76 protein-coding genes and 5 tRNA genes (2 of these 81 running past the window's edge) are annotated in these 55924 nt (G+C 35.5%); 77 read left to right on the forward strand and 4 right to left on the reverse strand.

All coding sequences use genetic code 11. From position 1 onward, the window contains the following. The 29 genes from PGU50_RS05405 to PGU50_RS05545 form a co-directional block, all read left to right on the forward strand. Positions 1–763, forward strand: partial view of a hypothetical protein gene (locus PGU50_RS05405; protein ID WP_270246345.1) — the 3' portion only. It extends 557 nt beyond the left edge of the window; only the last 763 of its 1320 coding nucleotides appear in the window; its start codon lies beyond the left edge, outside the window; the stop codon is at positions 761–763. After that, entirely contained in the window at positions 730–1698 is a 969-nt protein-coding gene (locus tag PGU50_RS05410) for a phage lytic cycle repressor MrpR family protein (RefSeq protein ID WP_270246347.1), read from the forward strand. Before PGU50_RS05405 ends, PGU50_RS05410 begins: the two co-directional genes overlap by 34 nt. Before the next feature lie 293 nt (positions 1699–1991). Further along, a tRNA-OTHER gene (locus PGU50_RS05415) sits at positions 1992–2109 on the forward strand. A gap of 267 nt (positions 2110–2376) precedes the next feature. Beyond that, a tRNA-OTHER gene (locus PGU50_RS05420) sits at positions 2377–2512 on the forward strand. Positions 2513–2667: 155 nt separating this feature from the next. After that, positions 2668–2740 (forward strand) — tRNA-Met (locus tag PGU50_RS05425). Positions 2741–2757: 17 nt separating this feature from the next. Next, a tRNA-OTHER gene (locus PGU50_RS05430) sits at positions 2758–2883 on the forward strand. Positions 2884–3110: 227 nt separating this feature from the next. Further along, a tRNA-OTHER gene (locus tag PGU50_RS05435) sits at positions 3111–3246 on the forward strand. A 94-nt stretch (positions 3247–3340) separates the two neighbouring features. Further along, a complete protein-coding gene (locus tag PGU50_RS05440; protein WP_270246348.1) occupies positions 3341–4894 on the forward strand; it encodes a DUF2828 family protein in 1554 nt (517 codons plus the stop codon). A gap of 150 nt (positions 4895–5044) precedes the next feature. Then, positions 5045–6208 carry an RNA ligase family protein gene (locus tag PGU50_RS05445; protein ID WP_270246349.1) on the forward strand — a complete coding sequence of 388 codons (1164 nt, stop codon included), beginning with the start codon at positions 5045–5047 and terminating at the stop codon, positions 6206–6208. A gap of 113 nt (positions 6209–6321) precedes the next feature. Continuing rightward, a complete protein-coding gene (locus tag PGU50_RS05450) occupies positions 6322–7209 on the forward strand; it encodes a tRNA(His) guanylyltransferase Thg1 family protein (protein ID WP_270246350.1) in 888 nt (295 codons plus the stop codon). A 32-nt stretch (positions 7210–7241) separates the two neighbouring features. Then, a complete protein-coding gene (locus tag PGU50_RS05455; RefSeq protein ID WP_270246351.1) occupies positions 7242–8147 on the forward strand; it encodes a hypothetical protein in 906 nt (301 codons plus the stop codon). Between the two features lie 11 nt (positions 8148–8158). After that, a complete protein-coding gene (locus PGU50_RS05460) occupies positions 8159–8818 on the forward strand; it encodes a hypothetical protein (protein WP_270246352.1) in 660 nt (219 codons plus the stop codon). 54 nt (positions 8819–8872) lie between these two features. Next, complete coding sequence (locus tag PGU50_RS05465) at positions 8873–9511, forward strand: protein phosphatase 2C domain-containing protein (RefSeq protein ID WP_270246354.1); 639 nt, start codon at positions 8873–8875, stop codon at positions 9509–9511. Between the two features lie 14 nt (positions 9512–9525). Continuing rightward, positions 9526–10491, forward strand: a complete 966-nt coding sequence (locus tag PGU50_RS05470; RefSeq protein WP_270246355.1) for a hypothetical protein — start codon at positions 9526–9528, stop codon at positions 10489–10491. Between the two features lie 22 nt (positions 10492–10513). After that, positions 10514–12205 carry a serine/threonine protein kinase gene (locus tag PGU50_RS05475; RefSeq protein ID WP_270246356.1) on the forward strand — a complete coding sequence of 564 codons (1692 nt, stop codon included), beginning with the start codon at positions 10514–10516 and terminating at the stop codon, positions 12203–12205. Positions 12206–12215: 10 nt separating this feature from the next. Further along, a complete protein-coding gene (locus PGU50_RS05480) occupies positions 12216–12722 on the forward strand; it encodes a GIY-YIG nuclease family protein (protein WP_181988447.1) in 507 nt (168 codons plus the stop codon). Next, the gene (locus tag PGU50_RS05485) at positions 12722–13039 is read left to right on the forward strand and encodes a hypothetical protein (RefSeq protein WP_270246357.1); all 318 of its coding nucleotides are present in this window, start codon (positions 12722–12724) and stop codon (positions 13037–13039) included. The genes PGU50_RS05480 and PGU50_RS05485 overlap by 1 nt, the downstream gene beginning before the upstream one ends. A 64-nt stretch (positions 13040–13103) precedes the next feature. Continuing rightward, the gene (locus PGU50_RS05490; RefSeq protein WP_118174705.1) at positions 13104–13724 is read left to right on the forward strand and encodes a Sak single strand annealing protein; all 621 of its coding nucleotides are present in this window, start codon (positions 13104–13106) and stop codon (positions 13722–13724) included. An 18-nt stretch (positions 13725–13742) separates the two neighbouring features. Continuing rightward, on the forward strand, positions 13743–14186 hold the full coding sequence (locus PGU50_RS05495; RefSeq protein WP_118174707.1) for a single-stranded DNA-binding protein: 444 nt from the start codon (positions 13743–13745) through the stop codon (positions 14184–14186). Positions 14187–14200: 14 nt separating this feature from the next. Further along, entirely contained in the window at positions 14201–14821 is a 621-nt protein-coding gene (locus PGU50_RS05500; RefSeq protein WP_118174709.1) for a hydrolase, read from the forward strand. Positions 14822–14875: 54 nt separating this feature from the next. Further along, positions 14876–15415 (forward strand): hypothetical protein, encoded by a 540-nt coding sequence (locus PGU50_RS05505; RefSeq protein WP_270246360.1) that lies wholly within the window; start codon positions 14876–14878, stop codon positions 15413–15415. Then, complete coding sequence (locus tag PGU50_RS05510) at positions 15408–16751, forward strand: DnaB-like helicase C-terminal domain-containing protein (RefSeq protein ID WP_270246361.1); 1344 nt, start codon at positions 15408–15410, stop codon at positions 16749–16751. The genes PGU50_RS05505 and PGU50_RS05510 overlap by 8 nt, the downstream gene beginning before the upstream one ends. A gap of 11 nt (positions 16752–16762) precedes the next feature. Further along, positions 16763–17773, forward strand: coding sequence for a CHC2 zinc finger domain-containing protein (locus tag PGU50_RS05515; protein ID WP_270246362.1), 1011 nt, complete (start codon positions 16763–16765; stop codon positions 17771–17773). An 8-nt stretch (positions 17774–17781) separates the two neighbouring features. Further along, on the forward strand, positions 17782–18570 hold the full coding sequence (locus PGU50_RS05520) for a RecB family exonuclease (protein ID WP_270246363.1): 789 nt from the start codon (positions 17782–17784) through the stop codon (positions 18568–18570). 9 nt (positions 18571–18579) lie between these two features. After that, a complete protein-coding gene (locus PGU50_RS05525) occupies positions 18580–21942 on the forward strand; it encodes a PHP domain-containing protein (RefSeq protein WP_270246364.1) in 3363 nt (1120 codons plus the stop codon). Between the two features lie 2 nt (positions 21943–21944). Beyond that, positions 21945–22481, forward strand: coding sequence for an ERCC4 domain-containing protein (locus PGU50_RS05530; RefSeq protein WP_118174721.1), 537 nt, complete (start codon positions 21945–21947; stop codon positions 22479–22481). Positions 22482–22539: 58 nt separating this feature from the next. Continuing rightward, on the forward strand, positions 22540–24522 hold the full coding sequence (ligA, locus tag PGU50_RS05535) for an NAD-dependent DNA ligase LigA (protein WP_270246366.1): 1983 nt from the start codon (positions 22540–22542) through the stop codon (positions 24520–24522). 12 nt (positions 24523–24534) lie between these two features. After that, positions 24535–24954 (forward strand): macro domain-containing protein, encoded by a 420-nt coding sequence (locus PGU50_RS05540; RefSeq protein ID WP_118174725.1) that lies wholly within the window; start codon positions 24535–24537, stop codon positions 24952–24954. Positions 24955–24963: 9 nt separating this feature from the next. Continuing rightward, positions 24964–25857, forward strand: a complete 894-nt coding sequence (locus PGU50_RS05545; protein ID WP_270246367.1) for a WGR domain-containing protein — start codon at positions 24964–24966, stop codon at positions 25855–25857. 13 nt (positions 25858–25870) lie between these two features. Here the strand turns inward: PGU50_RS05545 and PGU50_RS05550 are convergent, their stop codons facing one another. Next, entirely contained in the window at positions 25871–26017 is a 147-nt protein-coding gene (locus PGU50_RS05550; protein WP_181988448.1) for a hypothetical protein, read from the reverse strand. Positions 26018–26029: 12 nt separating this feature from the next. Beyond that, positions 26030–26548 (reverse strand): hypothetical protein, encoded by a 519-nt coding sequence (locus PGU50_RS05555; protein ID WP_270246368.1) that lies wholly within the window; start codon positions 26546–26548, stop codon positions 26030–26032. Between the two features lie 114 nt (positions 26549–26662). Between PGU50_RS05555 and PGU50_RS05560 the strand changes: the two genes are divergently transcribed. From PGU50_RS05560 to PGU50_RS05665, 22 genes are all read left to right on the forward strand, one after another. Beyond that, positions 26663–27583, forward strand: a complete 921-nt coding sequence (locus tag PGU50_RS05560; protein ID WP_270246370.1) for a phosphoadenosine phosphosulfate reductase family protein — start codon at positions 26663–26665, stop codon at positions 27581–27583. 118 nt (positions 27584–27701) lie between these two features. Next, complete coding sequence (locus PGU50_RS05565) at positions 27702–28124, forward strand: DNA methyltransferase (RefSeq protein WP_270246371.1); 423 nt, start codon at positions 27702–27704, stop codon at positions 28122–28124. Next, the gene (locus PGU50_RS05570; protein ID WP_270246372.1) at positions 28108–28266 is read left to right on the forward strand and encodes a hypothetical protein; all 159 of its coding nucleotides are present in this window, start codon (positions 28108–28110) and stop codon (positions 28264–28266) included. The genes PGU50_RS05565 and PGU50_RS05570 overlap by 17 nt, the downstream gene beginning before the upstream one ends. After that, a complete protein-coding gene (locus PGU50_RS05575; RefSeq protein WP_270246374.1) occupies positions 28247–28453 on the forward strand; it encodes a hypothetical protein in 207 nt (68 codons plus the stop codon). The genes PGU50_RS05570 and PGU50_RS05575 overlap by 20 nt, the downstream gene beginning before the upstream one ends. Continuing rightward, on the forward strand, positions 28450–28602 hold the full coding sequence (locus PGU50_RS05580; protein ID WP_270246375.1) for a hypothetical protein: 153 nt from the start codon (positions 28450–28452) through the stop codon (positions 28600–28602). The genes PGU50_RS05575 and PGU50_RS05580 overlap by 4 nt, the downstream gene beginning before the upstream one ends. Further along, positions 28602–28961, forward strand: a complete 360-nt coding sequence (locus PGU50_RS05585; RefSeq protein WP_270246377.1) for a hypothetical protein — start codon at positions 28602–28604, stop codon at positions 28959–28961. The genes PGU50_RS05580 and PGU50_RS05585 overlap by 1 nt, the downstream gene beginning before the upstream one ends. After that, positions 28942–29298, forward strand: a complete 357-nt coding sequence (locus PGU50_RS05590; RefSeq protein WP_118174740.1) for a hypothetical protein — start codon at positions 28942–28944, stop codon at positions 29296–29298. Before PGU50_RS05585 ends, PGU50_RS05590 begins: the two co-directional genes overlap by 20 nt. Next, positions 29298–30086: an ADP-ribosylglycohydrolase family protein gene (locus PGU50_RS05595; protein WP_270246378.1), complete on the forward strand. Its 789-nt coding sequence runs from the start codon at positions 29298–29300 to the stop codon at positions 30084–30086. Before PGU50_RS05590 ends, PGU50_RS05595 begins: the two co-directional genes overlap by 1 nt. Beyond that, positions 30086–30352 carry a crAss001_48 related protein gene (locus PGU50_RS05600; protein WP_270246380.1) on the forward strand — a complete coding sequence of 89 codons (267 nt, stop codon included), beginning with the start codon at positions 30086–30088 and terminating at the stop codon, positions 30350–30352. The genes PGU50_RS05595 and PGU50_RS05600 overlap by 1 nt, the downstream gene beginning before the upstream one ends. Next, positions 30345–30527, forward strand: coding sequence for a hypothetical protein (locus PGU50_RS05605; protein WP_118174744.1), 183 nt, complete (start codon positions 30345–30347; stop codon positions 30525–30527). The genes PGU50_RS05600 and PGU50_RS05605 overlap by 8 nt, the downstream gene beginning before the upstream one ends. A 239-nt stretch (positions 30528–30766) precedes the next feature. Next, entirely contained in the window at positions 30767–31387 is a 621-nt protein-coding gene (locus PGU50_RS05610; RefSeq protein WP_270246381.1) for a hypothetical protein, read from the forward strand. 173 nt (positions 31388–31560) lie between these two features. Then, positions 31561–32436, forward strand: coding sequence for a DNA cytosine methyltransferase (locus PGU50_RS05615; RefSeq protein ID WP_270246382.1), 876 nt, complete (start codon positions 31561–31563; stop codon positions 32434–32436). Positions 32437–32602: 166 nt separating this feature from the next. Then, positions 32603–33361, forward strand: a complete 759-nt coding sequence (locus tag PGU50_RS05620; RefSeq protein WP_270246419.1) for a DNA cytosine methyltransferase — start codon at positions 32603–32605, stop codon at positions 33359–33361. Positions 33362–33541: 180 nt separating this feature from the next. After that, the gene (locus PGU50_RS05625) at positions 33542–33958 is read left to right on the forward strand and encodes a DNA cytosine methyltransferase (RefSeq protein WP_270246383.1); all 417 of its coding nucleotides are present in this window, start codon (positions 33542–33544) and stop codon (positions 33956–33958) included. 149 nt (positions 33959–34107) lie between these two features. Beyond that, positions 34108–34317, forward strand: a complete 210-nt coding sequence (locus PGU50_RS05630; protein ID WP_118174752.1) for a hypothetical protein — start codon at positions 34108–34110, stop codon at positions 34315–34317. A 128-nt stretch (positions 34318–34445) separates the two neighbouring features. Continuing rightward, positions 34446–34628 (forward strand): hypothetical protein, encoded by a 183-nt coding sequence (locus tag PGU50_RS05635; RefSeq protein ID WP_118174754.1) that lies wholly within the window; start codon positions 34446–34448, stop codon positions 34626–34628. A gap of 26 nt (positions 34629–34654) precedes the next feature. Further along, complete coding sequence (locus PGU50_RS05640; RefSeq protein ID WP_118174756.1) at positions 34655–34936, forward strand: hypothetical protein; 282 nt, start codon at positions 34655–34657, stop codon at positions 34934–34936. Between the two features lie 9 nt (positions 34937–34945). After that, positions 34946–35269: a hypothetical protein gene (locus PGU50_RS05645; protein ID WP_118174758.1), complete on the forward strand. Its 324-nt coding sequence runs from the start codon at positions 34946–34948 to the stop codon at positions 35267–35269. Next, positions 35256–36389 (forward strand): hypothetical protein, encoded by a 1134-nt coding sequence (locus PGU50_RS05650; RefSeq protein WP_118174760.1) that lies wholly within the window; start codon positions 35256–35258, stop codon positions 36387–36389. Before PGU50_RS05645 ends, PGU50_RS05650 begins: the two co-directional genes overlap by 14 nt. 8 nt (positions 36390–36397) lie before the next feature. After that, positions 36398–37363 (forward strand): hypothetical protein, encoded by a 966-nt coding sequence (locus tag PGU50_RS05655; protein WP_270246384.1) that lies wholly within the window; start codon positions 36398–36400, stop codon positions 37361–37363. A 14-nt stretch (positions 37364–37377) separates the two neighbouring features. Continuing rightward, positions 37378–38004 (forward strand): hypothetical protein, encoded by a 627-nt coding sequence (locus tag PGU50_RS05660; RefSeq protein ID WP_270246385.1) that lies wholly within the window; start codon positions 37378–37380, stop codon positions 38002–38004. 238 nt (positions 38005–38242) lie between these two features. After that, positions 38243–38440 carry a hypothetical protein gene (locus PGU50_RS05665; protein ID WP_118174769.1) on the forward strand — a complete coding sequence of 66 codons (198 nt, stop codon included), beginning with the start codon at positions 38243–38245 and terminating at the stop codon, positions 38438–38440. On the opposite strand, the gene PGU50_RS05670 is transcribed toward PGU50_RS05665, so the two are convergent. After that, the gene (locus PGU50_RS05670; RefSeq protein ID WP_118174772.1) at positions 38420–38701 is read right to left on the reverse strand and encodes a hypothetical protein; all 282 of its coding nucleotides are present in this window, start codon (positions 38699–38701) and stop codon (positions 38420–38422) included. The genes PGU50_RS05665 and PGU50_RS05670 overlap by 21 nt on opposite strands. Before the next feature lie 98 nt (positions 38702–38799). Between PGU50_RS05670 and PGU50_RS05675 the strand changes: the two genes are divergently transcribed. From PGU50_RS05675 to PGU50_RS05780, 22 genes are all read left to right on the forward strand, one after another. Continuing rightward, positions 38800–39741: a phosphoadenosine phosphosulfate reductase domain-containing protein gene (locus PGU50_RS05675; protein WP_270246386.1), complete on the forward strand. Its 942-nt coding sequence runs from the start codon at positions 38800–38802 to the stop codon at positions 39739–39741. A gap of 125 nt (positions 39742–39866) precedes the next feature. After that, positions 39867–40127: a hypothetical protein gene (locus PGU50_RS05680; RefSeq protein WP_270246387.1), complete on the forward strand. Its 261-nt coding sequence runs from the start codon at positions 39867–39869 to the stop codon at positions 40125–40127. Next, positions 40114–40677, forward strand: coding sequence for a hypothetical protein (locus PGU50_RS05685; protein WP_118174779.1), 564 nt, complete (start codon positions 40114–40116; stop codon positions 40675–40677). Before PGU50_RS05680 ends, PGU50_RS05685 begins: the two co-directional genes overlap by 14 nt. 41 nt (positions 40678–40718) lie before the next feature. Next, positions 40719–41429, forward strand: coding sequence for a peptidyl-tRNA hydrolase (locus PGU50_RS05690; protein ID WP_270246389.1), 711 nt, complete (start codon positions 40719–40721; stop codon positions 41427–41429). Beyond that, a complete protein-coding gene (locus PGU50_RS05695; RefSeq protein ID WP_270246390.1) occupies positions 41416–41973 on the forward strand; it encodes a hypothetical protein in 558 nt (185 codons plus the stop codon). The genes PGU50_RS05690 and PGU50_RS05695 overlap by 14 nt, the downstream gene beginning before the upstream one ends. Then, positions 41957–42592 (forward strand): DUF5052 family protein, encoded by a 636-nt coding sequence (locus PGU50_RS05700; RefSeq protein ID WP_270246391.1) that lies wholly within the window; start codon positions 41957–41959, stop codon positions 42590–42592. Before PGU50_RS05695 ends, PGU50_RS05700 begins: the two co-directional genes overlap by 17 nt. 39 nt (positions 42593–42631) lie before the next feature. Then, positions 42632–43732 carry a hypothetical protein gene (locus PGU50_RS05705; protein ID WP_270246392.1) on the forward strand — a complete coding sequence of 367 codons (1101 nt, stop codon included), beginning with the start codon at positions 42632–42634 and terminating at the stop codon, positions 43730–43732. Then, complete coding sequence (locus PGU50_RS05710; RefSeq protein WP_270246393.1) at positions 43729–43968, forward strand: hypothetical protein; 240 nt, start codon at positions 43729–43731, stop codon at positions 43966–43968. The genes PGU50_RS05705 and PGU50_RS05710 overlap by 4 nt, the downstream gene beginning before the upstream one ends. Positions 43969–43970: 2 nt before the next feature. Beyond that, positions 43971–44459 (forward strand): hypothetical protein, encoded by a 489-nt coding sequence (locus tag PGU50_RS05715; RefSeq protein ID WP_118174792.1) that lies wholly within the window; start codon positions 43971–43973, stop codon positions 44457–44459. Between the two features lie 9 nt (positions 44460–44468). Continuing rightward, positions 44469–45353, forward strand: coding sequence for a C39 family peptidase (locus tag PGU50_RS05720; RefSeq protein ID WP_270246394.1), 885 nt, complete (start codon positions 44469–44471; stop codon positions 45351–45353). Position 45354: 1 nt separating this feature from the next. After that, a complete protein-coding gene (locus PGU50_RS05725; protein ID WP_270246395.1) occupies positions 45355–45510 on the forward strand; it encodes a hypothetical protein in 156 nt (51 codons plus the stop codon). A 133-nt stretch (positions 45511–45643) separates the two neighbouring features. Continuing rightward, the gene (locus PGU50_RS05730) at positions 45644–46396 is read left to right on the forward strand and encodes a DNA-methyltransferase (RefSeq protein WP_243005334.1); all 753 of its coding nucleotides are present in this window, start codon (positions 45644–45646) and stop codon (positions 46394–46396) included. Between the two features lie 16 nt (positions 46397–46412). After that, a complete protein-coding gene (locus tag PGU50_RS05735; RefSeq protein ID WP_118174796.1) occupies positions 46413–46724 on the forward strand; it encodes a hypothetical protein in 312 nt (103 codons plus the stop codon). 218 nt (positions 46725–46942) lie between these two features. After that, complete coding sequence (locus tag PGU50_RS05740) at positions 46943–47488, forward strand: cysteine hydrolase family protein (RefSeq protein WP_270246396.1); 546 nt, start codon at positions 46943–46945, stop codon at positions 47486–47488. 195 nt (positions 47489–47683) lie between these two features. Beyond that, on the forward strand, positions 47684–48190 hold the full coding sequence (locus PGU50_RS05745; RefSeq protein WP_270246397.1) for a DNA cytosine methyltransferase: 507 nt from the start codon (positions 47684–47686) through the stop codon (positions 48188–48190). 19 nt (positions 48191–48209) lie between these two features. Further along, the gene (locus PGU50_RS05750; RefSeq protein ID WP_270246398.1) at positions 48210–48722 is read left to right on the forward strand and encodes a hypothetical protein; all 513 of its coding nucleotides are present in this window, start codon (positions 48210–48212) and stop codon (positions 48720–48722) included. A 2-nt stretch (positions 48723–48724) separates the two neighbouring features. Continuing rightward, positions 48725–49135 (forward strand): hypothetical protein, encoded by a 411-nt coding sequence (locus PGU50_RS05755; protein ID WP_270246399.1) that lies wholly within the window; start codon positions 48725–48727, stop codon positions 49133–49135. A gap of 15 nt (positions 49136–49150) precedes the next feature. Further along, positions 49151–49909 carry a hypothetical protein gene (locus tag PGU50_RS05760; protein WP_270246400.1) on the forward strand — a complete coding sequence of 253 codons (759 nt, stop codon included), beginning with the start codon at positions 49151–49153 and terminating at the stop codon, positions 49907–49909. Positions 49910–50123: 214 nt separating this feature from the next. Further along, entirely contained in the window at positions 50124–50690 is a 567-nt protein-coding gene (locus tag PGU50_RS05765) for a metallophosphoesterase (RefSeq protein ID WP_270246401.1), read from the forward strand. After that, positions 50687–50911 (forward strand): hypothetical protein, encoded by a 225-nt coding sequence (locus tag PGU50_RS05770; RefSeq protein ID WP_270246402.1) that lies wholly within the window; start codon positions 50687–50689, stop codon positions 50909–50911. The genes PGU50_RS05765 and PGU50_RS05770 overlap by 4 nt, the downstream gene beginning before the upstream one ends. Positions 50912–50972: 61 nt before the next feature. Next, positions 50973–52277, forward strand: coding sequence for an RNA ligase (locus PGU50_RS05775; RefSeq protein ID WP_270246404.1), 1305 nt, complete (start codon positions 50973–50975; stop codon positions 52275–52277). Continuing rightward, on the forward strand, positions 52277–53227 hold the full coding sequence (locus PGU50_RS05780) for an AAA family ATPase (protein ID WP_270246405.1): 951 nt from the start codon (positions 52277–52279) through the stop codon (positions 53225–53227). Before PGU50_RS05775 ends, PGU50_RS05780 begins: the two co-directional genes overlap by 1 nt. Here PGU50_RS05780 and PGU50_RS05785 read toward each other — a convergent pair. After that, positions 53190–53714 (reverse strand): tRNA (adenine-N(6)-)-methyltransferase, encoded by a 525-nt coding sequence (locus PGU50_RS05785; RefSeq protein WP_270246406.1) that lies wholly within the window; start codon positions 53712–53714, stop codon positions 53190–53192. The two genes, PGU50_RS05780 and PGU50_RS05785, sit on opposite strands and share 38 nt — an antisense overlap. A 154-nt stretch (positions 53715–53868) precedes the next feature. Between PGU50_RS05785 and PGU50_RS05790 the strand changes: the two genes are divergently transcribed. The 4 genes in view from PGU50_RS05790 to PGU50_RS05805 are tightly spaced (each overlapping or abutting the next) and all read left to right on the forward strand, a layout consistent with a single transcriptional unit that may run on beyond the window. After that, positions 53869–54510, forward strand: coding sequence for an HAD domain-containing protein (locus PGU50_RS05790; protein WP_270246407.1), 642 nt, complete (start codon positions 53869–53871; stop codon positions 54508–54510). Continuing rightward, positions 54507–54815, forward strand: coding sequence for a hypothetical protein (locus PGU50_RS05795; RefSeq protein WP_118174820.1), 309 nt, complete (start codon positions 54507–54509; stop codon positions 54813–54815). Before PGU50_RS05790 ends, PGU50_RS05795 begins: the two co-directional genes overlap by 4 nt. After that, the gene (locus PGU50_RS05800) at positions 54778–55437 is read left to right on the forward strand and encodes a vWA domain-containing protein (RefSeq protein WP_270246408.1); all 660 of its coding nucleotides are present in this window, start codon (positions 54778–54780) and stop codon (positions 55435–55437) included. The genes PGU50_RS05795 and PGU50_RS05800 overlap by 38 nt, the downstream gene beginning before the upstream one ends. Continuing rightward, a protein-coding gene (locus PGU50_RS05805) for a DHHA1 domain-containing protein (protein ID WP_270246409.1) crosses the window boundary here: on the forward strand, positions 55437–55924 show its 5' portion. Its footprint extends 379 nt past the window's final position; the window shows 488 of its 867 coding nt (coding positions 1–488); it begins with the start codon at positions 55437–55439; the stop codon falls past the right edge of the window. The genes PGU50_RS05800 and PGU50_RS05805 overlap by 1 nt, the downstream gene beginning before the upstream one ends.

Genomic DNA, 55924 nt, shown 5'->3' on the forward strand with positions numbered 1-55924 from the left:
TTTAATGGATGACGGTGATAGTGATATTCCAGTTTATGACGAAGAAGCAAAAACATTAACTGTTTCAAATGGTATTATTATCGTTCCAGATGGAAACCATAGAACAATAAGTTGTGAATTAGCAAATAAACATTTAGATGATTGTTTTGGTGTATTTTTCACATATTTCTCACCACAGAAGACGAGAGAATTGCTTAATCAGGAATGGACAACAGTGCCGATTCCGAAACGACACAGAGAGGCGATGAAGCCTACAGTTGCAAATAAGATTGTAGATTCAATTATGAGAAGCAGTGATGCCGATGAAATCTATGTAAAAGGTATCGTGAAAGATGGAATGGAACTCCGGGCAAATAATGGATTCATTCTTTATATTGAATTGGCAACGGCAATTTCAAGATACTATGATACAGATAATCTTACATTCAAAGCACAGCAAGATGAATTGAGAGACTGGCTGATTACTTACATGAATTATCTTACAATGTTATTGCACGATGATTTTATGAATTATAAGAAAGCGAAGAGAACCTCTTGGTCTGTACACTATATGGCATGGCATTATTATATAATGATTAGCAGATATATAAAAGGCGATGACAACTGGCGTGAAGAGCTAAAGAGAATTATAGCTGAAACCGACTTTTCAGATCAAGAAATTAGAGAATTCTTTGTTAAAAATAATCGCAGGAAAGTATATGAATTCTGCAATGAGAAGGAGGAACAGTTATGTACAACTCTGAACAAAAACAAACTTTCTTAAATACTATTACAAATGATAATTCATATAGATCATTCCAAAGAGTTTTCAAAGCTGTACAGGATATGGAAGAAAAATTTGGAAAAGATATTTGTGAGATGAATGTTGATGAACTTCTAACTGTTCTGGATTTCAAAACGGGAGTGCGAATTACAAATACCGAACAAACAATGAGCTTATTGCGTTCATATGTTGATTGGTGTATTCAAAATGGTAAGACAACTAGCGAAAATAATTTTGATAAAATCAGTTCTTCCGAAGTAGATAAGACTAGAACTTGTCGGGCGAGATATGTCAAATCGCCGGTAGAATTTGAGGAAATGATTAAAATTGCATTTGGTATGAATGTTGATTACAATGAAAGCACTGAAATACCAAACGAGTTAATGGTAAGGTTATGTTATGTTGGCTTAGAGAATGAAGAGATTGTACTTTTAGAAAAGGCTAATGTAGATTACGAAGCAAAGACGATTAAAAGCCCACTTTATGATTGCGTTTATCATGTTTCCGATAGGATTCTGAAACTTTGTAAATTTTGTGCGGAGCAAGAAGAAGTATTGCTTATGGCGAAGTTCGGTATGCGAAAAGAAAGAGTATGCAGCAACAAGTATTTATTTAGAAATCGACTTGGTACATTACGTGGAAAATCTGAAGATTCTCCACTGAATAAATTAGTTATCCCTAGAAAAGTAAAGGCATTTAGCGATGCGTATGTTGAAAGTACAGGAAATTATAAAGCTATATCTTGTGATAAATTACGTGAGAGCAAGATGCTTTATAATATCTATGAATCTGGTGAAACTTTTGATGTGTATTTTAACCAAGTAATTCTTCCAGATATTAAAATGCGCAACCCGGAATATACAGAGCGGAAAACCCAGGAGAGAAGACGTATTCTCAAAGGTATGTATGATTTATATAAGGAAACTTTCTATTAAGGAAAGGCGAGACTGGGATCTCGCCAAAACCTTGCGATAAACAACCGAAAATAAATGAAAAAACTTTTAAAAACCTATTGACATTTTCCTGAAATATGGTATTATATAATTGTTCAAAGGAACAGAGAAAAACACTGGAAAAGCTAATAAGGTAGCTTAAGAAAATAGGTTCGATTCCTAATCCATGTGATCGACATTTCGGGGCTTATCTCCGTGAAAAAGTTGTGTTTGTTTGTAGAACGGACAACTCCGAAATGTCTTTAAAAATAATATAAACAAGCAATAATAAATGAGCTGATGTAGTTCAACTGGTAGAACATTTGATTATGAAAAATGCACTTCGTACAATAAGTGCTAACAGCAACAGCAAAGCCACTCAAACAGTTGTTGGTTCGAGTCCAACCGTCAGCATTCGGCAGAAATGCCATAAATGTATGAGAAAGACACATGCAGCAAATTCAAAAAAGGATAAAGCAAAACTCTACAAGTTTAGTGAAGTGGTTCAAATCCACAAAAATGAAGTGTCTTGAAAATGTGAATATGGGAGTGATCCGGCGGTGCTTTTTAAGGCGCATCGGGTGGAGAGCGCATACAGCAATTTTACATAAAAGGAAACTCTTCAAAAGTTTTAGTTACGGTTCGACTCCGTACACTCCCACAATTCCACCAATTAAAAATGGGTAAGTGGCGAAATTGGCACACGCAACGGCAATTTTTATACACATGTGTTTAGTTGACAAACATATATAGCAATTTATTTAAGTAGAAGAAATCAGGAAGCCGTGTCTTGCAGGTTCGAGTCCTGTCTTACCCGTTAGCACCATGAAGTATGCAACTTTGTTTAGTTGGAAATGAAAGAATATTGCACCACAAGAATCGTATGTTTTGTGTGATTAAATGTAGCAAAAAGGTATCGTGAAAGGCTAATCCATTGGAGGTCGTGCATGGCTTCGCTTTATGGTGCAACTAGGATCATTAGCTCAGTTGGTAGAGCATTCCGCTCATAACGGAACGGTCACTGGTTCGAGTCCAGTATGATCCATTTACAATTTAATATTTGCCACCGTAGCTCAACTGGATAGAGCAACGTAAATCGAAAAACGTGTCTAGTATTAGACACAGACAGCAATTTTTCAAGATAGCATGTTAAGCCGTAGGTTATAGGTTCGACTCCTATCGGTGGCGTTGGCGAGAGTATGCAAGAGGCTTAAGCAAATGATACAAAAATGTGCTTAGTTCTAGCACACACAGCAAAATTCTCAGAAGAAAACATTGATTCAAAATTGTAAGTTGAATTCGTGGGTTCAAATCCCACCTCTCGCCCTGGTGAAATGGTAATGGATTAGAATGGCAGCAATTCATATAGTTCCCCTGTAAAAACAAGGTTGCCACTGATTCTTGCCACACCATAAGCGTATGTAGCTCAGTAGATTAGAGCGTCCACAAAAATTTTATAGAGCCTTGTATAAGGCTTGAACCGCAAATATTTTTAAAGAATTTGAAATTGAGGAAGGTGGAAGGTCACAAGTTCAAGTCTTGTCATACGCACTTATTCTAATTTTTATATACTTACAGCATAATCAATCAATAATAAAGTATGTAGGAATTATGAAGAATAATTCAAAATTAGGAGGAATTGAACATGGGTTTCATGAATTCAATGAAAAGTACGTTGAATGAAGATTTCAACGAAAGCTACACAGAAAACGGCGCACTTGGATATAGAACAACAGGTAGACACTTGCTTGATTTGAATTTCAAGGTCGCATCTCTGAGAAAAGCTGATGCAGAAACAATCATTTCTGGATTCGATAAAGCGTTTTCAGAAGATCATATTCACGCACTCAAATGGTTATTCTATTTACGTGATGCGAGAGAAGGTCTGGGGGAACGTAGATCATTCAGAATCATTATGTCTCATATGGCGAATGTTGAGCCTGAAATTAGTAAAGTGCTGATTGGTTTAATCGCTGAATACGGACGTTATGATGATCTTCTTTCTTTGGTTGGTACAGAGTGTGAGAAAAATGCACTGGAAGTTATTAAAAACCAGTTAATGAAAGACATGGAAGAGAAGAAAGCGAATAAGCCGGTATCATTACTTGCTAAGTGGATGCCAAGTTGCAATGCAACTTCTTATAAAACGAAAGAAAATGCAACAGTTGTTCGCAAGTACCTGGGATTCACAGAAAGACAATATCGTAAGATTCTTTCTGAACTGAGAGAATACATTGATGTTGTTGAAAGAAAGATGTCTGCTAAGAAATGGGGCGAAATCAATTACGAAGCCGTTCCGTCAAAAGCAAATCTTGTTTACAACAATGCATTCCTCAAAAACGATGAGGAACGTAGACGAGAGTATCTGGATAAGCTGGAAAAAGGAGAGGCAAAAATCAACTCTTCTACAAACTTCCCACATGATATTGTACATAGTTATTTGAAAGGTCGTAGCTATTACAGATCCAATATAAAAGAGGATAAAGCTCTGGAAGCATTATGGAAAGCACTTCCTGATACAGTGCAGGGTGATGGAAATACTCTTGTTGTCAGAGATGGTTCTGGAAGTATGATGTGTAGTGTTGATCCAAACAGTAGCATTACTGCACTGGAAGTCGCAACAGCACTTGCTATTTACTTCTCTGAGAGATGTTCTGGCGAATTCAAAGATAACTTTATCACATTCAGTTCAAGACCTGAGTTGATTGACCTTTCAGCGTGTAGTTCACTGGCAGAAAAAATCAGAAGATGTTATGCAGAAAATGACTGTTCTAACACAGACATTGAAAAAACATTTGATCTTATTCTGCAGACAGCTATCAATACTAATATGAAACAGGAAGACATGCCAAAGAATATCCTGATTATCAGTGATATGGAATTTGACCAGGCAACCTATTCATATGGATGGGGAGGTAGCGCAAGCACAGTAAATGAAACACTGTTCAAGACAATTGGCAGAAAATTTGAGAAAGCTGGATATCAGCTTCCGAGACTTGTGTTCTGGAATGTAAACTCACGTACCGGCACAATCCCTGTCAAGGAAAACGCTTTGGGTGTTGCTCTTGTAAGTGGATTCTCAGTCAATGTTGCGAAAATGGTATTAAGCGGAGAACTTGATCCGTATAAATGTCTGATTGAGCAGCTTGACACAGAGAGATATGCACCGATTGAGGCAGCAATCAAAGATTTAAAATAAAACAACTTCATACGTGGCAAAACAACCAAAGTAAAAAGTACAGAAATGCCTTGTAAGACACGTACAGCAAATAATAATGCAATCAACTTTTAATTGATAACCGCAAACTAAGTGTCTTGAAGAACGTATATTCCATAATGGTTAGACGGAGTGGCAGTGGTTGTAAACACTTCTTCTAACCTTTTTTTGAATAGATATTTTTCAACACAGAGGTTATACATGAGAAAGTTAGCAACAATTCGTGAAATCGCAGAAATCAAGCCGATTCCTGATGCTGACAGAATCGAAGTAGCAAGAATTGATGGTTGGGAAGTTGTCGTGTCAAAGAAAGACAATTTTCATGTTGGCGATAGAGTGGTATATGTCGAGATTGACAGTAAGATGCCGGAAACGCCAGAGTATGAATTCTTGAAATCAAGAAAATATGTTGTAAAGACTATCGTGATGAGAGGACAGATTTCACAAGGATTAGTGATGCCGTTATCTGTACTCCCGATAGGCGAATACAAACTTGGTCAGGATGTTACGGGTATCTTAGGTATTACTAAGTATGATCCGCAGCTTGAAGAAGAAAATGCGATTTTCGAGGAAAACAGAAAGAAAACAAGGAATCCAGTTGTGAAATTTTTAATGAGATATGCGTGGTTTAGAAAACTTTATCTCAAAAAGAATACACACACAGAGTTTCCGAACTTCATCAAAAAGACAGATGAAGAGAGAATTCAGAATATGCCTGAGTTATACGAAAGGCTGAAGAATGAACAAACCAATCTGATAGTGACAGAAAAAGTTGACGGATGTTCCGGCACTTATTTTTTACGCAAAATTCCGAGAAAATTCGGAAAAGTGACGTACGAATTCGGAGTTTGCAGCAGAAATAGGAGATTGCCACAGCCGGATAACAGCTACTATTGGAAAATCGCCAACAAATATAAAATTCGCAGCATTCTTGAAAAATTGATAGACGATGAGGATTATATAGTATTACAAGGCGAAATTACTGGTGCAAAAATCCAGGGAAACAAATATCATGAGAAAGATTGCCAGTTATGGGCATTCAACCTCATAACCCCCTCAAAGAAATATAATACCATTGAGATGCAAGACATTCTCATTAAGCATGGTATTCATACAGTACCAATTGTTGAGATTGGTTACAATGTAAAAGGTGATATACAAGATATTGTAAAGTATGTGAAAGGCAAGTCACAAATTGTAGATAGGGAAAGAGAAGGATGTGTTTTTAGAAATACTGATAAGAATATCAGTTTCAAATGTATTAACCCAAACTTCTTAATCAAGAATAATGAGTAGCCTTGAAAATATAATATCTTTTGCAATATGTCTTCTTGTTTTGGTCGTGTGTTTACGATTCTTAATTGTAGAAACACGGGAAGCAAGAAAATTTTATGGGAAGGGAAATGAGAATGGATCGGAGCAGTATTGGTACGAGAATGAAATCTTATGAAGATGCTCAGAAAACGTACTTAACAAGAAGAATGCCAGTAATGATTAGAGTGGATGGAAATGCTTTTCATACATTCACCAGAGGTTTTGAAAGACCTTTTGACAGCATTATGGCAGAATCAATGCAGCGCACAATGAAATATATGTGCGAAAACATTTCTGGATGTGTCTTAGGATATACACAGAGCGATGAAATCACATTACTTCTGATTGATTACAAGAAAAAGAATCAGGGAGCATGGTTTGGATATGTAAAGCGAAAGGTAGAAACTATCGCAGCGAGTATGGCAACAATGGCTTTCAATGAGGCTTTTTCAGATGTAATTACGGAAAAGATATCAGAAGACATTATGAAAGTTCAGAATGATGAAGAAGCCGAAAAAGTAAAGGATTACTATTTCAAATATGTAAAGAAATGTGGAAGGGCAATGTTTGATGCTAGAGCATTTAATATCCCAGAATTTGAAGTAGTCAATGAATTTATTTGGAGGCAGCAGGATTGTACAAGAAATTCAATTCAGTCAGTTGGTCATGCAAATTTTTCAGATAAGAAAATGCATAAGAAAAATATGAGTCAGATTCAAGACATGCTCATGTTGAAGAAAGGAATCAACTGGAATGATTTTCCGACTTTTCTGAAAAGAGGATCTTGTTGTATCAAAGAAGATTATTTCATTTCAGAAAATGAGCTTCCAGAAAATCACAGAAACAATTTATCCCCACGGACATTAGATCCAGAAGAAGATGAATATGGTGTGTGGAGATCACGTTGGGTTATCGACAAAGAAATTCCAATTTTCACACAGAACAAAAACTATGTTAATAATTTGTTTTTAAACAAGTATTAAACAAGCAATAATAAAGGAGAAAACAAAGCAAGATGAAAACAAGTTATTCAGAAATCGTAAATGAAAACTACATCGGCAAAACTGAAAATCCCATTCCGATGAATGAAATTCTGAAAAAAGCAAACGAAGAAAAGTTAGAGCCATCTTCAAGCAGTCTTGAAAAAGTGCTGTTTTTGGGAATTGATGTGCAGCAGGACTTCATGGATAACGGAGCGTTAGGTGTTCCCGGCGCACATGAAGATGTTGCTAGAATGACTAAGTTCATTTATAACAACATGGAGAAAATCTCGCACATTTCAGTATCTATTGATACTCACATTCCACACCAGATTTTCCATCCGTGTTGGTGGATTGATGAAAATGGCAATAATCCAGCACCTTACACTGTTATTACATTAGCAGATTTGGATTCTGGAAAATGGCGTCCTATTGTTGAACCAATTAAGAGCCGTGAGTATGTAGAGAATCTGGAAAAGAACTCTAAAAAGAAACTTTGCATTTGGACATATCACTGCTTACAGGGTACAGAAGGTGCAGCACTGGAAAATCAGTTTGCAAATATGATTTACTTCCACAGTGTAGCAAGAAAATACGCACTGAACCCTATCGTAAAAGGTCAAGATCCACTGTCGGAGATGTACGGTATTATCAAGCCGGAATATGACAGAAGAGGATATGTGAACCAGGCACTATTAAACAAGTTCGCAAAATTTGACAAAATCATCATCGGCGGTGAAGCAAGAGATTATTGCGTATACGAATCTCTCTGCCAGATGCTTGAATTTTACAAAGATGACACTGATATGCTGAAAAAGTTCTACATTCTGGAAGATTGTATGTCTGCCATTGGTGATAAAGCCGAAGTTGACAAGATGTATGCAGATCTTCAGAAAAAGTACAAATTCAACATTGTACGCAGCACTGAATTCAAACTGTAAGGAGTAGAAAGATGGAAGAAATTATTATTGATGGATTAGACGAAATCGAAATGCAGAATACAGCCGTTGATGATATCGACAGTGAAAATGTCAATCTGATTTTCATTGGAATTGACAAATCTGGATCAATGTCCCCATACAGAGGTGATATGGTTTCTTGTCTGAAAGAGTTCAAACAGGCATTAACCGACTCTAAAGAGGCAGATGAAATTTTAGTAGCAAGAGCAGACTTTAACAGCTCAATCAACGTGGGTGGTTACAAGAAAATCACAGAGTTTGATACAAACTACGATGCCAGTGGTATGACAGCACTGTACAATGTCATTGAAGATGGTACACAGAAACTTACTGACTACATGGAATATCTGAAACAGCAGGGAGTACGTGTAAAAGCGGTATTTGCAATTTTCAGTGATGGTGAGGATACAGTTTCCAATGATCCGAGTGAAGCAAAACACAGAATTCAGGATCTGAACAATAAAGAAATTACAACAGCTTTCATTAGTTTTGGTGGTACAGCTACAGGTATTGCAAAGAGCCTGGGATTTAGAAATATTCTGGATGTATCAAGTTCTGCATCTGAGCTGAGAAAAGCGTTCGATTGTCTGAGTAAATCTGTAATCGAAAGCTCAAAGAGTGTTGTAGCCGATGGAGATAACTTCTTCATTTAAGAATAACAGAATTCGCCCCATTCATTAAGGGTGGGGCGATACACGGAGAAAAATATGTTTGTAAACAAAATAGGTTACGATCATTTATCTATCGGAATGAACTGCCAGGATTACGGATTTGAATTGTCGGATTATAAAGTGAAAGTTGTAGCAGATGGTTGTTCTGAGGGATTACATTCAGAAGTAGGAGCGAAGACATTTTGCCACCTGTTGTCAAAGGGATATGATATCGAACAGGCTTTTTCTTCTTTGGTTGCTGTATATGGGCAGACAATTGAGGATATGAAGAATTTCTTATGCTTTACATATCTTTCGGTAACAGAAAGTAATGAGTATTTCATTACATCAAATTGTGGTGACGGTTTTCTTATTTTGGAAGATAACGAAGGGAATATATCGTTTGTTGAATTAACCGATGGCGAATATCCGAAATACTATGTCTACAACTATATTGACAAGAAATATCTTAGTCATTATGCAGATGGTGTTTCTGTAGAAAATAAGCTATTCAGTAAGGAAGAATATAAGAATGTAGGTATTGCTTCCGATGGATTGAGATTTATTGTAAATGCAGATGAAGATATCAAACAGGAATTTATTGAATGTTTAAAGTCTGGGAAAGCAGTGAAAATAAAAAGATTTATTAACCGTAACCAGAAATTATTCAGAGATGATATTACAATTGTTTTTTAAGAAAGGGATATATAATGGGAAAAATTACTGAGAAATCAACAAAAGCACAGATTATGGACGCATATACTCAGGCATTAGCTGAGTTGGAGAAACTTAAAGCTATGAGCGATTCGCCGGTTGAAAATGCAAAGAAAGAGGCACTGGAAGCATCTATGCAGAATGCAGAAGTAGCAGCAAGCAATGAAGTATTTTCAGATACGATTGTAAAACAGTACAATGATCTGAAAATTGCGATTGACGAATATCAAAAAGAGTTAGAAGGACTCTACGGTATCAAAGCTGAAGCTGACGGTCTGGCAGCAGCTATCAATGCTCATAGAGCGAAAGTAGCTGAAATGAACGATGAGTACAAACAGAAGAAAGCGGATCTCGATGCAGAACTGGCACAGAAGACAGCAGAAGTAGAAGAGAAAATTGCAGATTTGGAAAAGAGTGTTCAGAAAGCTAAGAAACAGGCTGATGAAGAAGTAAAAGAGTACAATACCGATATCAACAAGAAACGTAATCGTGAGAAAGATGAGTATGACTACAATCTGAAGATGGATCGTAAGGCAGATGCCGACACTTGGGCAGAAGAAAAAGAAAAGCGTGAAGCAGAAATTCAGGCAAAAGATGATGCCGTAACAGAGCGTGAAGAAGCGATTGCTGCGAAAGAAGAAGAAATCCAGGCTATGAAAGCACAGATTGAAGCATTCCCGGATAAACTGGCAGAAGCCAAAGAGGATGCAGCGAAAGAAGCGAAGGCTAAAGCAGACAAGAGTTTTGCATTTGAAAAACGTGCGTTAGAATCTGATAAAAAACATGCAGAGGAAATGGCAGATGCAAAGATCAAGAATCTGGAATCTCAGGTTGAAGCACTGACACAGAGCAATGCAGAACTTTCCAATAAACTTGATGCAGCATATGCTCAGATGAAAGACATGGCAACCGCTACTGTTCAAGCTGGTGCAACTGTAAAGGTCGTATCAAGCGACAAGTAAATAAAAGAAAGCCGATAGAGAAATGATTTTAAAAAGTAACATAACAAGATTGCCGGTATTAGCCGAAGGTGGAGAAGGAATTATATATGAATATGGAGATAAGCTGATAAAGGCTTATAAACCCCATGTGAATATGCCAACCAAAGAGAAAAAGATTAAACTCTTAATGGCAAAGAATTTACCGGCAGAAGTCATTTCTCCGATTGATATTGTCTATGACAGCCGGAATAAATTTATCGGTTACATCATGGATAAAGTAGACGGAGAAGAATTCAAAAAATTGTCAAATAAAAAATTCGTGAAAGCGAATGGAATTACAAAGAAAGAGATTCTTGCCATGCTTGACAGATTGTTTGATGTTTTGGCTGATTTGCATAAGCAGGGTATATACATTGGCGATTTGAACGATCAGAACATTTTGTTTGATAAGCACTATAATATTTCTATCATTGACTGTGATAGTTGGTCAATTGATTCTGAGAAATGTGATGTTGCTATGGATTTATTCAAAGATCCGTTACTGGTTTCAAATAACTTTGACCAGAAAACAGATACATATGCATTCAGTGTATTGAGTTGGAAATCTCTGACACGAATTCATCCGTTTGGTGGGACAATGCAGCCGGATATGAATATTATGGAACGTATGAAGAAAGGTATATCCGTGATAGATAATCCGGCGGTAAAGATTCCGAAAACAATCGGATCATGGGCTGGTCTATCGCCAGAACTTATCAGTGCGCTTAAAGCAGTTTTCGAGAATAAAAGCCGTGAACTTCACGGTGAAATTCATGAGCTAAGTTGTCATCTGAAATACTGTGATACAGATAGGGATTATTACTATGATAAATACAATGTCTGCCCAGTATGTGATAACTCTGCAAGGATCAATAGAAAGCCAATAAATCAGGGCGTACAGTCTGGATTACAGCTTGTAGAACTGTTGGTCAAATCAAGCATTAAAGCGGTTGTCGATGAGAATATGTACATTGATACCGATGATAATGTTGTAGATATCAAGAGTGGCAAGAAATATAAGCACAAAAACTTGATAAAATATCATTTTCATTCAGATGGATATTTGATTGAGGACGATAATAATACGATTATCATTCACAGCGAAAAAGATTATGAGCTTGATAAAAAGTTCAAATCAAGAGTAGTTGTTAATGGGAATAAGATGTATTACATTTCAAAGCAGAACGCCTTGACAGAAGTGACTATTACGAAGAATGGGAATAGCTTTAGAAATCTTTGTAAATGCAGCGATAGTTGTTATTTTGAAGTAAGCAATGGAAAGTATTTCGTTGTCAACTATTATCAGAGCAAAATAATCTTTGATATCAACGGCATAAACCACATTTATAAATATGACGGAAGGATTACAAATTATGGTATTCACTATGATGTTGCCACTGATAAGTGGTTAGTAGTCTTGGAAAATGAAACTGGAAGTTTCTTAACTCTTGTATTTAAAGGAAATGATATTCAATATGAATGTAATGAAATTAAGTATGAGTGTTCGCTTGGAAACATGTGTATGAGTAATAACACAATCTTTTTCCCGATTGATGGAAAAATAAGAGGTTTTGCTTATGCAAAAGATATGTTTAAAGATTTTCAGTGTGGTGTTGTAAATTATGATAGCAAATTGATTAAGAGTGGCAAAAAATTCATTATCGTCAACGATGAAAATATATATGCTCTATCATAGGGATCTTGTATTGCCGACAGAAAAATATTATGTGTATATCCACAGAAATCCTTTAACACACAAAATATTTTATGTTGGTTCTGCAAAAGGAAACCCATTGAGAGCATATGAATTTGGAAAACATAGAAATCAATCTTGGAAGAATGAGGTAATATCATTTGGAGGGACATGCAATATCATAGTTGAAATAGTACAGTATTGTGAAGATCCAATCCAGGCGCAAGAGGCTGAGTTTCAACTGATTTATAAATTGAAAAAATGTGGTGAAGCATATTGTTGTAATGAAGGAGATACGTCTTTTAAGAGAAAATATCCAAAATTACAGTACCATTTATTCATCGGAAGTACACATATAAAATTCACAAGAAAAATGGAATTATTTTCGTATTGTAAGAAAGAGTATGGTCTTAGTAGAAATATAGTGAATCTTCTGATTGAAAACGATGGTGAATACAACGGTTCACACCAACAGGCGTGTGGGCTGAAAATCATAAGAGAAGGAAAGGAACATCAATAATGGAAGAATTATTGTTAAGATTATTAAAGGAGTCACCAGAGAGCTTTGTAGGGCTTGTTCATGGATATATTGAAAAATATAAACCGGCAGTCTATGAAGTTGGTAAAGAAATTGTAAACGTAGCAAGAGACTATGCAAATAACACAGAGATTTGTGAAATTGCTGCAACTAAAAAGAAAAACCAGTTTGATGCATATGTTAAAGTCGGTTTTACAGAAGAACAGGCAACTGCATTCATTCTGAGTGATAATCTGCAGCTTGTTAAGAACATGGAAAAATTAAGTTCAAATTCTTCTGCAAAAGTTAATGCAAAGTAGTTGACAAATTTGGAAATCGTGGTACTATAAACAAGCAATAATAAATGAGGAAAGGAATAAAGAAATGGACGAAAAGAATTATTTCCAGGAATTGTACGATGTGGATGTTCGCGAGAAGACAAAACAGAAAAACGGTCTGAACTACCTGTCATGGGCTGCAGCTTGGGCAGAAGTAAAAAAGAAATTCCCAGATGCAACATTCAAAATCTATGAACAGACAATGGATGACAAGGGGAACACAAGACCGTGGTTTGATGACGGACGTACTGGTTGGGTTAAGACTGGTGTAACGATCAATGGCATGGAATTGATTGAAGAACTTCCTATTATGGATTTTCGCAATAAATCTATTCCAGCAGATTCTATTACATCAACGGATGCTAATAAATCTATTCAAAGATCACTCACAAAAGCGTGTGCCCGTCACGGATTGGGATTATATATCTACGAGGGAGAGGATCTTCCTGAAGAAGAAAAGAAGAAAGAAGCAAAAAAACAGGCTGAAAAATCAGAACTTGATAAAGTAAACCTTGAATGTTTTAATCTTGCAAAAGAGAAATCCAAGACTCATAACGATGCAGTGACAGAACTTTGTAAAAAATATGTAGCTAATGGAAACCCGAAGAGAATCACAAATATTGATGATTCCAAAGCACTGTTAGAAGAGTTAAAAGCACTTAAATAAAAAAGGAGATATTACAGAATGAATAATGTAAATTTAGTAGGTCGTTTAGCAAGAGATCCAGAGGTTCGTTATTCCCAGGGCGGTAACGCAACATGTGTAGCAAGATATACACTTGCCGTATCACGCCCATTTAAAAACGGAGAAGGTAAGCAGGAAGCAGATTTTATTTCTTGTGTTGCATTCGGTAAAGCCGGAGAGTTTGCAGAAAAGTATCTTACAAAAGGAATGATGATCGGTGTTACTGGTAGAATTCAGACAGGAAGCTACGATGATAAAGACGGTAAAAAAGTCTATACAACAGATGTAATCGTGGCAACTCAGGAGTTCTGTGAGAAAAAAGGAAGTACAGATAATGGGAATTCTTCTGCTGCACCTAAATCAAACAATAATAAAGGAAAGAAAACGGATGACGGTTTCATGAACATTCCAGACGATGTGGATGACGAACTTCCATTTAACTAAGCCGGAGGATATAAATGAGCGAAAATAAAGACAGGTTTGTTAGTCTTGTACGCTCAATAAACAGAGAAGGGATAAACGAATTAGTGGAATTCTTGGAAAAATCTGACTTTTACACAGCACCAGCAAGTACAAGATTCCACTGTTCAATCCCAGAAGGGTTATTGATACATAGTTTGAATGTGTATGACATGTTCGAGCAAAAACGCAAGACAGAACCATATAAAACAGTTTTAGGCAATATTTCAGATGATTCCAGCAAAATAATCACTCTTTTCCATGATATTTGCAAGACATATATGTATGAAACTGATTATAAGAACAAGAAGATTTACAGTGAAACAGGATCTAAGAAGGACGAAAAAGGTAGATTCGATTGGCAAGCGGTAGAGTTTTACAAAGTAAATGATCTTGTTCCTTATGGTCACGGCGAAAAGAGCGTCATGATGCTTGAAGAGTTTATAAAATTACAACCGATTGAAAGATATGCTATCCGATGGCATATGGGGTTCACAGAGCCTAAAGAAAACTGGAACACTCTTGGTTCAGCGATTGAAAAATATCCAGTGATTTTAGCTCTCCATGAATCTGATCTGGAAGCCACATATCTCTTAGAAAAAGATATGAAGTCAGAATAACAACAGAGGGAGGGCAATAGCTTTCCCTCTTTTATTATAGAAAGGAACTTGAAAATGAAACATTATAAATGCGGATTTTCCCACTGCGCACATGCTGATGGAAAAGTGCCAGAAAATGAAGCTGTGAAAATTGGCACACGTTACTGGCATAAAGATTGTTATGAGATATCTGAAACAATCAAGGATATCAGAGAAACTTATCTGGATAAGATTAGCAGCTCTGTGGTTGTCAGTGCCTTAAACAAGATAATCAATAATATTGTTTTTGGCAAGAAACTGGAAAATAAAAAACTCACAAAAGCACAGTCAAATTTGGAAGCAGCAAGATATCTGCAGTTCTGTATTGACTATGCATTGGAGCATAAAATTCCAATCACACATGCGCCGGGATTATATTATCTGATTGATAACGTAAGAGTTAAAAAAGCATACGAGAAAAAGAATGAATTGGAAATGCAAAAAGAAATGAAAAAGCAAATGGATGTTGGTATCGAATCAAATCCAGTTGATACAACGGTTAAGCCAACTACTAATTTTTCTGCTGGTGGCGGTAACTTTGGATTTGGAAACATTCTGGGAGGCATGAATGAATAACGAGTTAGAAAAACTGTCTGATACACAAGCGGAAGCCGGGATTATTGCCACATTGGTTTATCATCCAGATTTCATTTTACATTCTGATGTTCTAAAGGCAGGGTATTTCTATCATAAGGATAATGGTTGTTTATACTGGGCAATTGATGAGCTTATCAAGGCTGGTGTAGATAATATTGATGCATTCAACATTTCAAATATGTTACAGTCAAACAATGCTGTTAAGAAGACACTTGAAAGCGTCAATATGCCAGATATGGACGAATTCATTGAACTTTGTAGCGATGCTGCCCGTCATACAATTGCAGAATATCAGCTCTTAGTTATCAGTGTTGTAACCCTTGCATTCAAAAGAGATTTATATAAATTACTTAACAAACTACAAAAACAGACTCTTACACAAGAACTTGATCTAAACCAGCTTAACAAAATAGTATACGACAGTTTGGAAGATTTAACTGGAAGGTATATGTTTGATAGTGATTTTCAGATGTTCGGTGAAAAAGTGCCTGGACTCTGGAAAGAAGTTTGTGAGCGAAGAAATAATGATGGAACTATTGGAGTACCATCAAAATTTCCACATCTTGCAAGATATTTTTCATACGAAAGTGGAGAGCTTGTTATGGTTTCTGGTCGTATGAAAATGGGTAAGAGTGCATTTATGCTCAATGAAGCGATGGACAAGATCCAGAGAGGAATCCCGACTATTTATTTCGACACTGAAATGAATGATAGGCTTTTCTATCTTCGTATGTTGGCTAATTTAACTGGAATAGATCAGAAGAAAATAAAGAGCGGAAATCTTTTGCCGGAAGAACAGAAGATTATTGACGATACAAATGAATGGCTCAAAAAACAGCCATTTGTACATGAGTTTATTCCAAACGCTACAAATGAGGAATTGTTTAATAAGTGCCGAATGATGAAATACAAAATGGGATTACAGTTTGTAATCTATGATTATTTCAAGAGTGCAGAAACAGACAGTAGTAATCAGTATAATGACTTAGGTGCAAAATGTGATTTTTTAAAAAACAGAATCGCCGGAGAACTGGATGTCGCTGTTTTGGCTGGTGCGCAGCTCAACCGTGAAGATAGGGTTGCTGATTCTGATAAATTGGAAAGATATGCCAGCGTGAGTGCAAAATGGAGAAAGAAAACAGCCGATGAAATGGCTAATGATGGAAAAGAATGCGGAAATTATGCATTCCATATTGCTCTTAACAGACTTGGCGAAGGAATGTTTGAGGACGAATATATAGACTTCAAATTTTCAGGGGCACAAATGAGGATTGAAGAAGCAAAACAACATGAGGAACAGCAAGTTCCATATTAGGAGCGAAACACATGAAAGAATACAGCGATGACCTGATCGAAGAAATAAAAGAGAATATTGACATCGTTGATTTCATCGGAGAGTATGTTGACCTTACAAGAAAAGGGAAGGAATATTTTGGGAAATGCCCATTACACGATGAAAGAACTGGTTCGTTCAGTGTTACACCAAGTAAAAATATGTATTACTGCTTTGGTTGCAAAAAGGGTGGAGATGTAATTACTTTCTGCCAGGAACATTTGAATATGTCATATGAGCGTGCTGTTTCATATTTGTGTGGGGTTGCTGGATTGAGTGATGAAAAGACAGAGATATCAACTACAGTTAGGTATCTCAAAAAAGCAGCCAGAAAAAAGAAAAAGCAACAACTGCCGGTAACACATCCAATTCTGGACGAAAAAATCTTAAATGATTTTGAACACCGGCGAATAACAAAATGGATTGAAGAGGGAATACCACAAAGCATCATGGAAAAATATGGTGTTCGGTATGATAAAAGAGCCAATCGTATTGTATATCCTGTATATGATAATGACGGAAATTTGATAAATGTAAAGGGGAGAACTCTTTACGATGGTTATAAAGACTTTGATCCACCGATTCCAAAATACATGAATTATTATCCTGTGGGCGATTTAGATTACCTTCAAGGATTTTGTTTTAAGAAAGATATCATACAGCAGTACAAAGAAATTATTATTTTTGAATCACTGAAATCTGTTATGAAACTCGATAGTTATGGTCAACCCAATTCAGTTTCATCAGAAACCAGTGAGCTTACAATTTTTCAGGTAAAGACGATTATTGGTCTACATTGCGATGTGGTAATTGCTTTTGATAATGACGTTTCACTTGAAAAAATATTAGAGAAAGAGACAATTCAGTTACTTATGAGATTTGTGAATGTATATGTTGTGATTGACAAAAATGGATTACTAGGGAAAGTGAGTGATAAAAATTCGCCCGTAGATAAAGGGAAAGACATTTGGGATCGCCTATATCAAACCAAAATAAAGTTATGAGGTAAATAATGTCAGAATATAACTTTTTGATAGATAACATGATTTGGTCTTTTAGTAGACTGAATTCATTTTGCATCTGCAAATATGAATGGTATTTGCAGTATATAGAAGAGGCAGAAGGAACAAACAACTTCTATGCGGAGTTTGGAAAGTTCTGTCATAAGATTCTTGAAATGTATGCAAAAGGTGAGCTTGGCTTATTTGAACTGTCTGACTACTTTGTTGAACACTATGATGAAGAAGTAAAAGAGTTCGTATACCACAAAACCGCAGACATCAGAGAGAATTACAAACAGAAAGCAATTGAATATTTCGATAACATTGATATTGATTTCAGTAAGTATGAGATTCTTGGTATCGAAAAGAAATGTGATTTTGAAATCAATGGGTATAAATTCACTGGATATATCGACTTACTTTTAAGAGAGAAAGATACAGGAAAAATTGTTCTCATTGACCATAAATCGTCAAAATATCCCTATGGGAAGAAAGGAAAGTTACTGAAATCCGAAAAGGATAAATTTCAGCAGTACAAAAGGCAGCTATATCTTTATTCAATACAGGTATTCAATGAGTACGGTGTATTCCCAGACCGTATAGGTTGGAATTACTTTGGAGATAGAAAGTGGGATTTTCTTGATTTCAACAAAGAAGATTATGAAGAAGCTAAGAAATGGGCGATAGATACCCTGGAAGAAGTCAGAAATACAAGTGAATTTCCACCGACTGTAGATTTCTATTACTGCCACAATCTGTGTAAATTCAGAAATTCATATTGCGAATATAAGAATTACTAGGAGGTAGGTATGGACAATTATGTAGTGTATCATCTCCATAGTGATTTATCAAATGGAGTAACCAATGTAGATAGCGTTACAAAGTTTGGTGAATACATAGAGGCAGCAAAAAAATTGGGAATGAAAGCTATGGCTTTTAGCGAACACGGCAATATCTTTGAGTGGTTTCACAAAAAAGAAGCCATTGAAAATGCCGGAATGAAATATATTCATGCGGTGGAAGCCTATATAACAGAAGACAATAACTCTGACCACAAACGAACAGTATATAGTGCCATTGATTTGTTCACTTCGAGTACGGCTAAGAAAGATGTGAGAATATCTTTTGAAAATTATTACAAAAGAGAAGATGGCATGTATTTGGCAAAATGCATAGATGATGATAAGACATATCCGATAGATCCAGAAAGTATCAGAGAAGAAAAAGTTGTAAAGACGAGGGACAACTATCACTGTGTTTTAATCGCAAAAAATCATGCTGGTGTTAGAGAAATCAATAGATTGACTTCACAATCATTTTGCAGAACAGACAGTCATTTTTATTACATGCCGAGAATATATCTTGACGATCTATTGAATACCTCTGATAACGTGATAGTTACGTCTGCTTGTCTTGGTGGTATCTTATCGAAAGGTGCAGATGAAGTAAAAGAGAGATTTTTGGATTTCTGTATAAAAAATAAGCATAGGTGCTACTTGGAAATTCAGCACCATAATGTTGAAGACCAAAAAAACTATAATAAAGAATTATATGCATTAAGCAGGGAGTACGGTATTCCGTTAATTGCTGGAACAGACACACATGCATTGAACGATACACATATGGAAGGTAGAAAGATTCTACAGCTCAGTAAGGGTGTTCATTTTGCAGAAGAAGACGCATGGGATTTAACATTTAAGTCTTTTGAAATGTTGTGTGAAGCATATAAGAGGCAAGATTCATTGCCGGAAGAAGTGTGGATGGAAGCCATTATGAATACAAACAGAATGGCAGATTGTGTTGAAACATTTGAGTTGGATAGGAATACAAAATATCCGAAAATATACGATCATCCACTCCAAACTTATAAGCAAAAAATCAATCAGGCATATAAGGTACATCCATATATCCGTAAGAGGTATAAGTCGGAAGAAATCAATCCAATCATAAGAGATGAGGTTGATGTATACGAAAAAACTAAATCCATTGACTTTATGTTGCTGCAGACCTATTTGAGAGAATGGGAAACAAAATATGATATCTTTTGTGGATATGGTCGTGGATCTGTATCTGGAAGCGAAGTTGCATACATACTTGGAATCACTCAAATGGACAGTAAAAAATTCGGATTGAACTTCTTCCGTTTTATGAATCCAAGCCGTGTTACAAATGCTGATATTGATACAGATTATTCTTCCAGAGATAGAGATATTATTAAGGAATTCATTCTGAGGGATCACATGGATCTTCCGAACATTCGAGCGAGTGAGATTATCACGTTCAACACGATTGCATTGAAAGGGGCAATTAAGGACGTAGGACGAGCATTGAGAATGTCTATCGTAGAAACGTCTGCAATATCAGAGGCGGTATATCTGGAAGATGGCAAATGGATTATTGACGATGTATTCCGTGAACGATATCCAGATCTATTCAAATATGTAGATATCGTAAGTGGAACAATCGTTTCTATCGGATCACATCCGTCTGGCGTTTTGGTAAGTGATTTGAACATTGATGAAGAAGTCGGAATGTGTAGTTTGTCAACATCTGACTATCCAGTGTCCGTATTAAATATGAAGGAACTGGATGCACTTATGTATGTCAAGCTGGATATTCTGGGACTTGATAATATTGGTGTAATCAATGAAACATGTAAACTTGCCGGAATTGAACGAATGACACCAGATAATGTTGATTTGGACGATGAAGATGTATGGAGAGATATTAGGGAAGATACGACCTTGATATTCCAGTGGGAGTCAGCTTCAGCTCAGGCATATCTTAAAAGATTCATGTCGGACGAAACTATTGCAATTGCGAAAAGTAATAACAAAGACTTTTCCTATATTAAATGGTTTTCATTTGGAAATGGTCTGCTTAGACCAGGATGTGCAAGTTTCCGTGATGACGTTGCGGAAGGTCATGTGTTGGTTACTGGATTCAAAGAGTTGGATGATTTCTTATCAACAACTTCCGGGCGAATCACCATGCAGGAAGATATCATGAAATTCTTGGTAAACTTCTGTGGCTATTCGGATGCAGAGTCAGATACAGTCCGGCGAGGAATTGCAAAGAAATATGGAACTGAAAAATTCATTGATGAAATACATGACAGATTTATAAGCTATTCCAATGAAACATACGGTGCGCCAAAAGAGCAGCTTGAAGAAATTTTCCCACCAATTAAACAGGGTATTCTTGATGCAACACGATACGCTTTCTCATGGAATCATTCAGACGCTTATTCATGCGTTGGATATATATGCGGATATTTGCGGTATTATTACCCATTGGAATTCTTGACAGCAGCGTTGAATACATTCGAGGGTAAAGAAGAAAAGACACTAAATATCACCAATTATACTAAGAAAAAAGGTATAAAGGTCGAGGGTGTTAAATTCCGGCATTCCACAAGTGAGTACACATTTAATAAGGAAGAAAATGTGATTTATAAGGGAATTGCTTCTATAAAATATCTCAACTCAAAAGTAGCCGATGCTTTTCAGTCTATAAAAGATATGAAATTTCAGGACTTTATTCATTTGTTGGCTGTTGTAAAAGAAAAATCGTTGCCGGTCAATTCAAAGCAGATGAAAATTCTGATACAACTAAACTTCTTTGAAGAATTTGGAGAAGTAAAATATCTGTTGAAACAGTATGATTACTTTGATTTGCTATACGGTAAAAAACAGATGAAAAAGGATAAAGCTAATTCGCTTGGTATTCCGTATGAAATTATCAAACGTAATTCCGAAAAGGAAAGTGAAAAAACATTTACGAAAGTAAATATGATGGGTGTTTTACATGATTATATAAATGTAATGCCATATGATAGGACAACATTCGTTGATCGTGTGGGATATCAGCTTGAGAACTTAGGATATATCGACATCGTGGATAATCAGTATAAAGGATATGTAGTCGTTCTGGAAACTGAAACTAAGTATACTCCAAAAGTCAAGGTATATGCATTGGCAAATGGAAACACGCTGACAGTTAAAGTTGCCAAAAAGGACTTTAACAGAAATCCGCTGCAAAAAGGTGACATTGTACATATCACCAACCAAAAGAAAAAAGCAAGGATGAAAATGTCGGCAGAAGGAAAGTTTGTGCCAGTTGAAGGTGAATTTGATTGGTGGGCTACAAAATATGAAATGGTAGGTAAGTAAAAATGATGTTAGGAAAGTATAAGTATACTGAAGCCGAAGAAAAAGAGCTTCTATCATCAATTGTCATTCTGGTTGATACGAAAGAAAAGGTCAACAACCATATCACTGACTACTTCGATGCTCACGGTATTCCGTATAAGAAGAAAGCATTGCAGAATGGCGATTACAGTTTTTACGTTCCAAAAAATGAGAAGTTATCAATTATGAGAGATACCTATTTCAATGATGAAATATTCATTGAGAGAAAGGCGAATCTTGAAGAGTTGTCTGCAAATCTCTCAGCCGAAAGAGCTAGATTTGAAAAAGAAATGGCAACGGCAAAAGCGAAGAAGAAGTATTTGCTTATTGAAAATGCAGGATATGAAGATGTGGTAAATGGAAATTATGACACTCAGTACAATAAGAAAAGTTATCTTGGAAGTATTCATAGTTTTAACCACAAATATGATCTTCAGATCGTTTTCATGAAGGAACGTGCATACACTCCAATTTATATTTATGGGGTTATGCAGTATTATTTGAGAGGTCAAATTAGATAGTACAAAAAACAAACAATAATAAAGTGGGTGCGTAAAGTGCCCACTTATAGGAGGAAAAATGTCAAGACAAGATGATTTAAAAGAGATACGAGAACTAACCATTAAATTGAATCAATGGTGTTATGAGTATTATGCACTCTCAAAACCGTCTGTTTCTAATGATGTGTTCGATCAAAATTTTGACCGGCTCAAATATTTAGAAGATAAAACAGGGTTCTTTTTCTCTGGTAGTCCAGTAAGAACCGTTGGATTCAGAGTAAGTTCGGAACTTCCTAAAATTAAACACAGTTCTCCATTGTTGAGCCTTGATAAGACGAAAGATAGAAAGGTTGCAATGGATTTTACCAAAAATCGGGAAGCACTTCTTATGTATAAGCTGGATGGATTAACAATTTGCCTGGAATATGAAGATGGTAAATTGGTGAGAGCAGCAACAAGAGGAAACGGCGAAGAAGGAAGCATTATTACCGATAATGCAAAAACGTTTGTAAATGTGCCACTTCAAATAGAATATGAAGGGTACTTAAAAGTTACCGGCGAAGGAATCATTCATAGAGATGATTTTGAAGCCATAAATGCTCAGATTCCTAATGCGGATGACAGATATAAGACACCACGAAATTTGGCAAGTGGATCAGTGCAACAACTTGATTCAGGTGTTTGTGCAAAGAGAAAAGTATATTTTTATGCGTTCAATGTTCTTGAAGGATTAGAAGAAATCAATTCTCTGAATGGTAGATTGACACGGATTAAAGAGTTTGGTTTCGATGTGTGCAAATACAGAATGTTCAACCCAAAAGATATTGAATTTGAAACATTTGACTTTATGATGGATAGCATGGTAATGGAAGCTCAAAAAGAGAACATACCCATTGATGGTCTTGTTGTTATGTATGACGATATTGAGTATGGAAAGAAACAGGGCAGAACAGGACACCATTATAGAAATGGTATCGCATTCAAATTTAAGGAAGAAGAGGAAGAGAGTGTAATCCATAGCATTGATTGGCAAGTTGGAAGAACGGGAAAGATTACGCCGGTTGCAGTTTTCGATACAGTTATTCTTGATGGTACAGACGTTAGTAGAGCATCATTACACAATCTCAGTATCATTAAAGAACTTGGAATTAAAAATGGTGCAAAAGTAACTATTGTCAAGAAGAATGAAATCATACCGCAAATAATAAAAGCCACTGGTGGAACAGAAGATTTTGAAGTGCCAAAAGTATGCCCTATTTGTGGAGGTACTACAACTCAGTGTTCAGATGGTGGAAGCGTATCATTATATTGCAGAAATATTGATTGTGCAGCACAAAATATTAGAAAGATTGCTTATTTTGCATCAAAAGAATGTATGAACATAGATGGTCTTTCTGAAAAAACGGTAGAAAAATTCATTGATGCCGGGATTATCAAGAATATTTTAGATATCTACAAACTGGAAAACCACCATGATGAAATCGTTGGTTTTGAAGGTATGGGAGAAAAATCATTTGCAAAATTACTTTCTGCCATTGAGAAGAGTAAAAATGTGAAATTGGAAAATTTCATTGCCGGACTTGGAATACAGAATATCGCATTAAGCAAAGCAAAGATTATTAGCAGACGGTTTGACGGTGACTGGGATTTATTTGAAAATGCGTTGAAATCAAGATTTGATTTTACAGAATTGGAGTCATTTGGAACAGAAGTAAATAAGTGTATCTATGAGTTTTTCGATAATGTATTTTTAAAGAACGATATGTATTCCGAGTTGGTATCGTATATGCATTTTGTAAAAGAAGAGAAAAATTCCGATGTCTTTGCCGGAAATATCTTTGTAATTACTGGTAGCCTTAATATCTTCTCAAACAGAAAAGAGCTACAAGAAAAGATCGAATCACTTGGAGGAAAGGTAGCTGGTGGAGTTTCAAAGAAAACAACGTGTTTAATCAATAATGATATTCAAAGTTCTTCGAGTAAGAATCGTGATGCTAAAAAGAATAATGTGCCGATTATTACAGAAGAAGAATTTTTAAATATGATAAACAGACAAAAATAAAGGAGAAACAATATGAAGATTGCAGAGTTAGAAATCAACATTATGGCAGTACCACAGGGATATTACTTAGCACAAGGAATTTCCAGAGATCTCAATTTTAAGGTTGGTCTTCCGGCAGCATTTGAGAAGACATACAATCTGAAAGAAAAGTTGACTGATAAGTACGATGAGATTGAGTGTGGAGAAACATATCTTATTGATAATGTTTATTCTCTGGTTGTAAAAGATAGCAGCTATGACAGCCCGGATAGAGATCTTCTTATGGAAGCACTGGTTAATCTGAGAGATCAGATGGAAGAAAACAAGGTTACAAAACTTGCCATTCCACGACTTTGTTGTGGTAGAGGTGGTCTTGACTGGGACGATGTGAAAGCAATGATTGGATTTGTTTTCGGAGATGCGGATATTCAGATTCTTGTTTGTGTGCAATAGGAGGTAACTATGGAAGAGAAATCACCAGTTTACCTTGTTATGGTAACAACAAACAATAATAATAAATATTATCGCATGATTCCACATGGTGATACTTTCGAGGCTGAATATGGTCGTGTTGGTGCAAGCTGCCAGCACGCCTCCTATTCAATGTCACAGTGGAATAAGAAGTACAATGAGAAAATTAAAAAAGGATATGTGGATCAGACACATCTTGTACAGGATTTGATTCAGAAAGAAAAACCAAAAGGAAAAGACGGTTATAAAGAAATTGAAAATAAAGTAATTGCAGAAATCGTTCAAAGACTTCAAGATATGGCTCATCAGAAAATCCAGGCGAACTATAAGGTTTCATCTCAGCAAGTAACACAAGCTATGGTGGACGAAGCACAGAAGGTAATTGATAGGCTCATGCAGCGAGAAGAAGTAGAGGACTTCAATAATACTTTGTTAGAGTTGTTTAGTGTAATTCCACGAAAAATGGGAAATGTCAATGATTATCTTTCCAGAAGCAAAGAAGATTTCGCACGCATTCTCAAAGATGAACAGGATCTACTTGATGTAATGAGAGGTCAGGTTGTTACACATACAGTACAGGATGAGCCAGACACCGATGATGTGGAAGAGAAGCAAGAAACCATTATTGAAGCAATGGGGCTTGAATTTGAGGAAGTAACAGAAGACGATGTGCGAATGATTAAGAGTCTGCTTGGAGATTGTCGAGATAAATTCTATAGAGCATGGCGTGTCAAGAATATTAAGACACAAAAACGATTTGATGAGTTTGTCAACAAAGAACATATTTTATTTATATTTTTCAAAGTAATCATGCATCGCATTGTCTGTATTTTTACCAGCCACAACACAAGAATACAAACCTACAACTACCGCTACACCAATTAAAGCCAATCCTATTTTAATCATTTGCTTTACCTTCTTTCTTTTCAGCTTCTAACTCTGCAATATGTTTGAGAATTTCATCACGCTTTTTGCAGCCGAGTCCACTATAATATGATCTACAGTTATTTGTGTGTTCGCATTCTCTACAATTTTTTACTACCATAATCATTTCTCCTTATCTCAGTTCAACTAAATATTTGATTGTACACTGGTCTTCTTTATATACGATAATTTCATCATTTCTCAACATACTACCAGCATGAGCATGTAAGCAATTCGCACCTGGGCATGTCTTCTGTAATCGTTCATAATTAAAATCATAATATTTACTGTCAAAAGAATGTACATCATATGGCTTTCCATATGCCACATCCATAAGTGCCATAAATGCCGAATTTGAATTTCCTCTCGCCCAGTATGATCCGCTCAAAGATGTATAACCTAACGATTTTCTTGCTTTTGGGGCATAGTAAATACCAAATCCAAACATCTTCCCTGTAATAACCGCATTTGTCGGACGTAAAACAAGACCAGTATTGATGATTGACCACCAGTTCTCATTTCTACTTCCATGCCATAACAGCTTAGTTTTTGAAATATGTTTTTTATTGTGTTGAGAAATATTCCCACTTTTAGTTGATATATTGCCGCTATTTGGGCATAATTCCCCATTTTCAATAGTATTCTCTGCCATAATATAATCTATTCCTCCACTATTTAAACGTATTTGCATGAATTTATCTTAGAACCGCCGATATTTAGCTGATTTGTGGTATAAGATAAAAAACATATTCACACAGAAAGTAGTTTGAAATTACTTCAAGCACTTCCGTTGGATTTGAAGATTGCGAAGACTCAGAATAGAATCAGAGAGTGGTATAACTATTATGGTGGAGAAGTATATGTAAGTTTTTCTGGTGGAAAAGACAGTACAGTATTATTGGATATTGTAAGAGGATTATACCCAGATATAGATGCGGTATATGTAGACACTGGACTTGAATATCCAGAATTGAGAGATTTTGTGAAAACGATTGATAATGTCACATGGTTAAAACCAAAAAAGAATTTCAAGAGTGTTATTCAAGAATATGGATATCCAATCGTCAGTAAAGAAGTGGCAAATAAGGTTCATGGTGCAAAACCTGGAAATACAAGGTGGCAGCAACTTCATGGTACATACATTGATAATAATACCGGCAAGTTATCTACGCATTATAATTATAAGAAATGGGAGTATTTGCTTGATGCTGACTTCAAGATATCAGATCAGTGTTGTGCAGTTATGAAAAAACGCCCATCGCTACAATACGAGAAGCAAACTGGTAAGAAACCAATTTTGGGACTCATGGCAGCAGAAAGTCAAAAGAGAAAAACAGATTATATGAAAACTGGTTGCAATGCTTTTGAGAAAGAGCGTCCACAAAGTCAACCTATGGGATTTTGGACTGAACAAGATGTTTTGCAATATCTGTATGAAAAGAAAATTCCGTATGCATCAGTTTATGGTGATATAGTATTGGAAGATGGAAAATATCGCACGACTGGATGTAACAGAACCGGCTGTATTTTTTGTGGCTTTGGCTGCCATCTCGAAAAAGAACCAAACAGATTCCAGATGTTGAAACAGACACACCCGAAATTATGGGAGTATTGTATGAAACCGATTGAATCTGGTGGATTGGGAATGAGAAATGTAATGGAATATATCAATGTTCCTATAGAATAAACAAACTAAAATAAATGTTGACATTTACAAGGATGATGATATAATGTAAGGGAAAAGTGAATAGAGTCTATTTTTCTTTTATATTATAATCAAACAATAATAAAGGAAACAACCAATAATGAAAACAAATGAAATATATAATATGGATTGCATGTCATTCCTCCATAGCGTAGATGGGGGGCAATTTGACTTAACACTAACAGATATCCCATATGGTGAAGTGAATCGTTCCAGTAATGGGCTGAGAAATCTGGATAAAGAGGATGCTGATATATTGACCTTTAACCTACAAGACTTCTTAAAAGAGATTTATGAGGTTACAAAAAGTACGATCATAATATTTTGTGGGAAAGAGCAGATGTCGGAAATTCATAAATTTTTTTCTGAAAAACAGAAGAAAGGAAAAGGAACAGTCAGGCAGCTTGTATGGAAGAAAACGAATCCTTCACCTATGAATGGGCAGAATATCTATCTTTCCGGCATTGAAAATGCTGTGTGGTTCAAGAAGCGTGGCGGTACATTCAATGCTCACTTCATGTAGTCCGAAGACGAATAATCGTGGAAGATACGGATCTGCAAGAAACTACACACATTCAGACCTTGCAAAAGTAGAATCTATGCAGTGCAAAGTTTCAGAATACAAAAATGGAGAAGTAGAAGACAATGGTAAAAATCAGTATTAAAGATGGTAAATATGTAGTTGATGCGACAATTCATACAGAAATAAGTACATCGAATATTGCTGAAGTACAAGAAAGTTTTGCAGTAGATTGTGCAGTAGAATTTGCAGAGGCAATTAGAAAAATGGTCATCAATAATGAAATGCTTGTGAATGTAATGAAAAAAGCAGGTAAGGAGTGCATGTTATGAAAATGATTAACACCAGTGAGTGCGAAAAATGTAAGCATGGAACTGTAGATGACACAAACAAAGCAAGAGTAAAAGTGCATTGTGATATCAAGAATAAGGATTATATCTATGGTGCATGTATTCCGTGTGAAGATAAGGAGAACAAGTAGTGGGAGTATTAAAAGTAAGAAAAGGAGAAATCCTTGAAGCGGAAACTGACCTTGAATATAAAAATAGTCTTGGTCAGGAAGCGGAAATTTCCAAAGGTGAAAAATCAGTTATTGGCTTTGACGGACTAATTCATTGTCTGAAGAAAAGAGTTGTTATTGTGCCGGACGATACGATGGAAGTAAGCGGATATTCGGCAACTGGTTTATCAGAATTTCTTACGGCTTGGCTTGATAAAAGCCTTGACTTAGAAAAGAACCTTGATAAATCAGAACATTCTCTTGATGATGTGAGAACATCTATTGAAATGGCACTTGTTGAAATTGGTATGGAGGCAGGAAATGGCGAAACCGAAGAATAATATTAAAAGAGATTTTATAGTTCCGTTATTGGGAATTATAGGTTGCTTATATCAAATATTTTTCAGTTGGTTGATCGTTTATGCAATTGTTGTGATTTTTGCAACATGTTTTAATATGGCACATTCTAAGCTGATAGCAACTATTATATGGTTGTTTTTGCCGTTACTGATAAGAGTATACCGATTGCTTAGAAATAAAGTAATTGGTGAATCGTGGGAAGAATTATGTGACAAAGAATATTGTGCTAAATGCCAGTATCGTGAAGAACATGAAAATGGAATGTGTAATGTAGATTATGTAACTGGTAAATGTTTTGTAGTTAAGGAGAAAAAATAATGGCTATTATCGGTGCAATTTTAGGAGATATTGCAGGATCAAAATGGGAGTTCAATAGACCAAAAGATTTGGATTACGAACATATTGAATTATTCCAAGATGACAGTTACTACACAGATGATACTGTTTTATCGGTAGCCACAAAGTATGCTCTTGAAAATGAAGTATCATTTAAAGATGCATACAATGAATTCGGCAATGATTACATTGATTGTGGATATGGTGACAGATTCTTTGAATGGTTGATTTTTAAAAGCAAGAAACCATATAAGAGTTGTGGTAATGGATCTGCAATGAGAGTATCGCCGGTTATTGACTTTGCAAAAAGTCGTGATGATATCATCAAATATGCCACTATGTCAGCGGAGTGTACTCATAATCATCAAGAAGGAATTAAGGGTGCAGTTGTAACGGCTACATGTGGTTGGATGGCGAAAAATGGTGCATCTAAAAAGGAAATCGAAGAATATGCAAGCCGTGAATATCCGGCTGGAAGTTACTATAAATACCCAGTTTCAATGTCAATAAAAGAATTGAGAGAAGTATATAGATGGGACGAAACCTGTCAGGGTAGTGTTCCTGCAGCGATCAGATGTTTTCTTGACAGTGAAGATTATGAAAGTTTCATCAGAAATGTACTGAGCTTCAAGTGTGACTCAGATACATTAGGAGCTATCGGCGGTGGTATTGCGGAAGAGTTTTATAAAGGTACTGGATTTAACAATGATGAATTGCTGAAAAAGTATCTTGATGAAAGATTATATGGAATTGTGAAGGAGAGCAAATAATGGATTTAAGAGAAATGGAATTAAGAGATACTGTAGAAATGATGAATAATGCTGATTACAAAGAAAGATTCAAAGCGGAATACTATCAGACAGCTATTCGTTATGGGAAACTGAAAACAATGGTAGATAAGTACAATAACGGCACACTGGAATTTAAACCAACATGTCCTATGAGCATCTATGACATTCAGCTTAGAGCCATGCGTGATTATCTGACTATCCTTGAAGCTAGAGCAGCTATTGAAGGGGTAGAGTTAGATGGATAACATAGCAGGAAAGCAATTCATAGATCATCCAGATATGAATGGATTCTGTGATAAATGTAGAAATCATTATCTTTTAGATGGTGATGAATCAAGATGTAGGAGTATTAGTCTTGGAATGAGTTCAGCAATGTGTTGTCAAATTTCAAGATGTAGCAAATACGAAGAGAAGAAATAAAAAATCTTTTTTATTTACTTCATTAAAAACCATTGATTTATAAGCCTTTCATATATTGTTTTGTTGCATAGTTAGTATAAAATCTCTCATTTGACTTTCTGGAAATGCCTATATGACGGTATTTCAGAGAATCAAATGAAAAAGATTTTATATTAGATATTCTTGTAGCTTGTGAAGAATCACAAGAAGTATGCAAAGCATTTAGAGAAAAAGGTCATAATGCTTTTAGTTGTGACATTATGGAATGCTCTGGAAATCACCCGGAGTGGCATATAAAAGATAACGTACTTCCGTTATTAAACGGAAACTGTAGCTTTAAAACAATGGACGGGAAAGAACATAATATTGATGGTAAATGGGATATGATTCTCGCATTCCCACCTTGCACGCATTTAGCTGTAAGTGGTGCAAAGCATTTTGAGAAGAAAAGAGCAGATGGAAGACAGCGAGATGGTATTGAATTCTTCTGCCAGTTTTTAACTGCTGATTGTGACAAAATTTCCATTGAAAATCCAATTGGGATAATCAGTGGAGATTACATAAAAAAGTGGTTTCCAGATTTAGCACAAAAATATGGTTTACCAATAAAACCTACACAAATAATTCAGCCGTATGAATTTGGACATCACACGAAAAAATCAACTTGTCTTTGGCTTAAAGGATTGCAAAAATTGACACCAACGAACATAGTTGAACCGAAAATAATTACATATAAAGGTGGAGCTAAATTTGGTGCAGGAATTGGACAAGTATTTGATGAAAATGGAAAAGCAATTCCATTTCACGATCCAAGAACTGCTAAAGCAAGAAGCAAAACATTCTCAGGTGTAGCAAAAGCAATGGCAGACACATGGGGATAAAGATAAAAGTAAATTTTTATTTTGTTTGTCTAAATCCATTGGTTTTACTACCTCCGTTTATTTTTTACATAAAATAATTAAGCAATTCTTTTAATTGCATGTTTTTGAAATGAGCAATATAAGCCAATCATAGAGATTAAGATAAAAATTTACTTCAAAAAGGATTATCTGTATTGAGTCTTTTTGATGGTATTAGTTGTGGAATGTTAGCTTTAAAAAGAGCTGGTATTCCAGTAAAGAGATATGTGGCATATGAAATTGAGAAAAATGCAATCAAGATAAGCCAAAAGAACTATCCACAGATTGAACAATGTGGAGATGTACGAACAGCAGATTTTAGCCAATACGAAGGTTTTGATTTGTTGATTGGTGGGAGTCCTTGCCAGGATTTATCAAATTACAAATATGATCGTGGAGAGGTAAAAGGACTTGACGGAGAGAAAAGTGGTCTATTCTATTACTATGTCAAGGCTTTAAAAGAAGTAAAGCCTAAATATTTTCTGCTTGAAAACGTTGCAAGTATGGAAAAGAAATGGGCAGATGTAATATCAGAAGAATTAGGTGTAGAACCAATAATGATTAACTCAGCTCTTGTATGTGCAGCAGAACGAAAGCGGTTGTACTGGACGAATATACCGAACATAGAACAGCCAGAAGATAGAGGAATTGTACTGAAAGATATTGTTATTCCGGCAAATGAAGTAGCAGATAAATATTGGTATACAAAATATCCAATAACTGTTCATGACGGTGATGTAAAAGTAAAGGCTACCATTCACTTAAATAGTCACAGACAGGCGAAGGAAGTATATGGATTGAATCATAAATGTAATACATTACTTTGTGATGGAAATGGTGGAAATCTAGCAAAGAAAGTATATCAGGATAACAGGGTAAGAAGATTAACGCCTCTTGAATATGAACGGCTGCAGACATTGCCAGATTATTATACGGATTGTGTGGCAGATAGCAGAAGATATACAGCAATAGGAAATGGGTGGACAGTTGATGTCATATCCCATATATTAAAAAATATAAACACGCAATAATAAATGCAAAACAAAATTGTTTTTTCATTTACTTATGGAACTCGTAAACAGCTAATATAGGTAATTTCAGAATTTATGATTTGATGATAAAAAGAATTACATATTGGTCGTATCTTCTGAAATTACTTGCTATAGCCTATTTGAAAGGATGTATAAATTGGAAAATATGGATAAAAAAACAATTCCAAATTGGGAATTGGTAAATTTTTGTGAAATTGATAAATTCGCTGCTCAATCATATTGTGCTGTGCATGAAGTTGATGCAGATAAAAATATCGGGGATATTACAAAAATTGATGAAAACAAAATGCAACCGTTTACTATGATTTGTGGTGGATCACCTTGCCAGGATTTCAGTGTTGCCGGGAAACAGAAAGGCAGCATGTGGCAATGTGCAGATTGTGGGCATGAATATAATCCACTTACAGTACATTTTTCAAGAAGAAATAAATGCCCGAAATGTAGTAGTGAAAATCTTGACAAGACACGTTCATCATTACTTGTGGAATGGTTAAGAGTTGTAAGAGCAAACAAGCCGTTGTGGGGAGTATACGAAAATGTAAAAAATATTGTTGGAAAATCATTCAAGGAAACATTCGATATGTTTATCGAAGAACTGCATGAATACGGATATAACACTTATTATAAAGTTTTGAATGCAAAAGATTTTGGAATCCCTCAGAATAGGGAAAGACTTTATCTGATTATCGTAAACAAAGATATTGATAACGGGAAATTTGAATTTCCAGAAGGTTTTGAAAGCAATACAGTCATGTACGATATTTTGGAAGATGAAGAAAATGTAGATACAAAATACTATGTAGATTCAGCCAAAGAGAAAGAAGCATTACAAGAAATGATTAACTCTGGTAAACTCCGTAAAGACTATTCAAACACTGTAAGATGGGGGGCAGAGGCTCACTAGACAGACACCAGTGGGATCTTATTCAGATACCAGACAAGGAGCAATCATAAGTAAATGCGGAAAATGTGTAGATAAATTTACGGACTGTGCCAATACATTACTTGCAAGAGACTATAAGGGTTTCGGCAATCAAGGAATGAATGGTGTGATTTCAATTAAACAACCAGGAAAGGAATAATAATGGAACGATATATTTGTGAAAGACGATGTGATGAAGGGTTGAGATCTTTCAAGGGGGGGCTTTGTGGAACAATTCGTACAATCAATGCAGGAGGAGATAAAAGAGTGATTATTGAGGATAAAAACAATGTAAGTACAGATGATTATGCAATTAGAAGACTGACACCAAGAGAATGTTGGAGATTGATGGATTTTTCCGACAGTGATTTTGACAAGGCAAAAGCAGCAGGAATGAGTGATACGCAACTTTATAAACAAGCTGGGAATTCAATTTGTGTGGGAGTTCTGTATCATATTTATAAAAATCTATACAATGCTATGCCGTATTTATTTGATGACTTAAAAGTTAGCAGCTTCTTTTCAGGTATTGGAGCTTTTGAGAAAGGGTTGGATAGATTGTATGCAGAAATCAATTGATAATCAACCAAAAATAAAAGTATTAGGACGATTAAATATTAAGGGACTTGACATAATAAAGAGAGTTTATTCTGCAGAAGGATTAGCACCTACTCTTTCAACGATGATGGGGGGGCAAAGACAACCGAAAGTAATCGTCAGGAGAAACCATGAGTGATATGAAGCCGAGGTTAGTAGGTGGTTTTGGTGAAATTAACTTCGGCAAACAATATCGCCAGGGAAATAGAATTTATGATGCTGATGCAATTGCAGTATGCTTAACGGCACAGCCATTAGGTAATATGGGAGGCTACAGTAGCTTATATGTTGTCAGAAGAAAGAAAAGTAAAAAAGATGGGGAACGTATCAACGAAAAATAGTCAAGCTGGTACGGTATATTCGCCGGGGGGGGTGTTCACCTACGATATGTGCTGGTACACATGGATATGCCATTGGATATATTGTAGTTAAGAATTTTCCTTCTGGTCGAAATAATAGGAGAAAATAAATGACATATGGATTTATCTGCCCTAATTGTGGGCGAAAAGAAAATATTACAATGCCGATCACACAATACACCTCAGAAGGTCATTTCTGCCCAGAGTGCAATACAGAAATGCAGAGAGATGTTTCAACTATTGGATGTATGAGCATTGATAAGACCGGCGATTTTTACCGGCGTGTAAATTAAAAAAGTGAAATAGGAGGACTGGCAAAATGTACGACAAAAGCAAACGGAGAAAGAGAAGACACAACACTAGAAGATGTAAAAGAAAATTGAAGAAAATGTATAACAATGGATATGGAGCTGTGTGTGAATTCGATGAAGATAGCAGAGGTCGTACAGTTGCCACACCATATTATTGCCGGTGCTATAGAAGCAAAATGTCTTCATACTGCAAGAAACTCACAAATCGAAAAGTAAGGCGTTATAAAGGTGAAATTCATAAGGGTGGTAATTACAGAAGAGTATTTGATATGTGGTGGAAATTAGATTAGGAGGTTAAAATGGAAGTTCGTGAATTTTTGGAATCATTAGGTATGGATCTGAAGAAACCAATTGCACAAGACATTTATGATGGGCAAGGAATAATACTTGGTGAATATGAAAGGTTCTTAGAATCGCAAACATCAATGGCTGCTGCAATGAGTTTAGCTGAAGTGTATGCAAATTGCAATAATGCTTATGATGAAATGAATAACGATAGAAAAATTAAGTTGCTTAAAAAGAGCATTAAGCATTGTAGAAATCCACTTGAAAAGAAAGGGTTGGAAAAACAGTTAAATAAAGCATACAAAGAAAGGAAAAAGCAAAAGCATGAAAAACAATAAAGCAATAGAATTGACAATAACACCTAATTATGTTTCTGACTGGGATTTCTGTGATGCCGTAAGAGAACTTATCCAGAATGGAATTGACCAGGAAACTCTTGACTCAGAAAATGCGTTTGATATTTCATATGATGAGGAAGAAAAGACATTACAGTTATGTAGTCCAAAGTCATCTCTTGAAATCAATACATTATTACTTGGTTGTAGCACAAAGACAGATAATTTAGATACAGTCGGTCAGTTTGGTGAGGGTTATAAAATCGCAGCTCTTGTGTTAAACAGAATTGGCAAAACGTTCACCGTATACAACAACAGTAAAAACGAAATCTGGATATCCAGTTTTGAGAAATCAAAGGTATTTGGAGAGCCGGTACTGACATTCAAAATCTTCGACAATATTACAGAAAATGAAGGACTTATCATTGAAATTGAGAATGTAGAGTCTGAGGAATACAAAAAACTTTTCAATGTTTGGTTAGATATGCCGGGGAGCGAACAGCACGAAAAGATTGAAACAACATATGGATGGATATTTACAGATAAAGATATGCAAGGAAAAGTATTTGTAAATGGACTTGCAATTGAGAGCAAAAGTGATAAACACTTTGGCTATAATTTTAAGCCGAAATATATTACCCTTGAACGTGATCGTAAGAGTTGCAACAGTTGGGATATGAGTAGAGTTACGGCTGACATGATTTGCGAAGCTCTTAATTCCGGCACACTCAATATCAAAGAAGTTATTAAGATTGCGAAAGAAGGAAGATTCTCTGATATAAATAATCTTCAGTATAAAACATGGGACAGTAATGTTCAGAAAATCGGGCAAATGTTTGTTGATGAATTTGATGAAGAATACAGCGATGCAATTCCAGTAAGTTGCCAATCTGATTTTGACCATGTAAAAGAAATGGGTGGAAAACCTGTTATCGTGCCATATGAAATTGCTCAGATTGTGTCTGATATCACGAAAGAGCGAATTGATAAACTGGCAGAAAACATATGGGGCAGTGGATTCACAACAAAAGAAAAACTGCAGCAGTGGCGTGATTTTTATAAAGACGAAATTTCCGAAGAAGCTATAAGACATTTCAACCAGATCATCGAAGAATTAAATTAGGAGGAACTATGGAACTTACACCAGAACTGAAACGCCGATTTTGCAAAAATTGTAATATTCCAATCTCAATTTTTGTAGAGCCATTTTTCACGGATCGTATCAAATTATTCTCTATGTATTATGACACGATAGAAGAATTGCAAAAATTCGTGAAATCAATTGAACCGTATGATTGTGAACAGGATTATTATGAGCATTACAATAAGACAAAAGATGCAGCTATCAATTTTATCAAAGGTACAGAAGGATATGAAAAATTCAACAACATGGATATGAAAGAAATTTCAAAAGCTATCTCAGAAATTCATATTCCTTCGTCTGATATCTATAAGCCGACAAACGATGGAAAAAGATTTATCAGTATTGATATGAAGAAAGCAAATTTCCACTCACTGAAAGCATTTGCGCCGGATATTTTTGATAATGCCGATACTTGGGAAGACTTTATGCGGAAGTTTACCGATGATGAGCATATTATCGGAAGTAAATATGTGAGACAAGTGATTCTTGGAAATTGCAACCCAAAACGGCACATTACATACGAAAAGTATTTGATGCATTTTATCATTCTTTATTTGGCTGAAATTGTTTCGCCGGAAGATATCATATGCTTTTCAAATGATGAAGTTGTTGTTAAAACAGACAATAATAAAAAATATGATATAAATGAAATTGAAGAATGCGTGAAAAATTCATACTTTGGGCAGCATATTCCATTCAAAGTGGAAGAATTTAAGCTGGACTATCTGGGAGAAGGTATCGGATATATCAAACGATATGATGACGAGAAGTTTAAGTTGAAATGTGTTGACAACGATTATTTTCCGATGATTTTGAGATTGATACAGTCCGGCTATGTAATGCTCAATGATTTGTTCTTTGTGCATAAAGGCGCATTGGCAAGATTTAATGATGTACCTAAAAATATTCGGGAAGTGTTCAACTACGATAAAGGTGCAATTGTGGAATGGTAATGGAGGAAAATTGAATGACGAAAGAAGAGATGAAAGAGCATCTGATGTCAACAGGATTATACGAAAATACAGACACAGATATGTTTTATGAAGAAAGAATGATGTCATCAGACGAAGCAGTTTCGATAAAAGATCTTACAGCAAGATTTATTGGTGTTGATAAAGAATTTGATGGAAAACCGTGGAATATCATGCAGATTTTAACGAATATCCGCATGGTAGATACTGTAGATAGTAAAAGTGCAGAAAATGGGAAATTAGAAAAACTCTTAAAATGGATTACAAAGGAAGAAGAACAGAGAACAGAATTCGCATCAAAGTGTTTTGAAAAGAACAATGCTTTAGGTATGCATATTCATAATGCGGAGGCATCAGAGTGTACAAAAATCCGTTGGACAATCGAAGATATTTTGAATAGTGAAAGAAGTGATAAAATGGGATTCAATGAAGCGTATGTACTGATGAAACGTGGTGCGAAAATCAAACGCCCAGACTGGACAGGCTATTGGTATTGGTCTGAAGAATACCAGACTATCATGATTCATTGTAAGGACGGTCAAGAGCTGGATATCAGAGGTACAGAAAATGTAGGATTCACAATGGATAATATCTGCCAGAATGATTGGATTGAGGTGAAATAGGTGGAACAGAAATGTAAAAACTGTAGATTCTTTTGCAAGCTCAATTTATTTGCAAGATATGTCGGGACAGTTGGTGGTATGGGATGTGTGTCTGGTTGGAAAGTAGAAAAAATGCACACAAAATTTCAAGAATCGTGCGGATGCAATGTATTTCTAACAGATAGTGGCATAGTCAATGAGACACTACCACATGATGTATGTGAACTCTTTAAGCCAAAAGAAACGGAGGAACATGATTATGTCAAGAAATAAATATCCTGGATATTGCTATTGCTGCGGAGAATATGTAAAGCCGGGATTCGGGCATTATGAAAAGACACGGGGCAAAAACATGTATCGTCAGTATGGCAAATGGCGTATTAAATGTGTGAAATGCGCAAGCGGAAGAATTGTACACGATACAGATAAAGAAGTATTACGTGTACAAAACGGGTAAATTAAAAACTGGTTTTATCCTTTTGGCAGTTTCTTCCCATGTTTCAAAATTAAAATCAGTATAATCGGGGCAATTTGAGTGTTTCTTAAAGGTAACAGATAAATCATCAGCAATCATTACCTTATATAAATACTTCAAGTTGCCCTTTTTATCATATGCTTTTACGATTGAATTATCTAACCAAAAAGTACCAGGATATATTTCATAATCAAAACCGTTTTCTTTCCACATTTTTATTAAATCTTCATATATAGGTTGCATATTTTCCTCCAATAAAACCAGTTTTTCAAAAGAAGGAACAGGAAAGCATCAAACTTATAAATGAGACAATAGAGAAGTATAATGGGTATATTCCATATGTGCTGCAATCAACTGGAAAAGATAGTATTGTGACTGAACATTTGTGTAGATTAAGCAATCACACAGTCAAAACAGTTTTCAATAATACCACCTTAGATTGTGCAGATACATATAAGATTGTTAATAAGTATAAAAATGACTGGATTATCACAACACCGCCGGAAGGATTTTATCAATATGTAGAACGTGAAGACTTTATTCCTACCAGATTTAGTAGAGCATGTTGCTCACTATTCAAAGAAGGTAATCATATAAATCATTTTGACGATGTAGAAAAAGCTATATGGATTATGGGTGTAAGAAATGATGAAAGTAATGCAAGATCCAGTAGACAAGATATTGAACATAATCCTAAATGGGGAGATAGAAAATGGATCGGGTTACTTCCTATTAGAAAGTGGACTGAATTGGAAATATGGTGCTATATCATTCTAAATAATCTTGAAGTAAATCCTAAATATAAAAAAGGGTATAAAAGAGTAGGCTGCGCAATAGCGTGTCCGTATAGCGGTAAATCAACATGGTATCTTGATAAATATTTCTATCCCAAAATGTATGATCGTTGGCATCGGATTCTTACAAAAGATTTCATTGAACATGGGAAATGGTGTACCCTGAATTGTACACTAAAAGAATATCAACACTATTGGAATGGTGGAGTGGTAAGAGAACAACCAACAAAAGAAGTAATCGAAGAATTTATGCAATACAAAGGCATCGACAGCTACGAAATTGCTGAAAAATACTTCAATAAAAAATGTACATGTTGTGGCAAAAATATAAGAAACAAAGATACAATAGCCATGAATCTAAAAATGCATGGGCGAAATATAACTCGGTTCATGTGTAAAAAATGTCTGATGAAAGAACTTCATATTGATGCGAAAAAATGGAATGGATATATAAGACAATTTAAGTCTCAGGGATGTTCTCTATTTTAAATAAAAATGGGCGAAATGCCCATTTTTATATATAAATCTAAAATATTTCTAAAATGACTTGACAACCACCAAAAAAAGTATATAATAAAAATATAAACAAACAATAATAAATGAAAGGAATAAACATGATAAGAATTGAAAGTAATAAAACACTTCTTACTGATAAAGAGCTTACAGATATCAAGAAAAGTTCATACGATCAAGGTGTCATTGATGGAGTGAAGTTAGGTACTGGTGCTGTATTGAAAAACATAAATGCACTGAATCCAGAAGACATCGAGGATTTCAACAAAAAGAAGAAAGAAATAATCGACTTCTGTTTGAATGTAATAGCAGTCGAAGGAAAAGGAGCGAAACAGAAAATTGGAAAGAATGGCAATAACTAAACATGCAATGACTCGCTATGCCGAAAGAATTGCCGGAAGAGATGAGTTAATTGACATCAATATTTACATAGCTCAAAATGAGGACAAAATTATTGATGACATTAACAAGATGTGCGAACACTCAGAACTGATTTACACGGGAAAAGTTGGAAATCGTGACAATAATCCAGTTAATGTGTATTTATCAGGAACATGGATTATTTTGACTGATCTAACAGAGTCAAAGGTCATTACACTGTACAAAGTCGAATTGTATGTTGGCGAAGAATTCAACAAGCAGTTTATTCAAAAGAATCTTGATAAGCTGGCAGAAGATAAGAAAATTCTGGAAGCCAAACGTGCAGAAATAGCAGAAGAAAAATCCGCATATCTGGAAATTATTAAAAGCAATGAAGATTTGATTAACGAATATCGTGGCACAATCAAGATGCTTGAAAGAAACAATACGGACTACAAGGATGCTATTGAAAGCATGGATGCAAGGTGTTCAAAAGCGGAACTTGCGGTTAAACGAGATATTGAAGCTCTCGTAATGAGAAGAGAGTTTTAAAATTTGTTATAATCAAACAATAATAAATGAAAGGAAATGTAATGTACAAACAAGTAATTGTAGTAAACAAGAGTTTAAACATGAGTCCCGGAAAACTGGGAGCTATGGTAGCACACGGAGCTACCTCATTCTTTTGTGAGTGGTTCAAGAGAAATGTTGTCACTTCAAATGAAACCTACAATGACTACCTAATCAATCCAAATGCAAGAGTTGATAAGGAACTTTTTGCTCAATGGATTAGTGGTAGTTTTACTAAGATTGTGCTTGAAGTGGAAGACGATGCAGCAATGAAAGCAATCATTGAAAAGGCACATGAATATGGAATGGTCAACAGACAGGATTTCTTCAATATTGTAGATGAATCAACAGAATTTCTTGATATTCCACAGTGGGCGGTAATCGCATTTAAACCTATGGAAGCAGAGAAGATTGATCCAATTACAGGAGATTTAAGCCTGTATTCAAAAGATTTACTAGATATCAACGAAGTGCTTGGGGAACAGTCTAAAAATATTTTTTTAGTTTCAAAACCTAATATGCAACCGGGGGAAAGCACTTATGATTTTTGGTTCTTTTTAGCAAAAAACAAATCAAAGATTTCAGCGTTGAGTAATGGATATAGATTGGTGAACTTATCAACTGGAACAGTTTTAGCGAAACTGTTTGCCACAAGAGAAGAGGCAATTACATGGGCTGTAAGTAGAGATTGGAAAGTCGAAAGCGTTGGTGAGAAGTTCAGTGAAATTAAGTGAAATAGATGATTGTAGCATTTGCCCATTACCAGGCGAAGGTCTTTGTCCTGGCGGTATGGTTTGCTATGGTGGAGAACCAATTGAACCGCCCTGTACAAGTTGGGATGGAGATGAAGATGTCGAAGACTATATTGAGTCAGTACATGCCAGTATCTTAGAAAGAGAAGAATATGAAGATCGTTTGCGAGAAGAAAGAGAAAAGAAGAAACGAAAAAATGAAATCGCCAAGCGGAAACGCCAATATTTGAATATTTATTGTTACTCAGAGAAACATGATGTTAAGTCATTGAAAAAGCAGATAAAGAGCTATGAAAGTATTGAACGATTTGCAGACTCTATAGCAACAGCATTTAATATAACGAATGAAATGTTCAGATATCCAGAAAGGAAAGAAGTTAATCCAGAGATCGCAGAAAAATTGAAGTCTCTCCGGGAGCAACTAAAAAAGGCAGAACAGAAGCTAAAGGATAAGCAGAAAGAATGTAGAAATACAGAAAAATATAAATCTATAGGGAAGGAACAGGAAGATGAAGAAAAACATTAAGAAAATCGTAGGCGTTATTGCTTGCGTGACGTTACTGTGTGCAATGACAGGTTGTGCAATGTTGGATTCTGCCATTAACGATTTAAAGGGTAGTCTTATCGGTAATGGATATGTAATTGATACATATGACAATTATGGTAACAAAGTAATGACAACAACCGGCGATAAAATCAATATTGAAGGAAATCCAGTTGAAACAACAAGCTACGATAGTTCTGGCGATATCATTACTGGCTATGAGCTGTCATCTATAATTACTATCAATATTGATGGCAAAGAAATCCAAAGCTGCGGAGATACATGCATTTTTGAGCAGAAAGGACTTAATGCAGAAGTTGATTTTCAGCAGGAAAATATCTACAGCAATACAAATGGTAGCATTACGGATAATACATATATTGCCGGTATCGTAAACAAGTACAAGAACATGTTTGGTAAGTCAAGAATTGTTGTTGTAAAATCTCAGCTTGGACAGCCTATAACAGCTTATTCAGGCGATGAAGTATACTGGGAAATCCCAGACGATTTACCGAAAATGACAAAGCTCATGATTGATGGTAAAGCACTGTATATTCACAGAGCCAACTTCCAGATCATCGACAAAGCGTTACTAGATTAAATTAGAATTTTATGAAGTGGAGGATTTTACCTAAAAACAATGAAAATTGCGATAGTTGATGCCGATTTAATAGGGCGAAAGAACCATAGATTCCCCAACTTAGCATGTATGAAGCTATCTTCATACCACAAAATGTTGGGAAATGACGTTGTTCTTGAACAAAATTACAACAATTTGCACAATTATGATAAAATTCTAATTTCTAAGGTTTTTACTGATACAGTAGTGCCAGAAGAAGTTTTGAATATGAAAAATGTGGAATACGGTGGAACAGGATTCTATTATGATAAAGCTCCAAAGCTGCCTGATGACATTGAGCATATTTTCCCTGATTATCATTTATATGATGATTTTGTGAAAGAGCAGATTAAGAAAGGTGTAAAGCCGAAGGATTTAAAGGAATACACCGATGTAAGCATAGGTTTTACTACAAGAGGTTGTATACGACAATGTAAGTTTTGTGTGAATCAAAATTATAAGAAAGCAAGTGTTCATAGCAGGATTGAAGAATTTTATGATCCGACACGAAAGTATATTTGTTTGCTTGATGACAATATATTTGCTTGCAAAGACTGGAAGCAAGTATTTGATGAACTGATTGCTACAGGTCACAAATTTTATTTCAAGCAAGGTATGGACGAAAGACTGTTGACAGATGAGAAGTGTGAGTATCTTTTCAATAAGGCAAATTGGTATGGAGATTACACATTCGCATTTGACAATATTAAGGATAGAGAAATCATAGAAAAGAAACTGCAAATAATAAGGGAGCATACGGATAAGCAGTGTAGGTTTTATGTATTTTGTGGATTTAATCATAATGATCCAGGTATTTATTCAGATGAATTTTGGAAAAATGATATTGCAGATTTGTTTGAGAGAATAAGCATTTTGATGAAATATAAGTGTTTACCATATATTATGCGATACATGGATTACGAGAAATCACCATTCAGAGGAATGTACATAGACATAGCCAGATGGTGTAATCAACCAAGTTTCTTTAAAAAGAAGACATTCAGAGAATTTTGCATAACGAATGGTAAAGAGTCATCATGTATGAAATACGCAAAATATTTTGAACAGCAATGCCCCGATATTGCAGAGAAATATTATGATTTAAGGTTTACAAATAAATGAAAAATAAATTGTTTTTGTTTTTCAATAAACAAGCGGTAATAATGGAGGAAACGCAAATGGTTCAAATGACAGGTGATAGAGTCAAGCGTGTGGCTCTTGAAACTATTGAATCCGAAATACCAGATGTTGACTATGGCTGCGACTACGAAAAAGATGTTGCTTTGGCTTTTATGCATAGAGTTGGAGGTATTGTTACTTTAGCCAATAGGTTAGCGGAAGAATGTGCTGATGGATAAATATGAAGACAGATAAAAGAAAGGAAATTACAAAAATTCTGTCTCTATCAATTCAAAAGCACATAAATCCACGCAATGACTCTAGGATATATTGGTCAAGAGAAGTCACGTTTGACTACAGAACCAAGAATGCCAAAAGAGTTGATTATATGAGATTCAAGCCAGTAAATAACACGGTTGGAGGAATCGAAAAAGGAGATTTTTACTGTTATGAGGTCAAGTCTTCCGTAGCAGATTTCCATTCTAAAAACGGGCATAACTTCATCGGAGATTGGAATTACTACGTGATGCCAAAAGAAGTGTTCGATGAGGTCAAGAAAGAGATTCCGTATGGTGTTGGTGTATTAGTTCCCAGTGGTCGTTGCCACTCCGGGAGCTGGTACGACTTGAAATCCATAAAGAAAGCTAAAAGAATGAACAGAGAAAAGCCTATTTCAGAAATGCTGCTGATGATGTTTAGGTCGGCTGCAAGGGATAGGAATGTAGAGTAGGAGAAGAAAATGAAGAAAAAGATGATGGTAGGAATTTTTGCCGTACTTTTATGTTTTTCTTTAGTTGGTTGCAAGGCAGGAGAAAGTAAATCTAAATATCCATATGTTACAGTAAAAAGAACAATGTGGAGAAATGATAACACAGATATAGATATTGGTGGTGAATATGAGCTTAATGATTTTAATAAAGAAACCACTGAAAATGGCTGTACCGTAACACTCAATTTTGATTTGAAGAGTAAGAAAAAGAATAAATCTACATCTGAGACAACCAAAAAAGAAAATGATACTGTGCAAAAATCCAATTCACAATTCAAATTGGATGTTGAGCCAGTTCTACAGTTACCAGAGCTTCCTACAGGTTGCGAAATTACTTCACTTGCGACTGTACTCAATTACTATGGATATGATATCAGTAAAACTCAGTTAGCAGATGAATACTTGGAATGTGGCGAAGTTGGAGATACAGATCCGAATGAGAAATTTATAGGATCACCATATGATATTCATTCATGTGGTTGTTTCTCTAATGTGATTGCAGATGCAGCGAAAAGTTTCAGTGAGAAGAACGGCTGTAATTTCAAAGTATACAATTTATATGGATTGTCATTAGATGATTTATACAAATATGTAGAAGATGGCAAGCCGGTAGTAATTTGGTCAACTATTGACCTGAAAGAAACATACAGAAATATTACATGGGACGTTGATGGTAAAGAAATAGCATGGCGTGCAAATGAACATTGTATGGTGCTAATTGGATATGACAAGGGCAATAATACTTGTATTGTTTCTGATCCGTTACAAGGTATTAAGGAATATCCAAAAGATTTATTTAATCAGAGATATGAGGAACTTGGTAAACAAGCTGTAGTAGTAGAAAAAGGTATTTAATATGTGGGATTTTGAAAAAGATTCAGACAAAACATGCTTCGACCATCTGGGTGATTATATCCCAGAAAGTATTGCAAACGAAGCGAAAAGAGAACTCAGAAGACGAGGATATTCTGAAGAGAAAATCCGTGAAGAAGAGTGGAAACGGACAAAATAACTATTTTATTTGGAATAGCTTATTTAGCCGTTTTCAGACAAAATTATGAGTAAATAATAGAAGTCTTAGTTTCTGGAATCACCTATATTACGGTGTTCCGGTATCATAGATAAAATAGTTATTAGGAGTAGTAATGGAAGTCAACGAAATATATAAAGGTGACTGCCTGGAATTGATGAAAGATATTCCAACGAATAGTGTTGATATGATTTTGTGTGATCTTCCGTTTGGGCAGACTGCCCGGAATAAATGGGATTCTGTTATACCGTTTGAACCATTATGGCAGCAGTATAACAGAATTATTAAAGATAACGGTGCAATCGTACTATTCGCAAACGGAATGTTCACGGCTGACTTAATGCAAAGTAATAGAAAAATGTGGCGGTACAATCTTGTGTGGGAGAAAACACAACCGACAGGATTTTTGAATGCTAAGAAAATGCCACTTAGGGCGCATGAGGATATTTGCGTATTTTATAAGAAATTACCTACATACAATCCTCAGAAAACGACTGGACATGTAAGAAAAGTAAGCAAAGCGGAACATAAGCAGAATTGTAAAGAGACTACGGATTATGAGAAATATGGACTGACTACATATGACAGTACAGAAAGATATCCTAGATCCGTGATTAAGTTCTCAAAAGACATTCAGAAATCAGCCATTCATCCGACACAAAAACCCGTTGGATTATTGGAGTATCTTATCAAGACTTATACAAATGAAGGTGAACTGGTACTTGATAATTGTGTTGGAAGTGGTAGTACATGTGTAGCTGCACTTAATACAAACAGGCAGTATATTGGAATTGAAATGGACGATAAATATTTTGACATTGCCCAGAATAGGATTCGTGATTTCAAAGAATGCTTAAAACAAGCATAAATAAAGGAGAAACAATATGTATGATGATATTGTGAAGTATATTCCATATGGTAGAGAGAACGCCATTAGTAGAGATGATTTGGCAATCAAGGTTGGATGTTCTGACAGAATTATGCGAGATTTAATAAGTAAGGCAAGAAAGAAAACTGTCATCATCAATATTCAGAATGGTAGTGGATATTACAGACCAACAGAAGATGATATGGAAGATGTATTGAAATACAAGCATCAGGAAGAAAATCGTGCTACAGAGGTGTTTGGCAATCTGCAGCCGGTAAGAGAATTCATCAGGAAATATGGCAAGGGTAAGAAAAATGCGAAAATGTGATAGTTGTCTTTATGGTGAAAAACTTTACGATGGTACATTGATTTGCCAACACATCGTATCTATGCAAGGAAGAGAAGCCACACAAGACTATATGATTTGTAATAGGGTTGCTAAGTGTGATTTCTTTTTAGAAACAAATGTTAAATGTAGTGACTGCCAGGGTAGTTGCTATGCAATTCAAAGAAGACTTAATTGTAAGAAAATGGAGGTTTTGAAGAATGAAAAGAGTATTGATTGTCATTGATATGCAGGAGGACTTTGTGCGTGGTTCTCTGGGATCAAAAGATGCAGAAGCCATTGTAAGTAAAGTTAAAGCTAAAATTACCGAATACATGGAGCGTGGCGATAAGATCATCTTCACTAGAGATACACACAGAGAAAATTATCTGGAAACACTGGAAGGTAAGAATCTGCCAGTTGAACATTGTATCTATGGCACAGAGGGATGGCGAATTATTCCAGAGCTAGTTGATGACTGCAAAGAATATCCAGACTGCTCATTTATTGACAAGGTAACATTTGGGTATGAGAACTGGAAAGATATTTTCGGCACTGTAGATGAATACGGTATTGAGTTGGTGGGACTTTGCACTGATATTTGTGTAGTGTCAAATGCACTTGCATTACGAATGTTCTACCCGTCCTGGAACATTTCAGTTGATGAAAGTTGTTGTGCTGGTGTGACTACTAAGAAGCATAAAGCAGCACTTGAAGTCATGAAATCGTGCCAGATTGAGGTTACAAACAGCCAGAAAACTAAATAAAACTATGTTTTTATGTTGTCGGTCAAGTTCTATCGTGAAAGTCTCAAAACCCTTGATTTCAAAGGCTTTTGCGATACTACGTGTACCGCTAAATAAATCTAAACACTTCATTATAGTTTTACTTCCTTTCTCAAATTGCGTATATTACGTGATTACAAACGACCAAATCAAAACATAGATTGGTATGCAGATATCATGGAAGTAAGGGCAAAAGACATTATTGAGAGATTCGGTAGACCGGATGTAATCTGGGCAAGTCCACCATGTACAAGTTATTCTATCGCTGCAATATCACATCACAGAAAGAAGAATGTTGAAACCGGCAGCCTTGATCCTGTAAGTGATTTTGCAAAGCTATCTGATGAGCTTGTAAAACATACATTAGAGCTTATCAAAGAATTAAAGCCTAAGTATTGGTTCATCGAAAATCCTAGAGGCGGTATGAGAAAAATGGACTTCATGCAAGGATTGCCACGATACACAGTTACATACTGTCAGTACGGTGATACACGAATGAAGCCTACGGATATATGGACTAACCACCCGAATCCTCAATTTAAGCCAATGTGCCATAATGGTGATCCATGTCATGAGAAAGCACCCAGAGGAAGTAAAACGGGCACACAAGGGTTAAAAGGTGCTGTACAGAGAAGTGTTATACCAGAAGAATTATGTTTGCATATTGCGGATATATGTATGTAAAGTGATAGGAGGTAAATAGTTGGGAACAGAAGCTATGGAACACTTTAATATTGGTGACAAAGTTATCGTTGTCAAAAATACAGAACGTATTCCAGAGGAAGCAAGGTTGGGAGAGCATGGAAAAATTGTTGGTTTTAAATCAAACGATTGTATTGTTGAATTTGATGGTAAATTATTAGGTTACATTGTTTATCATGATTTAGCAAAAGATACGTGGGAAACAATTAGATTTGAAGAAACACCAGAATGTTTTATGAAAATGGCTAATTGGGCAAGGAAAGTCAAAAGTACATTTTCAGTAGAATATGGACTTGATAATGTAACTTTCAAATTGGGAGATGACGAATTCCATTTAGGTGAAAAAATTAAATATCAGACAACAATTGATACGACAGTTGCAGTGCAAACATGCCCAAAATGTAAGGGGACTGGAATGTGCCAGATTGCGCCAGGTGTTAGAGGTATTAAAGTTTGCCCAGTTTGCAAAGGGAAAAAGATGATTACTGACAATAAAGATGTGCGAGGTAGATAGAAATGAAAGTATTTTTAGGTGGTACATGTGCCGGTTGGAAATGGCTAGATGAGTTGCAGCCATTACTTAAATGCGACTATTACAATCCAATTGTGAAGAATTGGAGCGAAGAAGACAGACTGAGAGAAGTCCATGAAAGAGAGACTTCTGATTATGTTCTGTACGGTATTACTAACGGAATTAAAGGCGTTTATTCGATTGCAGAAGTTGTTGACGATTCAAACAAACGTCCAGAGAAAACAATATTCCTTAATCTGTATAAAACCTATGAGAGAAGTAGTGAATCTAAACAGATGACACATAGCTTAAAAGCCGTTGAAAATATGCTTAAAGCAAATGGAGTTATAGTATTCAGTGGCGAAAAGGCACTTCTGGAAGTTGCAGATTATTTGAATAAAGCAGTTTCAATATAAGGAGAATGATTACAAATGGGAAAATTTGTAAAACCAAAGCGAGTCATTGTTTCCGATAAAGAATATATTCAAAAACTTGTTAATGCTAATTTGGTAAAAGACTTACATGACAATGAGGAAATCTGCCCTTATTGTCATGGTACTGGTATGGTGATAAGAGATAACCAATACGGATTATCCGATGATCCAGATAAAAAAGTATGGTTTCCATATAAACATCAGGCAATCACTTTTTGCCAACATTGCTTTAATGGAGTGATTCTCAGATGTAAATTGTGCGGAGAAGTAATTCAGCGTGGATATACAAAGCATGATTGTAAACAGCAAAGAGCTATAGACGAGAAATTACGAGAACAGAAAAAGCGAGAAGAATTTGAGAAAGCACCACTTTTACCAAAGGAAAAACAGAAAGATTATGAATATTTCTTTTCAGAAGAATACACACATGATAATGGTTATTTTAATGACTGGGAAGAGTTTTTCGATGACTGGGAAAATGAACACGAAGAGTATGGAGATGTTCGTCCAAAATATGTGTGGGTAACTGAGCCGGTAGAAATGAGTATAAATGCAGAAAGTATTGCAGAACAGGCAACCGAAGATTTATACGAAGATGCATATGATGATATCTCTGATGGAGAAATAAAAAGATTACAGGAAATTCTTGACCACTGGGCGAAAACATGTGGTGTAAGCACAACATACTATGAGAGTCATAAATACAAAGTAAGAATACCGTGGGAAGACTACAATAAGAGAAAGGGAAAAGAATAAAAATGGGATTTTGTCAGAGATGTGGTGGATATTGCGCCGATAACTATACATATTGTAAGCCGTGTTACATTGCACTTGGCACACCATATGGCACATCAATTTCAAAGGGGCATCAATGCAAAAAGTGTGGAAGAATAATTTATGGTAGATACAATTATTGCTCAGATTGCGCACGAAAGAAAGGATTTTTGAAGGAGGACTATTAAGCTAGATTATGAGTAATTTTTATATTGCAGATTTACATTTAGGACATGAGAATGCAATGAGAAGGTTTGACCACAGACCTTTTGAATCGTTAGAAGAACAGGACAGAGCGATTATCGCAAATATCAATAACAGAGTATCGCCACGGGATAATCTTTATTTGTTGGGTGATGTGTCATGGTATAAGCCAGATAAGACTGCAGAACTGATTAAACAGATTAAGTGTAAGAACCGATACTTGATTATTGGAAACCATGATAGTTGGATTAAAGATGGAAAATGTAAGAAATTGTTCCAGGGAATTTATGATTTGAAAAGAATCAATGATGAAGGAAGAATTGTTGTACTTTGCCACTATCCATTAGCAGTGTGGGATCAGTCGCATAGAGGCAGCTATCATTTATACGGTCATGTACATAATAATTTGAGTGAAGACAGAAAAACGCCGACACACAATATCTTGTATAATGAAGAGATGAAAAATGCATATAATGTAGGGTGTATGCTGCCATATATGATGTATACACCAAGAACACTTGATTACATTCTGAAGAAAACCGGGAGGGTTTCTAGGTGAATCTAGTTGAGCATTATGTACGAAGAATTATCAGTGTAACGGATATCTCTGACCGATATGAAGAAGGAATGAAAAAGTATGATCCTAACTATAAGTTAAAAGAACCGATGTATGAAGTAAAACTTGAATATGATTGTTATGGTCATATAGGCGAGTGTACTGAATGGTGGAAGGAATCATACTATATTGAAGTATTGGAAAAAGGATATTTTTTGGCATAAACAAACCAAAATAAATGTTGACATTATATAAAAATATGGTATACTAAGAAAGGAGTTAGCAATGTTTGAATGGAATCCAGTTTTTAATTTTGCAATAAACATCAAACATAATTATTTGAAAAAGTTCGGCAAAGTTGAATACAAAAAATATGAGATTGAAGAGAATGATACTACCAAAACGGTATCATGCTTAGAATACTGGATTAAGACACTCAACGATGAAACAGCCAAAGAAAAAATCAAATATCTTGAAATAAATCAAGAGGGGGATCTTATCCTTGTCCGATATGGTAAATTCAGTTCAGCCGGTGATGGTCAATACGAAATTACTGTTGAAGACCTCTGGAATGCAGATAATGGATTTTTCTTGGAGTGCCGAAGTGTGGTAATCAATCTCAAAACAGAGGAAATTGTCATTGCACCATTTAAGAAGTTCAGAAACTTGAACGAGTGTCCAGAAAATGATATAAAAGTCGTGACAGAAGAAATCAAGAATGCAAAAACTGTTGAAATCACAAATAAACTTGATGGAAGTATGCAGTGTGTACGTTGGTATAACGGCGAAATCTTCATGTCTGGCAGTCAGGCGATTAACCCTGATATGTCGTGGAGATTAGCCGATGGAATTTTACGACTAACAGACAATAATAAATGCATGGCAAAAGAAAATCCAAGTCTTACATTTATCTACGAATATATTTCATTGCCAGATGCCCACGTTGTCAAATACACGAAAGAGCAAGAAGGATTGTATCTGATTGGTATTAGAGATGTGAATACCGGCAGACAGTATTCTTATAAAGAAGTTGCGGAGTATGCTGCTAAATATCATGTGCCGATGACAGAGATTTTTGACAAAACTTTTGATGAAGTATTGGAAGAAGTCAAAACAATCAAGTCGGATGAAATGGAAGGATTTGTAATTAACATTGATGGTCACATGATTAAAGTGAAAGGCGATGATTATACACAGATCCATAGAGTATTATCAAAAATTTCTTCAATCAATCTGATTATTCAGAGTGTGGCAGAAGATAAGGTTGATGATTTATATAGCAAAGTTCCGGCAGCATACAAACCAAGAGTACGGATAGTTGAGAGAATTGTTCGAGGATATATTTCAGACATGGAATCAGAAACTTCCAAATGGTACTCAAAAGCTCCAAAATCTGACAGAAAGACCTTTATGATTTGGGTACATGAAAATGTCCCACCGAAATTTAAGTCATATGTCAGAAACAAGTATTTTGGTATAGAAAACAATTATATCAAATATGGAAGTGATAAATGCCCAGGTTATAGAAAACTTAATGAAATGGGTGTAACAGACTATAAGAAAATTTTTGAAGAGAGTGAGGAAGAGTAATGGAAAAACCAACTTTCGTGATGATGGTCGGTTTGCCTGGAAGTGGAAAATCTACTTTGGCGAAAGATATAAAGGACACGTATCATGGTACAATTTTTTCGTCAGATAGTATCAGAGAAGAACTTACTGGTTCAGAAGAGTGTATGGATCAGGATAAAGAAGTATTTCAAACGCTTCATAGAAGGATTAAGAAATATCTGATAGAGCATCAGGGGACAGACGGTTGTGCAATTTATGATGCATGTAATATCAGTTATAAAAAGAGAATAGCATTCTTACGTGAACTTAAAAAGATTGATTGCAGAAAAGTTTGCTATTTTGTATGGACTCCATATAAAATGTGTCTTGAACAGAACAAAAAGAGAGACAGAGTTGTACCGGAATATGCGATTGCACGAATGTACAAAAACATTTACATACCACAGTATTATGAAGGTTGGGACTCTATTATTTTTAATTTAAAACACGCAATAATAAATGGCAATAGCTTAACAAAATTGTTCTATGAGATGCCAAATGGACTTTGTAATATTGACCATGACAATCCACATCATCAGTTATCCATCGGAAATCATTGCATCGCATGTTATCTGAACGCTCTCACGATGACAATGGATTCGCCGGATTTCAATTTATGTACGGCAGCATTGCTTCATGATATTGGAAAGTCTTTTACAAAAGGGTATAAAGACAGTAAAGGCAATCCTTGTGAATACGCACATTACTACCAGCATCACCTTGTATCTGCATATGATGCGGTTAGATATCTCAGATTTGTAGAGGAAAATGACAGGCTTGAAATTCTTGCATTGATCCAGTGGCATATGTTCCCGTACTTCTGGGAGAAAGATAATAACACAAAGATGCAGAGCAAATACAAGAAATTATGGGGAGATGAGCTGTACGACAAAATCATGCTTCTCCATAAAGCAGATATGGAGGCACACTAAAAGATATTGAAAAATATCCATATGTATGTTGGCACAATAGATAAATAAAATTCATGTTTTGTCTATTATGAAATCCTATCCGTTGGTCGAAACTGAGTATTTGTATTCCATTTTTGAAATATTTATATCTAGTTTTTCCCTGTAAAGTATTCAGTGGTAGCAAAACTGCAAATGGTTTATTGAGATTATATAATCTTTCGAGAATTTGGTCTTTGATATTGAATGGTGGGTTTGAGATTATCACATCATAGTCATCAGGTTCATATAAGAAGAAATCTTTCCCTTCATCTATATGGGATCTGATGACATCAAATCCATTTTCCCTAAATGTTTGATAGAACGAAGACCATTCAGCATCAAACGGACACCATATTCTATAACTTTTCGGTATATATTTTACGATTGGTTCAACCGCATAATATGGTGTATATAATTCCTGGTGTTCAGGCGTTTTACTACTGGTTAAATAACCAATGTTGTTTGCCAATTTATCACACTCCTTCGTTAAAACATGAATTCTACAATAGAGGGAAGTCCATTTGCAACTGCATATTTTTGTAAAGATTTTCTACCAAACGACTTAATTGTTGAGAAACTAGAAAAATATGAAAAAGGATTATTGAATTGATTGGAGAAATTATATGAAAGTGATTTTTCTTGATGTTGACGGTGTGTTGAACTCAGAAAAAGATTTGTTAGAAGCAAAAGGAAAAAGTGAGCTGTTTGACAGACCGTTGGCATTATTAAAAGAGTTAGTCGAATCAACCAAAGCAAAAATAGTTGTATCATCAACATGGCGAATTGGTTGTTCAAAAAGTGGTCGTAATTCGTGGTATGGAGAAGAAATCTTCAAAACACTTACAGATAGATTGGCAGAATATCAGATGGAAGTATATGATATTACACCAGTCATAAATAAGCCGGGAGTGCAGCGTGGAGATGAGATAAGAGCGTGGCTTGAAAATGCAAAAGAAGAGATTGATGCATTTGTTATTTTAGATGACGATGCAGATATGTGTGAATTTACAGGAACGAATCTTGTACAGACTTCCATGAAAACTGGGCTACTGGAATATCATGTAGAAATTGCTAAAAGTATACTGAATGGCGAAAATATCACACATGATGTTGTCCTTGATGCAGTCCGTAAAGTGTGGGACAAATTACCTGAATTACGGTTTGGTCAGCTTATTGTAAATGTTTTGGGTTCAGATCCATTCTATGAATTAGACAAAAACGTAGTAACAAAAATGAGAAAATACGAAAGGAAAATATGTGAATGATACAGCCAGTAATCGCACGAAAGCCTAAATTCGTGATAAATCCGCAAAGATCTCCAACATTAGGTTTTGGATTAGATACACCAGTTCATTATGCAACAAGGGTGTTTCTTCCAGGAAGTCAAAAAATAATTAACCTACCTATTTGTGGAGCAAATTGCGTATGTCCGCTATTGCTTACGGACGATATTAAAAAGTGTACCTGTCATGATTGTATTATTAAAGTAATGCAGCGAATGATAGGAATAAAACAAAAAGGAGAAAATGAAGATGAAGAAAAATCTGACACAGATGGTATTCGTTCTTGATATGAGCGGATCAATGAAATGGCTTGCGCCGGAAACAATTGGTGGTTATAATACAATGCTTGCCGACCAGAAGAAAGAAGATGGCGATGCACTTGTAACTACAGTTCTTTTCGACAATAGATACATCATGGTTCACGATGGCGTTGATATCAAAAAGGTTCAGAATTTAACTGACAAAGAATACAGACCAGAAGGTATGACAGCCATGCTTGATGCCGTTGGAAGAACAATCAACCATGTCGGAAACAGACTTGCAGATATGCCGGAAGAAGAACGACCTGAAAAAGTTGTATTTACAATTATCACTGATGGTTATGAGAATGCAAGCCATGAATTTGACTGGAATACAGTAAAAGAAATGATTAAACATCAGCGTGAAAAATACAGTTGGGTGTTTACATTCTTAGGTGCGAATATTGATACCATGCAAGTTAGCAATGATCTGGGAATAAGTAGTATGTTGTCAAAAACATACAGAGCAAGTAAGAGTGGTACAGAAAAAGTATTTTCTGCAGCATCAAAATCTGTATCAGTCGCAAGAGGTGTAAGTGCCGATGCATTGAATAGTGCCCAGACTATGTGTTTTATGTCATCTGCACTTGATGAAGCGGAGGAAGAATAATGAAATGTTTCTATCATAGCGATATGGACGGTAAGTGTGCCGGTTCAATCGTTGCAAGGGTAACAGGAAATTACAACTCAAAAGACTACATCATGTACAACTATGATGGCGAAATCCCAACGGAACTTATTGAAGACGGTGAAACAGTCTATTTTGTAGATTTGTCATTCTCGGTAAATACAGTAGATAAGCTGAAAGAAATCGTTGAAACAAAACACTGTGATTTAATCTGGTGCGATCACCATTCATCAAGTATGGATATTCTTGCTAAATATCCAGAATTCAGCAGTATTAAAGGAATCCGAAAGGAAGGAATTAGTGGAGCTGGATTAACATGGATGTACCTTATGGGATGTGATTTTGATGATATCCCCCTCTTCGTAAAATATGTTAGTGATTTTGATTGCTGGCAGTTTAAATATGAAGAATCACTGTTTTTCAAGTATGCACTCGAATCTACGGATTATGATGCACTGGATATTATCTG

This window comes from Coprococcus sp. AM11-30B (assembly GCF_027674365.1).
GTDB lineage: Bacteria > Bacillota > Clostridia > Lachnospirales > Lachnospiraceae > Allocoprococcus > Allocoprococcus comes.

Excerpts from the sequence above, each read along its gene's own strand:
- PGU50_RS05550 (WP_181988448.1), bottom strand. The coding sequence starts at position 26,017 with ATGGTAGTAAAAAATTGTAGAGAATGCGAACACACAAATAACTGTAGA.
- PGU50_RS05510 (WP_270246361.1), top strand. The coding sequence starts at position 15,408 with ATGAATAACGAGTTAGAAAAACTGTCTGATACACAAGCGGAAGCCGGG.
- PGU50_RS05780 (WP_270246405.1), top strand. The coding sequence starts at position 52,277 with ATGGAAAAACCAACTTTCGTGATGATGGTCGGTTTGCCTGGAAGTGGA.
- PGU50_RS05625 (WP_270246383.1), top strand. The coding sequence starts at position 33,542 with ATGGAACGATATATTTGTGAAAGACGATGTGATGAAGGGTTGAGATCT.
- PGU50_RS05490 (WP_118174705.1), top strand. The coding sequence starts at position 13,104 with ATGGACGAAAAGAATTATTTCCAGGAATTGTACGATGTGGATGTTCGC.
- PGU50_RS05735 (WP_118174796.1), top strand. The coding sequence starts at position 46,413 with ATGTATGATGATATTGTGAAGTATATTCCATATGGTAGAGAGAACGCC.
- PGU50_RS05465 (WP_270246354.1), top strand. The coding sequence starts at position 8,873 with ATGTTTGTAAACAAAATAGGTTACGATCATTTATCTATCGGAATGAAC.
- PGU50_RS05570 (WP_270246372.1), top strand. The coding sequence starts at position 28,108 with ATGCTCACTTCATGTAGTCCGAAGACGAATAATCGTGGAAGATACGGA.
- PGU50_RS05700 (WP_270246391.1), top strand. The coding sequence starts at position 41,957 with ATGAAGAAAAACATTAAGAAAATCGTAGGCGTTATTGCTTGCGTGACG.
- PGU50_RS05610 (WP_270246381.1), top strand. The coding sequence starts at position 30,767 with ATGGAATGCTCTGGAAATCACCCGGAGTGGCATATAAAAGATAACGTA.
- PGU50_RS05460 (WP_270246352.1), top strand. The coding sequence starts at position 8,159 with ATGGAAGAAATTATTATTGATGGATTAGACGAAATCGAAATGCAGAAT.
- PGU50_RS05485 (WP_270246357.1), top strand. The coding sequence starts at position 12,722 with ATGGAAGAATTATTGTTAAGATTATTAAAGGAGTCACCAGAGAGCTTT.
- PGU50_RS05720 (WP_270246394.1), top strand. The coding sequence starts at position 44,469 with ATGAAGAAAAAGATGATGGTAGGAATTTTTGCCGTACTTTTATGTTTT.
- PGU50_RS05450 (WP_270246350.1), top strand. The coding sequence starts at position 6,322 with ATGGATCGGAGCAGTATTGGTACGAGAATGAAATCTTATGAAGATGCT.
- PGU50_RS05540 (WP_118174725.1), top strand. The coding sequence starts at position 24,535 with ATGAAGATTGCAGAGTTAGAAATCAACATTATGGCAGTACCACAGGGA.
- PGU50_RS05605 (WP_118174744.1), top strand. The coding sequence starts at position 30,345 with ATGGATAACATAGCAGGAAAGCAATTCATAGATCATCCAGATATGAAT.
- PGU50_RS05745 (WP_270246397.1), top strand. The coding sequence starts at position 47,684 with ATGGAAGTAAGGGCAAAAGACATTATTGAGAGATTCGGTAGACCGGAT.
- PGU50_RS05715 (WP_118174792.1), top strand. The coding sequence starts at position 43,971 with ATGAAGACAGATAAAAGAAAGGAAATTACAAAAATTCTGTCTCTATCA.
- PGU50_RS05620 (WP_270246419.1), top strand. The coding sequence starts at position 32,603 with ATGGATAAAAAAACAATTCCAAATTGGGAATTGGTAAATTTTTGTGAA.
- PGU50_RS05685 (WP_118174779.1), top strand. The coding sequence starts at position 40,114 with ATGGCAATAACTAAACATGCAATGACTCGCTATGCCGAAAGAATTGCC.
- PGU50_RS05630 (WP_118174752.1), top strand. The coding sequence starts at position 34,108 with ATGAGTGATATGAAGCCGAGGTTAGTAGGTGGTTTTGGTGAAATTAAC.
- PGU50_RS05640 (WP_118174756.1), top strand. The coding sequence starts at position 34,655 with ATGTACGACAAAAGCAAACGGAGAAAGAGAAGACACAACACTAGAAGA.
- PGU50_RS05690 (WP_270246389.1), top strand. The coding sequence starts at position 40,719 with ATGTACAAACAAGTAATTGTAGTAAACAAGAGTTTAAACATGAGTCCC.
- PGU50_RS05595 (WP_270246378.1), top strand. The coding sequence starts at position 29,298 with ATGGCTATTATCGGTGCAATTTTAGGAGATATTGCAGGATCAAAATGG.
- PGU50_RS05795 (WP_118174820.1), top strand. The coding sequence starts at position 54,507 with ATGATACAGCCAGTAATCGCACGAAAGCCTAAATTCGTGATAAATCCG.
- PGU50_RS05590 (WP_118174740.1), top strand. The coding sequence starts at position 28,942 with ATGGCGAAACCGAAGAATAATATTAAAAGAGATTTTATAGTTCCGTTA.
- PGU50_RS05495 (WP_118174707.1), top strand. The coding sequence starts at position 13,743 with ATGAATAATGTAAATTTAGTAGGTCGTTTAGCAAGAGATCCAGAGGTT.
- PGU50_RS05755 (WP_270246399.1), top strand. The coding sequence starts at position 48,725 with ATGAAAGTATTTTTAGGTGGTACATGTGCCGGTTGGAAATGGCTAGAT.
- PGU50_RS05740 (WP_270246396.1), top strand. The coding sequence starts at position 46,943 with ATGAAAAGAGTATTGATTGTCATTGATATGCAGGAGGACTTTGTGCGT.
- PGU50_RS05650 (WP_118174760.1), top strand. The coding sequence starts at position 35,256 with ATGAAAAACAATAAAGCAATAGAATTGACAATAACACCTAATTATGTT.
- PGU50_RS05730 (WP_243005334.1), top strand. The coding sequence starts at position 45,644 with ATGGAAGTCAACGAAATATATAAAGGTGACTGCCTGGAATTGATGAAA.
- PGU50_RS05705 (WP_270246392.1), top strand. The coding sequence starts at position 42,632 with ATGAAAATTGCGATAGTTGATGCCGATTTAATAGGGCGAAAGAACCAT.
- PGU50_RS05515 (WP_270246362.1), top strand. The coding sequence starts at position 16,763 with ATGAAAGAATACAGCGATGACCTGATCGAAGAAATAAAAGAGAATATT.
- PGU50_RS05505 (WP_270246360.1), top strand. The coding sequence starts at position 14,876 with ATGAAACATTATAAATGCGGATTTTCCCACTGCGCACATGCTGATGGA.
- PGU50_RS05665 (WP_118174769.1), top strand. The coding sequence starts at position 38,243 with ATGTCAAGAAATAAATATCCTGGATATTGCTATTGCTGCGGAGAATAT.
- PGU50_RS05520 (WP_270246363.1), top strand. The coding sequence starts at position 17,782 with ATGTCAGAATATAACTTTTTGATAGATAACATGATTTGGTCTTTTAGT.
- PGU50_RS05580 (WP_270246375.1), top strand. The coding sequence starts at position 28,450 with ATGAAAATGATTAACACCAGTGAGTGCGAAAAATGTAAGCATGGAACT.
- PGU50_RS05655 (WP_270246384.1), top strand. The coding sequence starts at position 36,398 with ATGGAACTTACACCAGAACTGAAACGCCGATTTTGCAAAAATTGTAAT.
- PGU50_RS05410 (WP_270246347.1), top strand. The coding sequence starts at position 730 with ATGTACAACTCTGAACAAAAACAAACTTTCTTAAATACTATTACAAAT.
- PGU50_RS05775 (WP_270246404.1), top strand. The coding sequence starts at position 50,973 with ATGTTTGAATGGAATCCAGTTTTTAATTTTGCAATAAACATCAAACAT.
- PGU50_RS05470 (WP_270246355.1), top strand. The coding sequence starts at position 9,526 with ATGGGAAAAATTACTGAGAAATCAACAAAAGCACAGATTATGGACGCA.
- PGU50_RS05645 (WP_118174758.1), top strand. The coding sequence starts at position 34,946 with ATGGAAGTTCGTGAATTTTTGGAATCATTAGGTATGGATCTGAAGAAA.
- PGU50_RS05475 (WP_270246356.1), top strand. The coding sequence starts at position 10,514 with ATGATTTTAAAAAGTAACATAACAAGATTGCCGGTATTAGCCGAAGGT.
- PGU50_RS05670 (WP_118174772.1), bottom strand. The coding sequence starts at position 38,701 with ATGCAACCTATATATGAAGATTTAATAAAAATGTGGAAAGAAAACGGT.
- PGU50_RS05790 (WP_270246407.1), top strand. The coding sequence starts at position 53,869 with ATGAAAGTGATTTTTCTTGATGTTGACGGTGTGTTGAACTCAGAAAAA.
- PGU50_RS05555 (WP_270246368.1), bottom strand. The coding sequence starts at position 26,548 with ATGGCAGAGAATACTATTGAAAATGGGGAATTATGCCCAAATAGCGGC.
- PGU50_RS05455 (WP_270246351.1), top strand. The coding sequence starts at position 7,242 with ATGAAAACAAGTTATTCAGAAATCGTAAATGAAAACTACATCGGCAAA.
- PGU50_RS05660 (WP_270246385.1), top strand. The coding sequence starts at position 37,378 with ATGACGAAAGAAGAGATGAAAGAGCATCTGATGTCAACAGGATTATAC.
- PGU50_RS05800 (WP_270246408.1), top strand. The coding sequence starts at position 54,778 with ATGAAGAAAAATCTGACACAGATGGTATTCGTTCTTGATATGAGCGGA.
- PGU50_RS05710 (WP_270246393.1), top strand. The coding sequence starts at position 43,729 with ATGAAAAATAAATTGTTTTTGTTTTTCAATAAACAAGCGGTAATAATG.
- PGU50_RS05500 (WP_118174709.1), top strand. The coding sequence starts at position 14,201 with ATGAGCGAAAATAAAGACAGGTTTGTTAGTCTTGTACGCTCAATAAAC.
- PGU50_RS05725 (WP_270246395.1), top strand. The coding sequence starts at position 45,355 with ATGTGGGATTTTGAAAAAGATTCAGACAAAACATGCTTCGACCATCTG.
- PGU50_RS05440 (WP_270246348.1), top strand. The coding sequence starts at position 3,341 with ATGGGTTTCATGAATTCAATGAAAAGTACGTTGAATGAAGATTTCAAC.
- PGU50_RS05565 (WP_270246371.1), top strand. The coding sequence starts at position 27,702 with ATGAAAACAAATGAAATATATAATATGGATTGCATGTCATTCCTCCAT.
- PGU50_RS05635 (WP_118174754.1), top strand. The coding sequence starts at position 34,446 with ATGACATATGGATTTATCTGCCCTAATTGTGGGCGAAAAGAAAATATT.
- PGU50_RS05765 (WP_270246401.1), top strand. The coding sequence starts at position 50,124 with ATGAGTAATTTTTATATTGCAGATTTACATTTAGGACATGAGAATGCA.
- PGU50_RS05680 (WP_270246387.1), top strand. The coding sequence starts at position 39,867 with ATGATAAGAATTGAAAGTAATAAAACACTTCTTACTGATAAAGAGCTT.
- ligA (WP_270246366.1), top strand. The coding sequence starts at position 22,540 with ATGTCAAGACAAGATGATTTAAAAGAGATACGAGAACTAACCATTAAA.
- PGU50_RS05525 (WP_270246364.1), top strand. The coding sequence starts at position 18,580 with ATGGACAATTATGTAGTGTATCATCTCCATAGTGATTTATCAAATGGA.
- PGU50_RS05600 (WP_270246380.1), top strand. The coding sequence starts at position 30,086 with ATGGATTTAAGAGAAATGGAATTAAGAGATACTGTAGAAATGATGAAT.
- PGU50_RS05530 (WP_118174721.1), top strand. The coding sequence starts at position 21,945 with ATGATGTTAGGAAAGTATAAGTATACTGAAGCCGAAGAAAAAGAGCTT.
- PGU50_RS05760 (WP_270246400.1), top strand. The coding sequence starts at position 49,151 with ATGGGAAAATTTGTAAAACCAAAGCGAGTCATTGTTTCCGATAAAGAA.
- PGU50_RS05575 (WP_270246374.1), top strand. The coding sequence starts at position 28,247 with ATGGTAAAAATCAGTATTAAAGATGGTAAATATGTAGTTGATGCGACA.
- PGU50_RS05545 (WP_270246367.1), top strand. The coding sequence starts at position 24,964 with ATGGAAGAGAAATCACCAGTTTACCTTGTTATGGTAACAACAAACAAT.